The organism is Chryseobacterium sp. Leaf394, assembly GCF_001424105.1.
Taxonomy (GTDB): Bacteria; Bacteroidota; Bacteroidia; order Flavobacteriales; family Weeksellaceae; genus Chryseobacterium.
This window is the reverse complement of sequence record NZ_LMQH01000012.1, coordinates 88447-141275: the sequence shown is the minus strand read 5'-3', so window position 1 is coordinate 141275 and position 52829 is coordinate 88447. Positions and strand designations below refer to the sequence as shown.

50 protein-coding genes are annotated in these 52829 nt (G+C 36.0%); 41 read left to right on the top strand and 9 right to left on the bottom strand.

Annotated elements, in window-relative coordinates:
* Positions 1 to 192 precede the first annotated feature (192 nt).
* Positions 193 to 945, top strand: a complete 753-nt coding sequence (locus ASG21_RS16065) for a nitrilase-related carbon-nitrogen hydrolase (RefSeq protein ID WP_056082817.1) — start codon at positions 193 to 195, stop codon at positions 943 to 945.
* A gap of 129 nt (positions 946 to 1074) precedes the next feature.
* Here ASG21_RS16065 and ASG21_RS16060 read toward each other — a convergent pair whose 3' ends face one another.
* The 3 genes from ASG21_RS16060 to ASG21_RS16050 are packed head-to-tail and all read right to left on the bottom strand — an operon-like array spanning position 1075 to position 3169.
* Positions 1075 to 1374, bottom strand: coding sequence for a thioredoxin family protein (locus tag ASG21_RS16060; protein ID WP_056027470.1), 300 nt, complete (start codon positions 1372 to 1374; stop codon positions 1075 to 1077).
* 19 nt (positions 1375 to 1393) lie between these two features.
* On the bottom strand, positions 1394 to 1759 hold the full coding sequence (locus tag ASG21_RS16055; RefSeq protein WP_056082814.1) for a rhodanese-like domain-containing protein: 366 nt from the start codon (positions 1757 to 1759) through the stop codon (positions 1394 to 1396).
* Positions 1760 to 3169, bottom strand: a complete 1410-nt coding sequence (locus ASG21_RS16050; RefSeq protein WP_056082811.1) for an MBL fold metallo-hydrolase — start codon at positions 3167 to 3169, stop codon at positions 1760 to 1762.
* 288 nt (positions 3170 to 3457) lie between these two features.
* Between ASG21_RS16050 and ASG21_RS16045 the strand changes: the two genes are divergently transcribed.
* From ASG21_RS16045 to ASG21_RS15975, 15 genes are all read left to right on the top strand, one after another.
* A complete protein-coding gene (locus tag ASG21_RS16045) occupies positions 3458 to 4984 on the top strand; it encodes a helicase HerA-like domain-containing protein (RefSeq protein ID WP_056082809.1) in 1527 nt (508 codons plus the stop codon).
* 127 nt (positions 4985 to 5111) lie between these two features.
* On the top strand, positions 5112 to 6335 hold the full coding sequence (locus tag ASG21_RS16040; RefSeq protein ID WP_056082807.1) for a 3'-5' exonuclease: 1224 nt from the start codon (positions 5112 to 5114) through the stop codon (positions 6333 to 6335).
* Between the two features lie 254 nt (positions 6336 to 6589).
* Entirely contained in the window at positions 6590 to 7789 is a 1200-nt protein-coding gene (lysA, locus tag ASG21_RS16035) for a diaminopimelate decarboxylase (protein ID WP_056082803.1), read from the top strand.
* 65 nt (positions 7790 to 7854) lie between these two features.
* On the top strand, positions 7855 to 8565 hold the full coding sequence (locus tag ASG21_RS16030; RefSeq protein WP_056082800.1) for a TonB C-terminal domain-containing protein: 711 nt from the start codon (positions 7855 to 7857) through the stop codon (positions 8563 to 8565).
* A gap of 294 nt (positions 8566 to 8859) precedes the next feature.
* On the top strand, positions 8860 to 10593 hold the full coding sequence (locus ASG21_RS16025) for a thiamine pyrophosphate-dependent enzyme (RefSeq protein ID WP_056083763.1): 1734 nt from the start codon (positions 8860 to 8862) through the stop codon (positions 10591 to 10593).
* Complete coding sequence (locus tag ASG21_RS16020; RefSeq protein ID WP_056082797.1) at positions 10593 to 11822, top strand: MFS transporter; 1230 nt, start codon at positions 10593 to 10595, stop codon at positions 11820 to 11822. Before ASG21_RS16025 ends, ASG21_RS16020 begins: the two co-directional genes overlap by 1 nt.
* Before the next feature lie 65 nt (positions 11823 to 11887).
* Complete coding sequence (locus ASG21_RS16015; protein ID WP_056082794.1) at positions 11888 to 12376, top strand: hypothetical protein; 489 nt, start codon at positions 11888 to 11890, stop codon at positions 12374 to 12376.
* 114 nt (positions 12377 to 12490) lie between these two features.
* A complete protein-coding gene (locus ASG21_RS16010) occupies positions 12491 to 13219 on the top strand; it encodes a hypothetical protein (RefSeq protein WP_128414341.1) in 729 nt (242 codons plus the stop codon).
* Between the two features lie 159 nt (positions 13220 to 13378).
* On the top strand, positions 13379 to 14812 hold the full coding sequence (gene miaB, locus ASG21_RS16005) for a tRNA (N6-isopentenyl adenosine(37)-C2)-methylthiotransferase MiaB (protein WP_056082788.1): 1434 nt from the start codon (positions 13379 to 13381) through the stop codon (positions 14810 to 14812).
* Between the two features lie 22 nt (positions 14813 to 14834).
* Positions 14835 to 15929: a PDDEXK nuclease domain-containing protein gene (locus tag ASG21_RS16000; RefSeq protein WP_056082785.1), complete on the top strand. Its 1095-nt coding sequence runs from the start codon at positions 14835 to 14837 to the stop codon at positions 15927 to 15929.
* An 8-nt stretch (positions 15930 to 15937) separates the two neighbouring features.
* Positions 15938 to 16360, top strand: coding sequence for a hypothetical protein (locus ASG21_RS15995; RefSeq protein WP_056082784.1), 423 nt, complete (start codon positions 15938 to 15940; stop codon positions 16358 to 16360).
* 79 nt (positions 16361 to 16439) lie between these two features.
* The gene (locus ASG21_RS15990) at positions 16440 to 17735 is read left to right on the top strand and encodes a sigma-54 dependent transcriptional regulator (protein WP_056082780.1); all 1296 of its coding nucleotides are present in this window, start codon (positions 16440 to 16442) and stop codon (positions 17733 to 17735) included.
* Positions 17736 to 17746: 11 nt separating this feature from the next.
* Positions 17747 to 18448, top strand: coding sequence for a hypothetical protein (locus ASG21_RS15985; RefSeq protein ID WP_056082777.1), 702 nt, complete (start codon positions 17747 to 17749; stop codon positions 18446 to 18448).
* 11 nt (positions 18449 to 18459) lie between these two features.
* Positions 18460 to 18981, top strand: coding sequence for an LPS assembly lipoprotein LptE (lptE, locus tag ASG21_RS15980; protein ID WP_056082774.1), 522 nt, complete (start codon positions 18460 to 18462; stop codon positions 18979 to 18981).
* Position 18982: 1 nt separating this feature from the next.
* Complete coding sequence (locus tag ASG21_RS15975; protein ID WP_056082771.1) at positions 18983 to 21454, top strand: hypothetical protein; 2472 nt, start codon at positions 18983 to 18985, stop codon at positions 21452 to 21454.
* Positions 21455 to 21787: 333 nt separating this feature from the next.
* Here the strand turns inward: ASG21_RS15975 and ASG21_RS15970 are convergent, their stop codons facing one another.
* The 4 genes from ASG21_RS15970 to ASG21_RS15955 form a co-directional block, all read right to left on the bottom strand.
* On the bottom strand, positions 21788 to 22393 hold the full coding sequence (locus ASG21_RS15970) for a DUF4126 domain-containing protein (protein ID WP_056082767.1): 606 nt from the start codon (positions 22391 to 22393) through the stop codon (positions 21788 to 21790).
* A gap of 74 nt (positions 22394 to 22467) precedes the next feature.
* On the bottom strand, positions 22468 to 22842 hold the full coding sequence (gene rnpA, locus ASG21_RS15965) for a ribonuclease P protein component (RefSeq protein WP_056082764.1): 375 nt from the start codon (positions 22840 to 22842) through the stop codon (positions 22468 to 22470).
* Positions 22835 to 23575, bottom strand: a complete 741-nt coding sequence (locus ASG21_RS15960) for a tRNA threonylcarbamoyladenosine dehydratase (protein WP_056082761.1) — start codon at positions 23573 to 23575, stop codon at positions 22835 to 22837. Before ASG21_RS15960 ends, rnpA begins: the two co-directional genes overlap by 8 nt.
* Entirely contained in the window at positions 23568 to 24194 is a 627-nt protein-coding gene (locus tag ASG21_RS15955) for a TatD family hydrolase (RefSeq protein ID WP_056082758.1), read from the bottom strand. The genes ASG21_RS15960 and ASG21_RS15955 overlap by 8 nt, the downstream gene beginning before the upstream one ends.
* A gap of 94 nt (positions 24195 to 24288) precedes the next feature.
* Between ASG21_RS15955 and ASG21_RS15950 the strand changes: the two genes are divergently transcribed.
* The 13 genes from ASG21_RS15950 to ASG21_RS15895 all read left to right on the top strand — a co-directional run bounded on the left by ASG21_RS15950 (position 24289) and on the right by ASG21_RS15895 (position 36235).
* Entirely contained in the window at positions 24289 to 24918 is a 630-nt protein-coding gene (locus tag ASG21_RS15950) for a TetR family transcriptional regulator (protein WP_056082756.1), read from the top strand.
* Between the two features lie 98 nt (positions 24919 to 25016).
* Positions 25017 to 26012, top strand: coding sequence for an outer membrane protein assembly factor BamD (bamD, locus tag ASG21_RS15945; protein WP_056083760.1), 996 nt, complete (start codon positions 25017 to 25019; stop codon positions 26010 to 26012).
* Between the two features lie 42 nt (positions 26013 to 26054).
* Positions 26055 to 26378 (top strand): DNA-directed RNA polymerase subunit omega, encoded by a 324-nt coding sequence (locus ASG21_RS15940; protein ID WP_056082753.1) that lies wholly within the window; start codon positions 26055 to 26057, stop codon positions 26376 to 26378.
* 117 nt (positions 26379 to 26495) lie between these two features.
* Positions 26496 to 27698, top strand: a complete 1203-nt coding sequence (coaBC, locus tag ASG21_RS15935; RefSeq protein ID WP_056082751.1) for a bifunctional phosphopantothenoylcysteine decarboxylase/phosphopantothenate--cysteine ligase CoaBC — start codon at positions 26496 to 26498, stop codon at positions 27696 to 27698.
* Positions 27699 to 27735: 37 nt separating this feature from the next.
* A complete protein-coding gene (locus tag ASG21_RS20725) occupies positions 27736 to 28206 on the top strand; it encodes a DUF4835 family protein (RefSeq protein WP_347230690.1) in 471 nt (156 codons plus the stop codon).
* Positions 28181 to 28639, top strand: coding sequence for a DUF4835 family protein (locus tag ASG21_RS20720; protein ID WP_347230689.1), 459 nt, complete (start codon positions 28181 to 28183; stop codon positions 28637 to 28639). Before ASG21_RS20725 ends, ASG21_RS20720 begins: the two co-directional genes overlap by 26 nt.
* A gap of 224 nt (positions 28640 to 28863) precedes the next feature.
* Positions 28864 to 30513: a DNA repair protein RecN gene (locus ASG21_RS15925; RefSeq protein ID WP_056082748.1), complete on the top strand. Its 1650-nt coding sequence runs from the start codon at positions 28864 to 28866 to the stop codon at positions 30511 to 30513.
* Positions 30514 to 30579: 66 nt separating this feature from the next.
* A complete protein-coding gene (locus tag ASG21_RS15920) occupies positions 30580 to 31149 on the top strand; it encodes a hypothetical protein (protein ID WP_056082746.1) in 570 nt (189 codons plus the stop codon).
* 114 nt (positions 31150 to 31263) lie between these two features.
* Positions 31264 to 32727, top strand: coding sequence for a DUF5687 family protein (locus tag ASG21_RS15915; protein ID WP_056082743.1), 1464 nt, complete (start codon positions 31264 to 31266; stop codon positions 32725 to 32727).
* A gap of 197 nt (positions 32728 to 32924) precedes the next feature.
* The gene (locus tag ASG21_RS15910; RefSeq protein ID WP_082482461.1) at positions 32925 to 33707 is read left to right on the top strand and encodes an ABC transporter ATP-binding protein; all 783 of its coding nucleotides are present in this window, start codon (positions 32925 to 32927) and stop codon (positions 33705 to 33707) included.
* 304 nt (positions 33708 to 34011) lie between these two features.
* Entirely contained in the window at positions 34012 to 34572 is a 561-nt protein-coding gene (locus ASG21_RS15905) for an RNA polymerase sigma factor (protein WP_056082741.1), read from the top strand.
* Entirely contained in the window at positions 34559 to 35167 is a 609-nt protein-coding gene (locus ASG21_RS15900) for a hypothetical protein (RefSeq protein ID WP_056082738.1), read from the top strand. The genes ASG21_RS15905 and ASG21_RS15900 overlap by 14 nt, the downstream gene beginning before the upstream one ends.
* A 30-nt stretch (positions 35168 to 35197) precedes the next feature.
* On the top strand, positions 35198 to 36235 hold the full coding sequence (locus tag ASG21_RS15895; RefSeq protein ID WP_056082734.1) for an outer membrane beta-barrel protein: 1038 nt from the start codon (positions 35198 to 35200) through the stop codon (positions 36233 to 36235).
* A 212-nt stretch (positions 36236 to 36447) separates the two neighbouring features.
* On the opposite strand, the gene fumC is transcribed toward ASG21_RS15895, so the two are convergent.
* The gene (gene fumC, locus ASG21_RS15890; RefSeq protein WP_056082731.1) at positions 36448 to 37842 is read right to left on the bottom strand and encodes a class II fumarate hydratase; all 1395 of its coding nucleotides are present in this window, start codon (positions 37840 to 37842) and stop codon (positions 36448 to 36450) included.
* Positions 37843 to 38039: 197 nt separating this feature from the next.
* Between fumC and ASG21_RS15885 the strand changes: the two genes are divergently transcribed.
* On the top strand, positions 38040 to 39647 hold the full coding sequence (locus ASG21_RS15885; protein WP_056082729.1) for a fumarate hydratase: 1608 nt from the start codon (positions 38040 to 38042) through the stop codon (positions 39645 to 39647).
* A 98-nt stretch (positions 39648 to 39745) separates the two neighbouring features.
* Positions 39746 to 40033 (top strand): hypothetical protein, encoded by a 288-nt coding sequence (locus ASG21_RS15880; RefSeq protein ID WP_056082726.1) that lies wholly within the window; start codon positions 39746 to 39748, stop codon positions 40031 to 40033.
* A gap of 104 nt (positions 40034 to 40137) precedes the next feature.
* On the opposite strand, the gene ASG21_RS15875 is transcribed toward ASG21_RS15880, so the two are convergent.
* Entirely contained in the window at positions 40138 to 41010 is an 873-nt protein-coding gene (locus tag ASG21_RS15875) for an AraC family transcriptional regulator (RefSeq protein ID WP_128414340.1), read from the bottom strand.
* A 389-nt stretch (positions 41011 to 41399) separates the two neighbouring features.
* Here ASG21_RS15875 and ASG21_RS15870 point away from each other — a divergent pair, with 389 nt between their 5' ends.
* From ASG21_RS15870 to ASG21_RS20360, 10 genes are all read left to right on the top strand, one after another.
* Complete coding sequence (locus tag ASG21_RS15870; RefSeq protein WP_056082721.1) at positions 41400 to 43325, top strand: phage baseplate assembly protein V; 1926 nt, start codon at positions 41400 to 41402, stop codon at positions 43323 to 43325.
* 11 nt (positions 43326 to 43336) lie between these two features.
* Positions 43337 to 44323 carry a hypothetical protein gene (locus tag ASG21_RS15865; RefSeq protein ID WP_056082720.1) on the top strand — a complete coding sequence of 329 codons (987 nt, stop codon included), beginning with the start codon at positions 43337 to 43339 and terminating at the stop codon, positions 44321 to 44323.
* Positions 44320 to 44970 carry a hypothetical protein gene (locus ASG21_RS15860; protein WP_157844534.1) on the top strand — a complete coding sequence of 217 codons (651 nt, stop codon included), beginning with the start codon at positions 44320 to 44322 and terminating at the stop codon, positions 44968 to 44970. The genes ASG21_RS15865 and ASG21_RS15860 overlap by 4 nt, the downstream gene beginning before the upstream one ends.
* 26 nt (positions 44971 to 44996) lie before the next feature.
* Positions 44997 to 45722 carry a hypothetical protein gene (locus ASG21_RS15855; protein WP_056082716.1) on the top strand — a complete coding sequence of 242 codons (726 nt, stop codon included), beginning with the start codon at positions 44997 to 44999 and terminating at the stop codon, positions 45720 to 45722.
* The gene (locus ASG21_RS15850; RefSeq protein WP_056082711.1) at positions 45686 to 46174 is read left to right on the top strand and encodes a hypothetical protein; all 489 of its coding nucleotides are present in this window, start codon (positions 45686 to 45688) and stop codon (positions 46172 to 46174) included. Before ASG21_RS15855 ends, ASG21_RS15850 begins: the two co-directional genes overlap by 37 nt.
* A complete protein-coding gene (locus ASG21_RS15845) occupies positions 46128 to 46619 on the top strand; it encodes a hypothetical protein (protein WP_128414339.1) in 492 nt (163 codons plus the stop codon). The genes ASG21_RS15850 and ASG21_RS15845 overlap by 47 nt, the downstream gene beginning before the upstream one ends.
* An 823-nt stretch (positions 46620 to 47442) precedes the next feature.
* Entirely contained in the window at positions 47443 to 48246 is an 804-nt protein-coding gene (locus ASG21_RS15840) for a hypothetical protein (RefSeq protein ID WP_128414338.1), read from the top strand.
* 2 nt (positions 48247 to 48248) lie between these two features.
* Complete coding sequence (locus ASG21_RS15835) at positions 48249 to 49064, top strand: PAAR-like protein (RefSeq protein ID WP_056082699.1); 816 nt, start codon at positions 48249 to 48251, stop codon at positions 49062 to 49064.
* A gap of 12 nt (positions 49065 to 49076) precedes the next feature.
* Positions 49077 to 52508, top strand: a complete 3432-nt coding sequence (locus ASG21_RS15830) for a hypothetical protein (protein ID WP_056082696.1) — start codon at positions 49077 to 49079, stop codon at positions 52506 to 52508.
* A gap of 11 nt (positions 52509 to 52519) precedes the next feature.
* The coding region (locus ASG21_RS20360; RefSeq protein WP_185113741.1) for a hypothetical protein at positions 52520 to 52829 on the top strand (310 nt) is incomplete at its 3' end.

Genomic DNA, 52829 nt, shown 5'->3' with positions numbered 1-52829 from the left:
AAAAAAAAACTTTTGAAAGGTGATAAAAGTCTTCATTATCTAGATTTATATAAGCTTGGACTGCTTTTTAAATTAATGAAGTAATTTTCAGATTCAGCAGCAGACATTCTGATATCTACCTCAGCATTTTTCATTAAAGTTAGGCCTGTTTAAAATTGAAAGCCGTAATTTTAAGAACTTTATTGAAAGCTTATGAAAATTAAAGGTTTAAATCTCAACATCGTCTGGAAGAATAAAAATGAAAATTTTGAATTGATCGAAAGTCAGCTTCAAAATCAGGAAGCAGATTTATTTCTTCTTCCTGAAATGTTCTCCACGGGTTTTTGTATGGATGCTGCTGAAGTTTCAGATAAAAATGAAGAATCTCTGGAGTTTTTAAAGAAAATTTCAAAAGAGAAAAATGCTGCTTTCTTAGGAAGTGCTTCTGTAGAAGTTGATGGAAGTTTTTTTAACAGAATGTATTTTGTGAAACCAGAAGGTGAAGTTACTTTTTACGATAAAAGACATTTGTTTTCGTTCTCGGGAGAAGATAAAATTTATAAACCGGGAAAAGAAAGAGTAATTGTAGAATATCTTGGAATTCGTTTTCTGCTGCAGGTTTGCTATGATTTGCGATTTCCTGTATTTGCAAGAAATAATGATGATTATGATGCTATTTTATATGTTGCCAACTGGCCTGAAAAAAGAGTGGAAGCGTGGGAGCATCTTCTAAAAGCGAGAGCAATTGAAAATTTATCTTATGTTTTTGGTTTAAACAGGATCGGAACCGATGGAAATGATCTTTTTTATCAGGAAAGTTCGCACTGTTTTTTTGCAGACGGAAAAGAGATTTCAGAGAAAAATGGAAATCTTGTTTCTGCGGAATTAAGCTTGGAAGAATTAAAAGATTTTAGAAATCACTTTCAGTTCCTGAATGACCGGGACGATTTTGAAATTAAGATTTAGAAGTCAATCCCAAAGATTTCACAGATTTTCACGGATGATTGTAAATAAAAATCCGTGAAAATCTGTGAAAAACCGTGTGATCTGTGGGTAAAAAATATTTTCACGTTTAACCTAAATCTTAGCCTCAACCTAAATATACTGCTCCAAAAGCTGCGTCAAACGGTTTACATCATGCACGCCACTTTCTTTATACAGCAGTTCTCCTTTTTTGAAAACCGCTAAAGTCGGAACGCCACGCACGCCATACTGGGAAGCAATTGCAGGGTATTGGTCAACGTCAATTTTAACAATTCGTGCACCTTCACCTACTTTCTCTTTCACAGTCGTTAAAACTGATGACTGTACTTTACAGGGCTGACACCATGTCGCGAAAAAATCGATCAATACGGGTCTTTCTGATTCTATAAGTTCCTGAAATTTTTGTGACATAATAATTTCATTTAATATTTTACTTTAAATTCTGAATGGCTTTGATGTTGTCTAAAGTCTTGCCATCATACGCTTCAATGCCGTTCTTTCTTAAAATTTCCACAGCGTCATCTGCCTGAATCCCTTTGTTGCAGAAAACGACTGCTTTTTTACCTTTTAAAGATTCTGCTTTGTTCTGGATTTCCGCCAAAGGAATATTTATGGCGTCTTTAGCTGTTCCTTCTGCATACTGCTCCGGAATACGTACGTCAACTAAGATAGTTTCTGGATCTTTTACAAGTTCTTTGATATCTGTTTTGGCAATATTCTGTTGTGCAGACGCAGTTTTACAGGCATTCAGTGAGAAGAATGCCACAAGAATAATTCCAAATAAAAAGGTCTTCATTTAAAGCATTTTAGACTGACAGACAAAATCCGAAACCGGAAGTTTTTCTGTTTTTTTAATACCATTAAATCCACCTTCGATTTCAGTGAAGTTTCTGATTCCGTGTGAGTTGAGAATGCTTGCGGCGATCATGCTTCGGTAACCTCCGGCGCAATGCAAAAAGAAATGCTCAGAATCATCAACTGTTGAAACCCAGTCGCTGATTGTATCTAAAGGTCTGCTGTATGCGTTATCAATATGTTCTGCAGAATATTCTCCGATTTTTCTTACATCGATGATTTTTGAATGTTCATTAAACTGTTCTACAAATTCAGTCGGAGTAATTCTTTTCACTTCATCAATTTCCTTTGTAGAATTTTTCCATGAACTGAAACCTCCTTTTAAATAGCCAACAACATTATCAAAACCAACTCTGCTTAATCTCGTAATCACTTCTTCTTCAGTTCCTTCGTCGGCAACCAAAAGCAGAGGGTGTTTTACATCGACGATTAAACTTCCAACCCATGGTGCAAAATCACCTTTCAGACCGATGTTGATAGAGTTCGGAATAAATCCTTTATGAAATTCTGCAGGACCGCGCGTGTCTAAAATCAAAGCTCCGGTTTCTTCGGCAAAACTTTCAAAATCTTCCACAGAAATTGGGTTTAATCCTTTATCCATCACATCATCAAGGCTTTCGTAGCCATTTTTATTCATCGCCACGTTCATCCCAAAATACTTTGGCGGAGCCGTCAGGCCATCTAAGACTTCCTTAATGAAAGATTCTTTATCCGGTTGATTCAGTGCGTAATTGGTTTTTCTCTGATTGCCCAGAATATCAACCGTTTCCTTCTGCATATTCTTTCCGCAAGCCGAACCTGCGCCATGGGCCGGGTAAACCGTAATGCTGTCATCAAGCGGTAAAATTTTGCTGTGCAGACTTTCATATAAAATTCCGGCAAGATCTTCCTGAGTCATCGTTCCTGCTTTTTGCGCAAGATCGGGACGGCCAACATCTCCCAAAAATAGAGTATCTCCTGTGAAAATGGCTGTTTCAATACCGTTTTCATCGATCAGAAGGTAAGTCGTGCTTTCCATTGTGTGACCGGGAGTATGAAGGGCTTTAATTTTTATATTTCCGATTTCGAAAATCTGATTGTCTTCTGCAATGATAGCCTCAAATTCAGGTTTTGCAGTCGGTCCGTAAACAATGGGCGCGTCTGTTTTTTTGCTTAAATCTAAATGTCCTGAGACAAAATCTGCGTGAAAATGAGTTTCAAATATATATTTTAAAGTCACGTTGTCTTTTTCAAGGCGGTCCAGGTAAGGTTTTACTTCACGAAGCGGGTCTATGATTGCTGCTTCATTTCCTGATACGATGTAATATGCGCCCTGTGCCAAGCAACCTGTATATATTTGTTCAATTTTCATTGAGTTGTATTTAAGATAATTATAAGGTTACAAAGTAATGAATTAATTATAAAGAAATGATAATTCTGATTGATAGTTTCTTTCGATTGTAAAATTTTCATATTTTCAATTTATGTGGAACTCATTAAAATTCAACGACTAAGCGTAAGATAGAAGTTGATAAAAATTGTAGACTGTTTTATATCATATTCAACTATATTCATTTTAAAATTAGATTATTAAGAAATTCACAAAATTGAAATGGCAGTTTTTACAAAAATAATTACCTTTAGATGTTAAAAATATCAAATGGCAGACAAAACAAAATTTATTGACGAACTTTCAAAAAGATACACTCCAAAGGGAGAACATATAATTCTGGGAAAAGGAATGCTGGACGGTGATGTAGTCACAGAAGTCAACGTTACCATTCCTCTTAAAACCATAAACCGTCACGGTCTGATTGCCGGAGCCACGGGAACCGGAAAAACAAAAACACTTCAGGTTTTCGCCGAGCAGCTTTCTCACGCAGGAATTCCTTCTTTGGTTCTGGATATTAAAGGTGATTTTTCAGGAATTGCCGAATCCGGACAAATGAATTCTATCATTGAAGAACGTTATGCAAAAACACAGTTGCCTTATAATCCGCAGGCTTTCCCCGTTGAATTGATGAGTATTTCGGGAGGAAAAGGGGTGAAGTTAAGAGCTACTGTCACAGAATTCGGGCCTGTTTTATTAAGCAAAATTTTAGAACTGAATGATACGCAGCAAAGTATCATGTCAATTGTTTTTAAATATTGTGATGACAAAGGTTTGCCTTTAATTGATTTAAATGACTTAAAGAAAGTTCTCCAATATGTAACTGATAATCCTCAAGGTAAAGCAGAATTGTCCGCAAATTATGGTTCAATTGCTTCGGCTTCTTTGGGCGCAATTTTACGGTCGATTGTTGCACTGGAACAGCAGGGAGCTGCAGATTTCTTCGGAGAACTGAGCTTTGATGTTCATGATTTGCTTGAAACGAGAGATGGAAAAGGGGTTGTTAATATTTTAAGAGTTGCCGATATTCAAAATAAACCACAGCTTTTCTCCACATTTATGCTTTCGCTTTTTGCTGAAATTTACATGACTTTCCCTGAAGAAGGCGACAGCGGAAAACCTAAATTGGTTCTGTTCATAGACGAAGCGCACCTGATTTTTGATGAATCTTCAAAAGCACTGGTTTCACAAATTGAAACGATGGTGAAGCTGATCCGTTCAAAAGGGGTTGGAATTTATTTTATTACTCAGATTCCGGGTGATGTTCCTGAAAATGTGCTTTCACAGTTAGGTTTAAAAATCCAGCATGCGCTGAGAGGTTTTACCGCAAAAGATAAAAAAGAAATTTCAAAAGCCGTAGAAAATTATCCAACCACAGAATTTTACAATGCCTCAGAATTAATTCAAAACCTAGGAATTGGTGAGGCTTTTGTCACCGCTTTGGATGAAAAAGGAATTCCAACGCCATTGGTTCATACATATCTGATTTCTCCTGAATCCAGAATGGATGTTCTGAATGATGCTGAAGTTTCAGAACTGACCTCAAGATCAGCACTTGTTTCAAAATATGAAAAACCAATCGACAGCGAGTCTGCGTATGAAATTTTAGTAAAAAGAATGGAGCAGGCAGTTGAAAATTCAAGTCCAACACAAAAAACAAAACCTGTAAAAGAAGAACCGGGAATGTTTGAGCAGGTGTTAAAAAGCCGAGCAGGAAGAACATTTGCCAACACTTTGATGCGTGAAGGTGCGAAAGCGATTTTGGGAATGTTGGGCTTAGGAAAACGGAGAAGATAATGGTACGGTTTTCAGGCTTTATGATTAATTTTATTATTTTAGCAGATTGGTCAAACCACTGAAGCAGAGTTATCGTTGATTGTTGTAAAGGTTTGGCAATTAAGAAAAGAAGATTTATTTAGATATAATGTATTCAATTATAGACATAGAGAGTAATGGTGCGGGATTCAGGAAAGAAAGCATTATTGATATTGCCATCTACAAATATGACGGTCATAAAATTGTGGATCAGTTTATTTCGCTGGTCAATCCCGAAAGTGATATCACTCCTTTTGTACAGAAACTGACCAATATCAGCCCGAAAATGGTGAAAACCGCTCCGAAATTTCATGAACTGGCAAAAAGAGTGGTTGAAATTACAAAAGGTACAACCCTGGTAGGGCACAACATTGATTTTGATTACAGAATGCTTCGTCAGTCGTTTCAGCGGCTTGGTTATGATTTCAAAATCAATACTTTAGATACAATTCCTTTAGCCAAAAAACTGATTCCAGATGAGGTAAGCTATTCGCTTCAAAAACTGGTGAAATCCTTAGGAATTCCGTTGACAAATGCACACAGAGCAGACGGTGATGCCAGAGCAACCCTGGAACTTTTCAAACTTTTGGTTTCAAAGGATACTGAAAATGAGATTATTCAGAAACAGCATGATGAGACCAATGCAAAGACTTATATTAACAAAATAAAGCTGTTAACTCAGGATTTGCCTAACGAAAAGGGTTTTGTTTACTTTCAGGACGGGAACGGGAAAATTATTTTTTCGGAGCACGCTCAGGACATCAACAAATTTTCGAAGAAGATTTTTAATTCCAAATCTAAAAAGTGGGAGCCAATTCAGAAAGCTGTTGAGCAGATTAATTTTGAACTTACCGGGACGGAAATTATCGCAAAACTGATTCTGAACTCCAAAAATATCAGAAAAAGAGATATTTTTCCTTACGGACTCTATTTCAGAAACAGTCAGTATGTAGTTGAGAAAACAAAACTGAATAAGACCGAAAAGCCTATCATTAAATTTAAATCTTACACTCAGGGAGCCAAAGCGATTCAGTTTTTAGCCACAAAACCTGAATTTGAATTCGCTGAAGTCCTTCAGAATACCATTGAATTTAAGAAAAGAAACGAACTTTGGCTTGGCGCAGGCAGAAAATTAGGTGAAAAACTGTTCATCATTATCGAACAGGGAAAGGTGAAATCTTATGGTTTCTACGAACTTTTCACACAGATTCAGACTTTAAGTAAAATATCAAAACTAAAAATTGACACCTGTTTTCAGTCTTCGGATTTGGTTAATGATCTTCAGATAGCACTGCTCCGCGGTGATTTCGAAACCTTACCATTGCCGAAATAGAAGAATATTTTTGTGTTCATGCACAATTTTGTCAGCAGGAATGAAGTTTCAGATTCAATTTCTCAAAATAAATAGTATTTTTGCAAAAGAATTAAAAGTAGCAATGCAGAATTTTAAACAAAAACAAACCGGTAAGAAGGGAGCTGTAAAGTTTTCAAAGGTTTGGAATACCTAAGAGTTGCGTTGCATGAAAAAATAATGTTATGGCAGACTCTTTCCGAAGAATCTGCCTTTTTTTATGTAAAATTTAAAATATGACCTCAAAAGAATTATTGAAGATCGCCAATGAATTTGGCACACCGGTGTATGTTTACGATGCAGAATCCATCAAAATACAATACGAAAAACTTACATCTTCGTTTCTGAAACACACTAAGTTTTTCTACGCTGCAAAGGCACTGACCAACATCAATATTCTGAAATACGTCAAGAACCTCGGTGCTTCTCTGGATTGTGTTTCCATTAATGAGGTTAAATTGGGTTTAAAAGCAGGTTTCCCAAAAGAAAAAATCCTGTTCACGCCAAACTGTGTCGACCTGGCTGAGATCGAGGAGGCGATGACCTTCGGGGTTCATATCAACATCGATAACATCTCTATTCTTGAGCAGTTCGGAAACAAATACGGAAACACGTATCCGATTTTGGTAAGAATCAATCCGCATATTTTTGCAGGCGGAAACTATAAAATCTCAACAGGACACATCGATTCTAAATTCGGTATTTCCATTCATCAGGTTCGTCATATCGAAAGGGTGATGAAATCTACAAATCTCAATGTAGAAGGGCTTCACATGCACACGGGAAGCGAAATTAAAGATCCGGATGTTTTCCTTCAGGCTCTTGAAATTATGCTTGAACTTTCTGAACATTTCCCGAATCTGAAATATCTGGATATGGGAAGTGGTTTCAAAATTCCTTATCAGGACAGCGAAGAGGAAACGGATGTGAAAACCTTAGGTAAAAAAGTAGAAAAAGTAATCGCAGAATTTTCAAAAAATACAGGTAAGAAATTCGAACTTTGGTTTGAGCCGGGCAAGTTTTTGGTTGGAAAAAGCGGTCATTTACTGGTAAAAGCCAATGTGATTAAACAGACAACAGCAACAGTTTTTGTCGGAGTAAATTCCGGATTTAATCATTTGATCCGTCCGATGTTCTACGATTCTTATCATCAGATTGAAAATTTATCCAATCCAAAAGGTGCCGAAAGAATATATACTGTAGTCGGAAATATCTGTGAAACCGATACTTTCGCGTGGGACAGAAAATTAAATGAAGTGAGGGAAGGCGATGTGTTGGCTTTCCACAACGCTGGTGCTTACGGTTTTGAGATGAGTTCCAATTTTAATTCAAGATTAAAACCTGCTGAGGTTCTGTTTTTAGACGGAAAGGCTCATCTGATCAGAAAAAGAGATGAGTTTGAAGATTTGTTGAGAAACCAGATTGAAATATTATAATTCTGTTAAATCTTAAAACACCAAAATTAAAATTTGAATTTTTTTTAAATTTGAAAAAAATACAGATGAAAAAAATAGTGTTGTTTTTTATTTTGACCAGTAGCTTTTCCATTGCGCAGATTTTAGACCGGTACCCAAAAGATCAGGATGATTATCATGGTGGAAACATACAGTTCTATAAAGATTATCATAAAGTTTTGAAGGAAAAGAATCTTAAACCTTGTGAGGATAAAAATGAAATGTATTCATTTAAATTGGTTGTCTATCCTGATAGTACAGTAAAATATGTAAAGGAAGAAAATGAGGAGGCTCTGAACAGAAACAAATGTACTCACGATCTTTCGAGAGAGGTTGCAAAATATTTAAAAGGCTGGAAACCTGCTGAAGTTGATGGTCAAAAGGTGGCGGCACAGACCAGTTTTTGGATTATTCCTGACGAGCTGTTTGGCGAGTTGCCGGAAGGTTACGATCCTGCAAAGGATTATAAAATGCCGGAATATGATGGAGGGATTAATAATTTCAGGAAGAAAGTGGCGAAAAGCGTTGACCTGTCGCGTTTTAAATTTAAAAGTACAGTCAGACTTCAGGTCAGATTCATCATTGATATGGCCGGAGAAATGAGTGATATTCAACTTGAACAGTCATCCGGACTTAAAGAATTTGATGATATGATCGTGAAAAGTGTAGCTCAGGTTAAAAATAAATGGACACCTGGTAACATCCACGGAAGACCTGTCAAAAGCCATTTCAGGTTGCCGCTGACGATCAGTCTTTAATGTTTTTAGAAATAAATCTTTTGATTTAATCTGTAACAAATTGAATTAGAATTATAAAATCCTGACTAAGTTCCTGAGCAGAAAAAGCATTTTAAATAAACTAAAACGACTCCGCAAGTGTTTGCGGAGTTTTTTTTGCTATGATGTAAGCAGAATAAAAAGTATTCTTATTGCTTCTTTAAGAAACTTTAATTGACTAAATTTGATTTTTATTTTTTTTCTGATTTTTCAGCAGAAAAAAAATTGATTTCAAATTCTATTTTCAAAGTAGAAATTAATCTAAACAGTGTAATTATGGCTAAAAATATTGCAGAGCAGATTGTTGAAATGCTCGAAAACGCCAATGTTAAAAGAATATACGCCGTTACAGGCGACAGTTTAAATCATTTAAATATTGCTGTAAAGAAAAGCAGTATCGAGTGGATTCATGTAAGGCATGAAGAAGTTGGTGCTTACGCAGCAGCGGCTGAAGCAGAATTGGATGGGTTTGCCGTCTGCGCCGGAAGTTGCGGCCCGGGTCACGTTCACCTGATCAATGGAGTTTACGAAGCCCACAGATCTCACGTCCCAATGCTTGTGATTGCATCTACCATTCCAAGCAATGAAATGGGTATGGATTATTTTCAGGAAACCAATACGATCAAATTATTTGACGACTGCAGTTACTACAATCAGATGATTACAAGACCTGAACAGGTTCAGAGAATTTTGCAAACGGCAATTCAACATGCGATTTCAAAAAAAGGGGTTGCGGTAATCGGACTTCCCGGTGATGTTTCTGAACTGGATGCTGAAGAAGCGACGACTTCCAGTCAGATTTTTAAAACCAATCCTGTGATCCGTCCTTCAGATGTAGAATTAAATCAGCTGGCAGATTTGATCAATGACAGTAAAAAAGTCACCATTTACTGTGGAATCGGAGCTCAAAAATCCAATGTTGAAGTCGTGGAATTGGCTAAATATTTAAAAGCTCCTGTTGGATATTCTTTCAGAGGAAAAATGTCCATCCAGCCAAACAATCCAAATGAGGTCGGGTTGACCGGACTTTTAGGTTTGCCCTCGGCGTATCATGCAATGCACGAAGCGGATCTTGTTTTATTGCTTGGAACAGATTTCCCTTACGAGAAATTTATGCCCGTAAAAAATAAAATCGTTCAGATCGACGAAAGCCCGGAAAGATTGGGTCGTAGAGCAAAACTTGAATTGGGTCTTACAGGTGATGTGAAAGAGACCATCAAAGCTTTACTTCCTTTATTAAAGGAAAAAACGGATATCAATTTCCTTAATCAGCAACTGGAATTTTATGAAAAAGTAAAAGAACATCAGTTGACTTATGTAAAAGAATTTGGTACAGAAGATAATATTCAGCCTGAATATGTTGCTCACACTTTAGATCAGCTGGCAAAAAATGATGCGATTTTTACGGTTGATACAGGAATGTGCTGTGTCTGGGGAGCAAGATTCATTACAGGAACCGGTGAGCGAAAAATGTTGGGTTCTTTCAATCACGGATCTATGGCCAATGCAATGCCGATGGCAATCGGTGCATCACTGGCTTATCCGGGAAGACAGGTGATCGCGATGTGTGGTGACGGTGGTTTGTCGATGCTTTTGGGCGATATGGCAACCATTTTCCAGTATAAACTTCCGGTAAAACTGATCGTTTTCAACAATAGAAGTTTGGGAATGGTAAAACTCGAGATGGAAGTGGGCGGCATGCCGGATAACGAAACCGATATGATCAATCCTGATTTTGCGATGATAGCTCAGGCGATGGGCTATCCCGGAAAAAATGTTCACAAACCGGAAGAAGTTGTTGGAGCAATTACCGAATGTTTAAATCATGACGGTCCCTATCTCTTAAACATTTTCACAAATCCGAATGCTTTGGCTTTACCTCCAAAAATTGAATTCGAACAGGTGATCGGCATGACTAAATCTATGGCGCAACTCATGTTGGGCGGAAAAATGGAAGAAGCTTTAGACACTGTAAAAAGTAATTATAAACACATCAGAGAATTGTTGTAATGAGTAGTTCTTTGAAGAAATTTTATGTCATCGCCTGGGTTTTCGGGCTCGTTTTTTATTTTTTAGACTACGTCATCAGATCTGCGCCTGCAGTGATGTTGCCACTGCTAGCCAGTCAATTTAAAACCAATAATCTGGATTTGGTCTGGATGATTGGAACTTATTATTATACGTATTCCACCTGCAGTTTGTTGGCAGGAATCGCTTTAGATAAATTCGGAGGTAAGAAATCCCTTTTTGCAGGAACTTTGATTTTAGGAATTGGTGCATTATTATTTTTAATTTCAAGCCAGTTTGCCGGAATTTCCGGAAGACTTTTGCAGGGGGCTGGTTGTGCATTTGCATTTCCGGGCTGTGTTTATCTGGCAAGTAAAGGTTTTTCATCTAAATCTTTAGCAACCGCAATCGGTTTTACGCAATGTCTCGGGATGTTGGGCGGTGCATCAGGACAGTTTTTGGTTGGCCCGTGGGTAGAATCCGGAATGGATATCAATACGTTCTGGTTATGGTCTGGAATATTTACAATCATTACAGCCTTCGCACTTTATTTTGTAATACCTAAAGAAGATTCTGAACCGGAGGAAGAAACTCATTCTAAAAAATTAGGGTATTTTGAGACCTATAAAATTGTTTTTAAAAATCCTCAGTCGTGGCTCTGTGGATTGATTTCAGGATTGCTGTTTGCTCCTACAACTATTTTTGCAATGACCTGGGCAGTTGCTTTTTTTGAAACAGACAAACAGTTTGCATTTCACGATGCTGCAGTAACCAGCGGAATGGTTGCTTTCGGATGGGTTTTCGGCTGTCCGTTATTAGGGTTTATCACCGATAAAATTGGCAGAAGAAAACCAGTTTTGGTTGGTGGAGCAATACTCATGATTTTAAGTCTTCTGCAGCTCGCATTTTTACCAGAATTATTTTCCGCTAAACTCACCATGTTCATCTTGGGAGTAGGCTCGGGAGCAGCAATGATTCCGTATTCTGTAATCAAAGAAGCGAATCCTGATTTTGTAAAAGGCAGTGCTACCGGCGCAATTAATTTTATCACTTTCGGAGTCACTACATTGGTCAGCCCGGTTTTCAGTCATTATTTCGGGAAAAGTTTAGGTCTGTCAGATGCTGATATTCATTTTCAGAACTCTGTAATTTTTTGGATTGCAGGAATTATTTTGGCAATATCAGTTTCATTTTTACTGAAAGAAACAGGCAGAAAAGCAGTGGAAATTTAGAAGGAAGAGAATAATTTAAATATATTTGGTGGGAAATTTGTACGGTTTAGCACAAATCAATCCTTATGAAATCAACATTTTTTATAGTAGCTTTCGCCTTTTCAAACTTGTTATTTGCCCAGCAATATGATCTGGAAGATCAGGAAAGCAACGTCATCATTTCAGAAACCAATAAAAATATTCTGAAAATCGCGATCAATGATCCGCTTCAGGTTGCAGTAAAAGACTGTAAAGATTTTAAAGCAGCCAATGTTAGTGGTGGTGTCACAGCCTACACAGAGACTTTAAGAAGATACATGTTCAATTATCTCAATTCAGAATTTTATGTTTTGAACGGTGATTTCACATTTACGCTTACAGTAAACGAAAAGGGTAAAATCACAAAAATTGAGGGAAGCCCGAAGGTAGACAACAGCGAAGTTTTCTTTGATGATATGAAATACATTATGAGAAGAATAAAAAATACATGGACGCCGGCAACCTGCAACGGAAAGCCTGTCTCCAGTGAAATTAAAATTAAAATGAACTTCAATTCTGTAGCCACAGATTTATAATTTACATGTAAATTGTCAAAAATTCACATTCATCATCGCAAGATACATTAGATTTTGATTAATTTATTTTATTTTCGCAAAAGCTCTTACAGAAGTTAGAGCTTTAATTATTTGATGATGAAAGTTAAATTTTTTTCTACTGTTTTAGTATTATTTTCAGCCATAGTGAATGCACAGATTTTGTATGATTACCCAGCTGGCCAGGATTTTTATGAAGGCGGAAAAATAGGTTTTCTTAGAGAGATGATTGACGTTATACATAAAAATAAGTCGAAACCCTGTGATAAGACTGAAGCTCTTCTTATGAGATTTGTAGTTTACCCTGATAAATCGGTAAGGTATGTAACAGATGAAGATAAAAACGCAGTAGAAAATAATAAGTGTTTGAAGGATAAAGTTTTAGAAAATTTAAAGACGCTTAAAAAATTTAAACCAGCGGAAGTTAACAAAGTAAAAGTCGCCGCTATGTTTTTTGCAACTTTTACAGACGATATGTTTACTAATAGTTTCTCCTCTAAAGAAGACTTTACAATGCCTGTCTACATGCATAAAGGGAAAGAAGAAGGTATTGAAAAGTTCAGAGAGAATTTTGCCAACTGTTTTGATACCAGGGGATTTCGAACTGTTGGGAATGACTATTCTTTCAAACTTAATTTTGATGTAAGTACTGATGGTGAAGTAGGCTTTTTTTATATTGATAACATGTCGAATTTAGCTGATTTTAATACAATGGTAGTAAAATGTGCTTCAAATACTAAAAAATCATATTGGAAGGCGGGAACTTATAAAGGTGTTCCTGTAAAACAAATCTTTAAAATACCGATTAAGTTCCTTGCAAATTAAAATTTTAAGAATGATCGAATTCTTAACGAATTTCACTCCTGCCATTCTGTCACAATATTTTGTATCTTTGCAAATTCAATAAGTTTAAATTTTAAGTCTGGGTTTAAAGTAAACGCAATAAACCTTGAATTTTAAATTTTAAACCTTAAATCTATTACCGTGCAGGAAAAATATATAGACGAAACAAAACAGGGCGAAGCCTTTGCCATCGCAGAAAAAGACGGAAACTCCAAAAAACTGTTTTTGGAAAGTTACGGCTGTCAGATGAATTTCTCTGATTCTGAAATCGTTGCGTCAATACTTAACGAACAGGGCTACAACACAACTTTAAAAGTAGAAGAGGCAGATTTAATTTTATTAAATACCTGTTCTATCCGTGAAAAAGCTGAGCAGACTGTAAGAATGCGCCTTTCCCAATTCAAAAATCTTAAAAAAGAACGTCCGAATATGACCGTTGGTGTTCTCGGTTGCATGGCGGAAAGGCTTAAAACTAAATTTTTAGAGGAAGAACAGCTCGTGGATTTGGTAGTTGGTCCAGATGCATACAGAGATCTTCCTAATCTTCTGAAAGAAACTGAAGACGGCAGAGATGCCATCAATGTAATTCTTTCAAAAGAAGAGACGTATGCCGACATCAACCCTGTCCGTTTGGGCGGAAACGGCGTTACCGCTTACGTTACCATCACAAGAGGCTGCGACAACATGTGTACATTCTGCGTGGTGCCTTTTACAAGAGGCCGTGAAAGAAGCCGCGATCCGCATTCTATTCTTGAGGAGTGTAAAGGTCTTTGGGAGAATGGATATAAAGAAATTACTCTTTTGGGGCAAAACGTTGATTCTTACCTTTGGTACGGTGGCGGCCCGAAAAAAGACTTTGCCAAAGCATCTGAAATGCAGAAATTAACCGCTGTGAATTTTGCGCAGCTCCTTGATTTGGTGGCTAAAGCTGTTCCTGAAATGCGAATCAGATTCTCAACATCAAATCCTCAGGATATGAGTCTTGATGTGTTCAGAATGATGGCGAAGCACGATAATATCTGCAAATATGTTCATTTACCGGTTCAGAGCGGAAGCAACAGAATGCTAGAAGCCATGAACAGACAGCATACCCGCGAAGAATATTTAGATTTAATAAAAAAAGCAAAAGAAATCGTACCCGATATTTCGTTTTCACAGGATATGATCATCGGTTTCTGTGACGAAACTGAAGAAGATCACCAGGATACTTTAAGCTTGATGAAAGAGGTGGAATACGACTACGGATATATGTTTGCATATTCAGAAAGACCCGGAACGCCAGCTCACAAAAAAATGGAAGATAATATTCCGGCAGATGTGAAACAGCGTCGTTTGGCAGAAGTGATTGCTTTGCAGGGCGAGCTTTCAAGAAAAAGAATGCAGGGCTACGTGGGCAGAGCTCATGAAGTTCTGATTGAAGGTATTTCAAAAAAGAACAAAAACCAATGGAAAGGAAGAAATTCCCAGAATGCCGTTTGCGTTTTTGATATGCTCGAAGGCCAGAAAATTGGTGACATTGTGAATGTTTTTGTGTTTGATAATACGCAGGGCACGCTTTTAGGGGAAACGGTTTAGGAATTCGATATTTAAAATTTTAGTGGATAATCTTCAGTCTCAAAAATTATTTCAAAATATTTCTGCATTGTTAGAAAATGCCAGAAAGAGAGTCGCTATTGCTGTAGATCAGGCAATGGTTCTCACCTATTTTGAAATAGGAAGAATGATTGTGGAAGATGAGCAGAATGGCGAAAATCGTGCTGAGTATGGTAAAGCTTTGCTCAAAGGTTTGTCTCTTAAGCTAACGGAAAAGTTTGGTAAAGGTTTTTCTGAAACAAATCTAAAACAGATGAGACATTTTTATATGTCTTATTCAATTGGTCAGACAGTATCTGACGAATTCAAAAAAATAAGTCAGACAGTGTCTGCCGAATTTGAAACTCCTCACAATCAGCAATTTGAAATTTCCGAAACAGATTCCCGGAAATTATTTCCAAAGCTAAATCTCCCTTGGTCTCATTATCTCAAATTAATGAGAATCAAAGATTTAAATGAAAGGAGATTTTATGAAATTGAATCATTTAAAAATAATTGGAGCTTGCGGGAATTGCAGCGTCAATATGATTCTGCATTATACACAAGATTATCTTTAAGTAAAAATAAAGATGAAATTCAGAAGCTTTCTGAAAAAGCGCAAATTATAGAAAAACCGAAAGATCTCATCAAAGATCCTTATGTTTTGGAATTTCTGGGCTTGTCTGAAAAACCAAATTATTCCGAGAGCGATTTGGAGTCGGAATTAATAGATAAATTAGAGCATTTCCTTTTAGAATTAGGAACAGGATTTACATTTGTTGCAAGACAAAACAGAATAACTTTTGATGACAGACATTTTAAAATAGATTTGGTTTTTTACAACCGGATTTTAAAATGTTTTGTTTTAATTGATCTGAAAATCGGAGAATTAAAACATCAGGATATCGGGCAAATGCAGATGTACGTGAATTATTTCGACAGAGAAAAACGCATAGACGGAGAAAATAAAACCATCGGAATTATTCTCTGTCAGGATAAAAGTGAAGCTTTGGTTGAATATACTTTGCCGGAAAATAATGATCAGATTTTTGCAAGTAAATATCTCACTGTTTTGCCGAGCAAGGAAGATTTTATTAAAATTTTAGAAGAAAATCAATAACATACACAGTGGAGAAATTTCAAAAATATTGCCTCAGTGTTTTATTGGTGATCATCAGTACCAATATTTCTGCGCAGATCAGCAACGGCACTGTAAAAAGTGAAGACTGTAAAGTGCTGTATGAAATTTACAATCAGTTTTTAAGCTCAGGACAATGTGAAGCATTAGAAAAAACCGTTTTAAATGGAAATTCAAAACGCAGGTTTTCAATTGGCGAAAAGCAGAATGCAGCCGATCTTTTTGGTTCATTCAATACACAGAATAAAAACAACCTTCATAAACCAGAAATCCGTTTTTCGGAAGAAAAGCATAATCAGCTTTTGACTGTCTTTTTAAAAGAAAATAAAAAGAACTTTATTGCTGATATTTTATATTTAAAAAGTAAGGTTTCAAAGATTAGAAACAAGGATTATTTGAATACAGTTAGCTGAAAATCAAGTCAAATTATTTATCTAACTGATTTATCTACAGCAAAGTAGATGAAAATTTAATCAAAAAAATCTAAATTTTATGAGTATCGAACTTCAAAATATAAAAAACCGTTTCGGCATCATCGGAAATTTTCCCGCTTTAAACCGGGCACTCGAAAAATCAATTCAGGTGGCACCTACCGACATTTCCGTTTTGGTGGTTGGGGAAAGTGGTGTTGGAAAAGAATTTATCCCGAAAATTATTCACTCAGAATCCAAAAGAAAACATCAACCATACATCGTCGTCAACTGTGGGGCAATACCTGAAGGAACCATCGATTCCGAACTTTTCGGTCACGAAAAAGGAGCGTTTACAGGAGCTACGGCTACAAGAAAAGGATATTTCGAAGTGGCAGATGGTGGAACAATCTTTCTTGATGAGGTGGGCGAGTTGCCTTTGCAGACGCAGGTCCGTCTGTTAAGAGTTTTGGAAAGTGGTGAATTTATGAAAGTAGGTTCTTCACAGATTCAGAAAACCAATGTGAGAATTGTTGCAGCAACGAATGTAAACATGATGAAAGCCATTCAGGACGGGCGTTTCCGTGAGGATTTGTTTTACCGTCTGAATACCGTTCAGATTGATATGCCTGCTTTGAGAGAAAGAAAAGGCGACATTCATTTGTTATTCAGAAAATTCGCCATTGATTTTGCCGAAAAATACAGAATGCCGGAACTTGAACTTGAGCCGGGCGCCGTTCATTACATCGAAAATTATACTTTCCCCGGAAATGTACGTCAGCTGAGAAATCTGGTGGAACAAATGACGGTTGTGGAGCGGGAGCGAAAAGTTTCTGTGACAAAACTTACAGAGTATATTCCGATGGATGCCCATTTGCCGATGGTGGTGAATCAGCCGGGCGGTCAAAAACAAACTGATTTCGGAAATGAAAGGGAAATCATGTACAAAATTCTCTTCGATATGCGGAGCGATATAAATGATTTAAAATCCTTAACTTCGGAACTCATAAAGAATCGCGGAACGGGAGATCTGAGCAATCAGGAGAAAAATCTGATCAACAGAATTTACACTCCCGAATCCACGCCACAAACGGCAAGTCCGAATTCTTTGCTGTATTTTGAAAATAACAGCAACAACGGTCAGAATGTTCAGAATCCTACGATCATTTCTAATGCGGATGATACTTACGAAGATTTTGAAGACATTGAAATTGAAGAAAACAAACCAGAATCTCTTTCATTACAGAACAATGAGAAAGATTTAATTGTAAAAGCTCTGGAAAAGCACAACGGCAGAAGAAACCGTGCAGCAGACGAACTCGGGATTTCTCAGAGAACTTTGTACAGAAAAATAAAACAATATAACTTAGAAGAATAAACTACGCAATTATGACTGTAAATTTAACACCAAAACCTATCAATTTCAAACTGGGAGATTATCTGAATAAAGGTTTCGAACTTTTGAAGAACAATTTCGGAAACATTTTCACAGCATTTTTATGCTGCTTTGTAATGGCTATTATTCCGTTTTGTGGGATGCTTGGCGCCGGAAATTTTTATCTCTACCTCAGAAAAATTAATAAAGGACAGCAGGCAAGTGCGGGAGAAATTTTCAATTTCGACAGATTTATGCCCTATTTTATGCTTCAGCTCATCATTATAGGTGGTATAATTGCAATGTACGTTCCTGTGTTTCTTTTAGGTCTTCTCGCCGGTGTAATGAATGGTGGAGAGCCTTCAGCTTGGTTTTCGATAGTGATGATTCCCTACATGATCGCAATATATGTTGCCATATTTTATTTTGTGCTGAAAGGATTTTACATTCCTGCACTTATTGCTTTTAAAAATATTACAGAAATTAAAACTGCCTGGAATATTTCTAAAGTAATGACGAAAAACAATCTTCTAAATATATTCCTGTTTTCAATCGTGGTAAGCCTTTTGGCTCAGGTTGGAATTATTGCATGTGTAATAGGCGTTTTTGTTACGGCACCATTTGCATACACAGCAAATTATTTTGCTTACGAAGATGCTATCCAGCAAATTGAAGTTGATGAAATTTCAGAAATTGGCATCCAGGAAAAATTTTAAATTTAAATTGAATGAATTCTCTTAAAAATCTATTTTTACTATTCATATCTGTGAGCTTGCTGAATTCCTGCTACAGCTTCACAGGTTCATCCCTGAAAGACGAAAAAACGGTGCAGATCAACGAGTTTCCAAACAATGCTCCGTTGGTAAATCCTACACTTTCGCAACAGTTTTCCACAGATATTCAAAACAGATTTTTACAGAGAACTACTTTGAAAGGAACAAAATCAAACCCCGATATTTTAATTGAAGGTGAGATTACAGATTATTCGATCATGCCTACCAACATCAGCTCAACTACGCAGCAGACGTCGGCCGGTACCATTCAGCAGTCACAAAATAAACTTACGATTACAATCAAGGTGCATTACGAAAACAAACTGCACCCAGACTTAAGTTTCGACAGAACGTACATGGATGAGGCAGCCTTCAACAGCGATCTTTCGCAGGCAGATATCGAAGCGTCGCAGGTGAGATTGGTAACTGAGAGAATTATCAACAAGATTTTTAATGATATTGTAGCAAACTGGTAAGATGAAAACTAGAGTTTTAGAGCTTTTAATTGAGCCAAAAAATATTCAGAATGATGATCTTCAGATTCTGAGAGATCAGATACAGGAATTTCCGTATCTTCAAAATGTACGTGCTCTACATCTGTATGGCGTGCACCTTTACGAACCGGAAAATTATCAGAAAGAACTGTCTAAAACTGCTGCCTACACTACAGATAAGAAAAATCTGTACCATCTCATCAACGGTAATCTGGAAACAAAAAAGGCAGATATCCCTTTGTCAAAAGTGTCTCAGATCACTGAAAATAAAAAAGCCTATCCTGCTTACGCTCCAAAAAACGGAGGCTTTCCGCTGAAACGCCCCGAAGAAAAGCAAGAGGTAAATACTGAAGAATCACCATACACCGCTGTACAGCCACAGCCGGAAGTTTCAAACCAGCCGGTAGAAGTGGAAGGCCAGAGAAACAGAATTCTTTTCGAAGGTGAAGAAAACTTCCTCAACGAAGAAAATACGGTGAAAATTGATCTCGAATCCAGCAGGGAATCAGGAAATTTGGTAACAGAAAAACTCGATGCTTCTCAGGCTTCATATCAGCCTGGTGAAGTGATATTCGAAGAAAAGCCAAATACTGAAGCAGTAGCTAAAACTGATGATCATCTTAGTTCTGAGATTAAAGAAAACGAATCAGGTTCAGGATCAAAAGAAAATGTAGCTGATGTGGATGAATCTGAAATTGAAAAGCTTGAAATTCCTAATGCAGAATCAGTAAAAGGTGAGGCTGAGGAAACGAAAATCAATTTTAATCAGTCTGAAATAAAAGTTTCACCTGAAGATAATTTTGAAAAAGCAGGTGAAATTATTACGGAAGAAAAAGCGGTTAGTTTTCAGGAAATTACACCTTTAGAAACTGAAAATAAGGACGAGAAAACTGTTTCTCAGGATCAGCTTAATACCAAAACAGAATTTAGTTCTGAAACCAGTGTTTCTGATGATAAAATTGAAATTGATACCAATAAATCAGAAGTAGAAAATCATGAAATGGGTGATGTGGAAGAAAAAGCGGATGAGGTTGAAGAAACAGAAATTAATTTTAATCAGTCTGAAATCAGAGTTTCACCTGACAATAATTTAGAGGAAGCTGTGGAAGTTATCGCGGAAGATAAAGCGATAAGTTTTCAGGAAATAGCACCTTTAGAAACTGAAATTAAACAAGACGTTAAAGAAGAAGAAAAGGTTTCTCAGGATGAGGTTCAGAATCAGACAGATTTTAGTTCTGAAACGATTATTTCTGAAGATAAAATTGAATCTGATGATGAAAAACAAAAGGTCGAAGATGATTCTCAGTTGAGTTTTCATGGAACCGAATCTTTCTTTCCTGAAGTTAAAATGGAAGCAAAAACTCCCGTACAGCAGGAAATCCCGGCACAGAATACACCTTCAAAAAATAAATATGAAGAGGAAATGCGCCGCCTGATTGAGCAGGTGGAGCTGAAAATGAAGGAAGCTAAAAAAGATGTACCGAAGGACGAAAAAGCGACTGAAAAAGAACAGGAAACTGTAAATTCTGAAATCAGCTTTGCCGAAACACAGTCTTTTGATGTTGAAACTCAGTCACCTGAAGTCGTTGAAAATGAGGAAGAAAGGAAACTGAATGAAGATGAAATTTCGATGGATGATGAAGAAATATCTGCTCAGACAGAAACGGATTCTAAGTCATCTGAAACAGAAACTGAGTCCGAAACTGTACCTTCAACTTCCTGGAAACCAATGTCCTTCGAGGTAAATACTCTGGATTACTCTATCGGCAGAAAGACTGAAAATGTTGAACAAAAACCGGCTGAAAAGCCAGAGCCTTCCGTAGAAGAAAGGGCACCTGAAGCTGTTCTTGCCGAAGAAGAACAGGAAGTTATTACCGAAAATACAGAGCAAGCGGAAACCGAAGAAGTTTCAGAAAATGATGAGGAAAATGTAGAAGAAGATGAAAAAAGTGCTCCGGCTTTTAACGTTTCATTTTTTGGGAGTGATATCTCATCATTCATCAAATCAAATCAAAAAAGCGAAGAGGAAGCCCAGCCGGAAATTACGCCTGAACCTTCTCCTCAGCCAAAAGCCAAACCGGATCAACGCGAGATTCCTTCTATTTTAGACAGCAACGTTCCTGGTTTTATCAATACGTGGCAAAGCTGGCTGAAAATTGACAGGACAGCAGAAGTAGAAAAGGAAAAAATTGAAATCAAGGAAAAAGCAATCGAAGCTTTCATTGAAAATAATCCTAAAATCAGTCAGCTGAAAGACGAAAGCAGTTTTGTGATAAAAGAACGCAACGACGACATTTCACACCTGATGACAGAGACGCTGGCAAAGCTTTATACTGAGCAGAAACTCTACTCAAAGGCGATTCAGGCATACCAGATTTTAATTGGAAAACATCCCGATAAACAGTCTTACTTTGAAGAAAAAATTCAGGAGGTAAAAGACACCAGAGGTAGATAGTAAAAGCAAAAACAGATCATTTCCGATCTGTTTTTTTTATATTGTAGCGGATTGATTTTAGCCAGGGTTTCCCAAGTCTTGTACCGAAGAATCGGGATTGGCTATGTGACTGACTACATAGAATCTTCGATTGCAGGACAAACGCACAAATAATTAGAACAAATTAAGAGCCGGTTTAAATTTCATCAAAATTAATTTCCCCCGACCCTAAAGGGAGTTAATTTTAATGAAATTTTCAAGGCATTTTTCCACCCTTTAGGGTTGCGGAAAAGAAAAATGACTTGAAAATTTGTTTTTTAATCATTTTTAAACAGACTCTAAAATATTAGAAATTTAACTTTTTAATTTTTGGCGACGGGCCAAAAACTTTTTTACCAGTTTTTTTCCTCCAATTACAATCAGTACAATAAAAATAATACTTAAAATAAAAGCGATAACAGGTGCAAGCATAGAAACAACCGTCATAAATCCTGCACCTGCAGTTTCGGTACTTCCTACAATAAAATTTCCGGTTCCGCCTGTCGTGGCTGTGGAAGCCGCACGTAATCCTGCAAAGCCTGAACTGATTGTTGCTGCCGTTCCTCCACCTGCAATAATAGCCAGTGCCCACTGCGGAAAAGTCCCAAGATCTGCAAACTGACTCGCAAACAAAACCGAGCCTGCCACGGTAGAAAGCGGTATGGCCACAGAATCCAGCAAGTGATCTACGAAAGGAATGTAGTAGGCAAGAATTTCTGCAACAGTGGCAATTCCGGTCATAATTAATGTGGGAAGACCTGCGAGCCATTCAAAGTTTTCGCTCATCGGGATCCAGCCGAGATAGGAAGAAAGGTTTACGGCAAACAACGGCAGAAAAACCCTGAAACCGGTTGCAGCAGCGAGACCAATGCCAAAAAAGGCACTCACGATATATGGAAAGTAGGGAATATTGTCAAGCATTTTATTTTCAGATTTGTGAAGTTTAAATTTAATGAAATTTTAGATGCTTTCTCTGAAAATCTTTTGCTGAAGATTTATTTCTTACGCTGAGCCTGACACAGTTTTATAAACTGTTCTTCAACTTCTCTGTATCCTACAGCTTTTTCTGAAGATGCCCAAAAAAGCATAGCGTGGGATAAATCTCCAAAAGCTTCTTTATACAAATCTTTGTTTAAACGGAAACACTCCCGCAAAAGTCTTTTTAAACGGTTCCTGTCAACGGCTTTTTTAAAGTATCGCTTTGAAACAGAAACTCCGAATTTCAGTTCAGAGATTGGTTGGGTCTCTTTGTTTTTCAGAATAATGATTCTTAAATTTCCATAAGTCCGCCATTTTCCCTTTTCAAAAAGTAAACTGATGTCGTTTTTCCCTTTCAGCTTCTCAGAGGTCGGATATTTAAAGTTATTCATCACCGGAATCTGTCTTTTTAACCAAATGATTAATTACTTCTGAAGCGGCGTAAAGCCCAAAAATGGCAGGCATAAAACTGATGGTTCCGTAGAATGATCTTTTATAGTTGCTGCCGTCAGTCATTTTTAAGCTGTCTTCATCCTGTATGTCGTCAGCAAAAACACAGCGTACACCTTTGTCAATTTTTACTTTTTTCAGTCTCTTTCTGATCTGTCTCGCGAGGTGACAGTGCTGGGTTTTGCTGATGTCACGCACCATAACTTTGGAAGGATCAGATTTTCCTCCCGCTCCCATACAGCTCACTACTTTTATTTTTCTGCGTTTCGCGGCAATAATTAAAGCGAGTTTTGGTGTGATGCTGTCGATGCAGTCTAAAACGTAGTCGAAATTTTTTCCGTCAAAAACTTCGTCCATACGGTCAGGATTCAGGAATTCGTTTATCCGGCTAAGATTAAGTTTGGGATTGATGTCTAAAAGTCTGTCGCCTACAATTTTTACTTTATGTTTTCCGATGGTAGAATGCAGCGCAGGTAACTGTCTGTTGATATTGGTAATATCTACGGTGTCGCCGTCTACGATTGTCATATTTCCCACACCAGCTCTGGCCAGAAATTCTGCTGCAAAAGATCCTACACCGCCAAGTCCTATAACCAAAACGTTGGAATTATGAAGATTTTCCAAACCTGTTTCTTTGATGAGAAGTTCTGTTCTTTCAAGCCAGTTTTTATCCATTTTTTATCGTTTCTAAATTAACAAAGATTTGATCCTGAAGATTTTCTGTCGTTATGTTTTTTATTTCCGAAACTTTGTAATACAGTTCTTCAATACTGAAATCTGCATCATCAGTTTCTAAAAACAGTCTATCTAAAGGAGCGTTTTTTAAAGTATTTTGCAAAGATAGATTATACAAAACCGCTTTTCCAAAACTCAGGTAAAAATTATTCGACAGAAGGCTGTCTGCAACGGACTGTTTCTTATTAAAACCATGCAGAATCATCGGAAATTCAGATTTTTTTCTGAAAGGAATCAGTTCAGAGAATCTTTTGACGCAGTGAATGATTAAAGGTTTTTTTAATTCATTGGCGATGTTAATCTGTTCCAGAAAAACTTTATTCTGAACTTCAGCAGTCGCCGAAACCATCGAGTCTAAACCGCATTCACCTATGGCAAAGCAGTTTTCATTTATACTTTCTTTCAGCCATTCAATTTGCAGGCTTAAATTATTTTCGTCAATATCCTTCGGATGAATTCCGGCAGAGAAAGGCATTTCCGGAACTGTCTGAAACAGCTCAAGATTATAAATTCCGTTGGCAAAATTTTGTTTATGATGATGAAAATCGAAGTAAGACATATTCAAAAATAATCAAATTTATGTTTTAAATTATCAAACGGCTGTTTATGGATTTTGTTAAAAATTTCATAACTTTAAGGCAAAGTCAGTTTCTATGAAGAAAAAGTTTACGGAAAAACAGATCCATATTTTAGATATTGCCGAAGAACTTATTGCTAAAAAAGGGTATGATGGTACTTCTGTAAGGGATATCAGCTCAAAAGCGAACATTAATGTCGCCATGATTTCTTATTACTTTGGCTCAAAAGAAAAAATGATGTCTTATCTGTATCAGTACCGTGTGTTGAGAACCAGAGAGAATTTTTCTGAGTTTGCAGACACCATCAAAGACGGTAAGCCGGAGATGCAGATGAAGGAAATGGTGAAGTTTATCATTTCCCAGCTTTTTAAATACAATTATTTCCATGGCTTTGTTACTCAGGAACTCAGGCATTCTGATCAGGTGAAAAATGAACTGTTAGATTGCTATCAATTGTTTGTAAGAAAAATTGATGAAGTAACTAAAAAAGGGGTAGCATCAGGTGTTTTTACTTTTGCCCCCAAACCGGAAGATCTTCTCACCGTGATTATCGGAGCGACACTTTTTGTAATCAGAAATAAAAACTTTTTTGAACTTTACGTTCCTTACAAAGATTCTGATGCATACGACAAAGAAGCTGAAAAAAAGGTCAGAGTGAATACTTTAATGTCTGTTTTCGCTATTTTGGGATACGCTACAGACTAATTTTACGTTAAATAATCATAAAAAAAAGTCTATTGCAAAAAAAGTTTTATTTTTGCAAATTAAAAGTTCGGAAAAATACCGAATCTGTTGAATTCCTTATGAAAAAGTATATTTTAGGTATTTTCGCTGTAGCGGTACTTGCTGCCTGCAAAAGCACTCAGCAAAAAGCATTGACAAGTGCGGATAAAACTTTTATTCTGAAAACTGCCAACGAAAATTTTGCTAAAAAGAAGTGGAAAAATGCATTGGCGCTGTATGACAGGCTTCCAAACCTTGTTGCCGGGACAGATGATGCTCCTAACGTTGTTTTTAACTCTGCATATGCCAATTATTATGATAAAAATTATAAGCTGGCAGGGCATCAGTTTAAAAACTTCTCCGTAAGTTTTCCTATGGATCCAAGAAGAGAAGAAGCTGCTTACATGTCTGCACTGTGCTACTATAACGGTTCTATGGATTACAACCTCGATCAGAGCAGTACAGAACTGGCAATCAATGAGCTTCAGGATTTCTTAACCAACTACCCGGATTCTGAAAGAGGAAAAAACATCAATACCATGATTGATGAGCTTTCTTATAAACTGGAATTCAAAGCATATGAAAATGCAAAGCACTACTACAAAATGGGAGATTACAAATCTACCGGTGTAGCATTTGAAAATGTATTGGAGGATTTCCCAAGTACAAAACTCCGTCCGAAAATCTACGATTATATGCTTAACGCACGTTATCTTTTAGCAATGGGATCAACTTATGAGTTGAAAGATGAGCGTATAGAAAGTGCTTTGGCCTTCACAAGACAGGTTGAAAAAGAACTTCCAAATACAGAATACTCTAAAACAGCTGTAGATTTAAGAGAAAAACTTGAAAGAGAGAAGAAAGATTTTGTCGTTGTAAAGAAGCAGAATGACGAAAGAATCGCTTTGCTGAACGAAAGACAGAAAAAAATTGCTGATCAGGAAGCGAAAAAGGTAAAAACCGAAGAGCAGATGAAGGATCAGATGGAAAACGAAAAGCAGGCAAACCAAATGAGAAGAGACAGCGCTGTGCTGCAGACACCTCCTCCGGCAGCTACTTTCAAAATCCAAAGATAAATCGTACATTTGCCATCTTAAAAATAAATTAATTTTCTCAAAATGAGCGTAAAAGATACAAAAGCAGAAGTAAATACCATTACTTACAACAAAGACAAGATTGAAGAAAATGTAGGATCAATCTACGAGGCGATTGTTATCATGGGCAAAAGAGCAGAGCAGATCAATGCAGAAATCCGTACAGAACTTCACAATAAGCTGGACGAATTTGCTGTGCACAATTCTACTCTGGAAGAAGTTTTCGAAAACAGAGAGCAGATCGAAATCTCTAAACATTACGAAAAACTTCCAAAACCAACTTCTATTGCAATTGAAGAATGGTTAAACGGAGACGTTTACTTCAGAAAAACTGAAGAAAGAAAGTAATCATATGTGTTTTTTATAAACAAAGGTCATAGAAGAATTTTTCTTTTATGACCTTTGCTGTTTATCCCAATGGCGTTCGCCAAAAAATAAGTATTTTAGTGCTTTAAAATTTTCTTGATGAGTATTGCCGGAAAAAAAATCCTTATCGCCGTCTCTGGCGGAATTGCTGCCTACAAAATACATTTCCTTATTCGGGATCTTGTGAAAAAAGGTGCAGATATTCAGGTGATCATGACTGCGGATACAGAAATGTTTGTGACGAAACTCAGCCTGTCCACATTATCTAAAAAGCCTGTCTACAGCGATTTTTATGGTGAAAACGGATCATGGAACAGTCATGTTGACCTTGCACTTTGGGCAGATGTAATGATTGTAGCGCCCTGTACAGCAAATACTTTAGCCAAAATGGTCAACGGCATCTGTGATAATCTGTTAATTGCAACTTATATGTCTGCAAAATGTCCTGTTATCGTTGCTCCGGCGATGGACTTAGACATGTACAGGCATCCATCCACTCAAAACAATCTCGATCTTGCAGAAGATTTCGGACACATCATTATTCCGGCAGAAAGTGGTGAATTGGCCAGCGGATTGGTCGGACAGGGAAGAATGGCCGAACCTGAAACAATTGTAAGAACAGTGGAAGAATTTTTTAGTTTAAACCAAAACAAAACTTTAGAAGGAAAAACCGTTTTAATTACAGCGGGGCCAACTTATGAAGCCATCGATCCTGTAAGGTTTATAGGAAATCATTCCTCTGGGAAAATGGGTTATTCTCTGGCTGATGAAGCAGCAAAGCGTGGCGCAAAAGTAATTCTGGTTTCCGGACCGAGTTCTGAAAAGGTTTCAAGTGAAAATATTGAAATCCACAAGGTGACTTCGGCAAAAGAAATGTTCAATAAGGTTTTTGAGTTTTATGACAGAGTTGATATCGGCATCGCAAGTGCTGCCGTGGCTGACTATACTCCAAAAGTGGTGGCTTCCGAAAAAATCAAAAAAAACGACGAAAGTTTTACGATCGAATTAATCAAAAATCCTGATATTCTGAAAACCATGGGTGAGCAGAAAACACATCAGTTTTTAGTAGGTTTTGCTTTGGAAACTCAGAACGAGGAGGAAAATGCCATGGGGAAACTTCACAAGAAAAATCTTGACATGATCGTTCTAAATTCGTTGCGGGACGCCGGTGCAGGATTTAAAAATGACACCAATAAAATTAAAATTTTCACGCAAACGGAGAAGAGAGAATTTGATTTAAAATCTAAATATTCTGTAGCCAAAGATATTCTCGATTTCGTTGAAAATCAATATTTAAAATAAATTTAATAAATTTCCGTTCTCAATCTTACTATTCGAAATGAAAAAATATATCATCATACTGTTTCTGCTTCTGATTTCTCACTTGTCCTTTGCGCAGGAAATCCTTGCAACGGTGACAGTCAATACACAACAGATTCAGGGGAGTAATCAGCAGGCGTTTAAAGCTTTGGAGAAAAGTTTAAGGGATTTCATCAACAATACAAGCTGGACTGGTAAAAAGCTTCAGAATTACGAAAAAATAAAATCAAACTTCTCGCTCGTTCTGAACGAAAGAGACGGCAACAGGTATCGTGGCAGCATCGTGGTGCAGGCGGTTCGGCCGGTTTACAATTCCACCTACGAATCTCCGCTGATCAACGTTCAAGATACAAAATTCGGTTTTGAATATGTTGAAAATGAAAACCTTATCTTCAATGAGAGACAGTTTTCAGGTAAAAACCTTATTGATGTCATCAGTTTTTATGTTTACGTGATTTTAGGTTATGATGCAGACAAGTTTTCAGTCTAACGGTGGAACACAATATTTTTCAAAGGCTCAGCAGATTGCACAAAATTCGCAAAACAGAGGCTATGAGGGCTGGAACCAGATTAACGAGCCGAGAAGCCGTACGATTCTGATTGGCGAAATTTTAAATCCCAACATGAATCAGCTTCGTGCGACGATGTACACTTATCACAGAGCGGGCTTAGACAATCTTTTTAATCAGGATCAGAGTCAGGGTAAGAAAATTCTTTTTGATGCGCTGATGCAGCTGAAAATGTATGAGAATAATTTCCAGCAGAATTATTTCTTCAATCTTTTTATGGATAACAAAAGCGATGAGATCTACAATATTTTCAATTCCAGCAACAACGGAGGTGTAAATGTAGCAGATCTGAAACAGCTGATGACCATATTCGCACCCAAGTTCGCCGAAACGAAATGGAATAAGTGGAAATAGATGTTTGTTATCAGATTATTGACGCATTAGCTAACGTATTTTGCATCATAAATCTTAACAATTCTAAAATGCTTCTTTCCTTAATCACTTAACTGTCTTAATGGTAAAATTTCTGTAATGATTTAAAAAAAATTATTTGAAACTGAAATTTTCGCCACTCGCATAATTGTTGAGTTGTCATTACTAAAATTTATATTTGCAGTATTAATGCAGACTTCAGAAATATGCTTTCCAGAATCTATATCAAAAACTTTGCACTCATCGATGTGCTCGAAGTTAATCTAAATAAAGGTTTACAGGTCATTACCGGAGAAACCGGCGCCGGAAAATCAATTATCCTCGGTGCACTGCGCCTGATTTTGGGTGAAAGAGCCGATCTGAAATCTATTTCTAAAGCGGAAGAAAAGAGCGTTGTAGAAACTGAATTTTCATTAAACAATCAGTTCAAAAAATTTTTCATTGAGAACGATCTTGATTACGAGCATCAGACGATTATCAGACGGGAAATTCTGCCTTCAGGAAAATCAAGGGCTTTTATCAATGACGTTCCTGTAACTCTGGATATCCTTAAAGAACTGACTTCGCAGTTGGTAGACATTCATTCTCAGTTTGAAACTTCCAATCTGTTTACTTCAGAATATCAGTTTAAAATCATCGATGGTATTTCCGGGAATAAAAGTATTCTGGAAGAATATCAGAAAGAATTTTCAGATTTTCAGAGTCTTCAGCTTCAGCTTAAAAAATATAAAACACAGCTTTCAGAAAACAATAAAGAAAGCGATTATAAAACCTTTCTTTTAAATGAACTGGAAGAAATTGATCTCGATCATGTAGATTTTGAAGAGCTACAGAATCAGCTTTCGGTGCAGGAAAATGCGGAGATGATTTCAGAAAATCTCGCTCAAATTCTTTCAAGATTTCATCAGGAAGAATTGGGCATTTTTTCATTTTTTAATGAAGCTAAAAATAAACTTTCCAAAATTGCCGAAGTTTCACAAAGTTTTGCAGAACTCGACGGAAGGCTCGAAACTTCTTTTGTGGAAGTGAAAGATATTATTTCCGAACTGGAAAATGAAGCTGAAAAAATTGAAATTAATCCTGAAAATTTAGCTCTTTTAGGTCTTCTTAATAATAAACTCAACACACTTTTCATCAAGCACAACGTTTCTGATGTGGAAGGTTTGAAGGAAATCAGAGATCAGCTGGCAGGCGAACAAAAAGGTGCTTCCGAACTTGAAGAACTGATTGATCAGATTGAGAAAAATATTATTTTAAAAGAAAAAACACTTGCAGATCTTTCAAAAAAACTTTCGGATAAAAGAAAGAAAAGCACGCCGTCATTTATTTCTAAAGCTGAAGGTTTGCTTAAAAAATTAGGTCTTGAAAAAGCCAAAGTGGAAATTGATCTTCAGGCTTCAACCGATTTTAATTCTTTTGGAAAAGAAAATATTCAGCTGCTGTTTCAGGCGAATTCAGGATTTCCGCTGAGACCGATTCAAACGGCAGTTTCAGGCGGGGAAAGGTCGAGAGTGATGCTCGCTGTAAAGAAAATTATTGCCGAAAGCGACGAACTTCCCACTTTAATTTTAGACGAAATCGACACAGGAGTTTCAGGAAAAGTAGCCGAAGAAATCGGAAATCTGATGCGTGAAATGTCTGAAGATATGCAGCTGATCGTCATTTCTCACCTGGCACAGGTTGCCGCAAAAGGAAATGACAATTATAAAGTGGTTAAGCAGGATGTCAACGGCAAAACCCAATCAAACATCGTTGCTCTTTCTGAAGAAGATAAGCTGAATGAAATTGCGCAGTTGCTTTCGGGTAGTAAAATTACGGAGGCGGCGATGGCGCAGGCGAAGGAGTTGATAGGTTAGAAAAAACTATTTAAGTTCATGATTAAAGGTATTGATTTAATTGAGAAAATCATTGAATTCATTTAAATGATACCTGATAAGGAATTGTGGAATTACAAATCTTTAGAGAATAATGTGTCAGCTTTATTAAGACTTAAGCAAATAGATATTTTAATTGGAGCTTTTGGCTTAAGAAAACAGAATGCGGTAATTTCTTTGCGAGACGAAATCGCTCAAGTCCTGAATGGGAATTTTTATGAAAACTTGGATTGGGAAATCTCAAATCAGACAACAGAATTTGTACATCAATTCTTACTAGACAAAATGTTGGATAAAGAATATATCGAACCGCTACGGCGACATGAAATTTTGTTTATTTTTCCTAAAATGTTAAATTATAAAATCCAGATTACCAAGCTCTTAAAATTCAATTCCGGATGGCTGGAATGTAGCCCAAGATTCAACTTAGCATATTTTCATATCAATATGGTAGATGAAATCAACGCAAAATTTGCCAATAAATACCAAATTTTAGATGATATTATTGAATTAATTGTCAATCCAAAGAATCAAACCTTTATCGAAGCTGACTTGGTTGAGCAATTTAATTATGTATCGGATGACGAAATCCAAAAATCTGATTTTGAAAATTGGTAAAGCTACATTAAGATTCCACAATACATTCCTCATTAAAATCCAATTAAAATCCCTGTTTCAGGACAAATTTGTAACAAATTCTGCCTTATATTTACTAATGTAAAAAAGTAAACTATGTTTAAAAGGTTTCTGAAGCTGGAGTGGAAGAGTTTTTTCAGAGGTTCTTCTGTCGGGATTAATCTGGCTATGAAGATTCTGAGAATCGTCGGGATTTGTTTCTTTGTTTTGTGGCTTGCAATGATGTCTTTCATTGCCTATTTCTATGCGCAGGAAGAAATGAATGAGGATCCGTTGAAAATAATTTCACGTTTTCTGATTATTGGCTGGCTTATAGATTTGGTTTTCAAATACATGATTCAGCAGATTCCTACCCAGAATATCAAGCCTTTTCTTACCCAGAATATTCCTAAAAAAGTTGTTGTCAATTATACTTTAATTAAAACTTTTCTTACACCGCTGAGTTGGTTTAATTCTATATTTCTGGTTACATTCTGTGGAATTTTAGCTTTCAACGGTTATGGTTTTCTTGGGATTTTCACTTGGTTTATAGGAGTTTCTTCTCTGTTTTATCTGAATAATTTTATCAATCTTTTATTTAATGATAAAGAAAATGTGGCGATCGGAGCAGGAATTTTTATTGCAGTTTTTGCTGCTTTAAATTATTACGAAATTGTCCCTATTTTATCTTATTCAGAAAAGCTTTTCTATAATTTGTACGAACGACCTTATTTTGCGGTAGTTCCTGTTACGCTTTTCCTTGGTCTCTGGAAAATTACCTTCAATTACATCCGAAAAGGTTTCTATCTTGATGAAGGTCTTGAAGCCAAAAAAGAAATCGGAAAAACCGAAAACATCGCTTTCTTAAACAAATACGGAGCAATCGGAACATTTATCAACAATGACATCAAAATGCTGAAACGAAACAAGGTGACCAAAGGTGTTGTAATAGGCAGTTTCCTTTTTGTGTTTTACGGCTTGCTGATGTTTTCAAATAAATACTACCAGACACCTGCAGCATTAATGTTTATGGGGCTTTTTGTAACCGGAGGTTTTCAGTTTACTTTCGGAGGGAGAGTTCCTGCTTTCGACAGTGCCTATTATCCTCTGATGATGACGCTCAACGTGCCATATAAAGAATACATCAAAGCCAAATGGTGGCTTATGAATATTGTAACGGTCTTTTCTATCGTCTTGGCCTTATTCTACGTATACTTCGGATGGAATGTCTACCTCGCATTTTTTGCGGCGGGAATTTACAATATCGGTGTCAACTCACAGTTTACCCTTTTGTCGGGCGCTTACAATAAAAACCTCATCGATTTAAATTCAAAAGAAAAGAGAGTTGGGCAAAAAAATACATTCACTTTTAAAACGATTATTCTGATGGTACCAAAAATGCTTTTGCCAATGGCTGTTTACGGGATTTTCTTCTACTTCTTCGGAATTACTGCAGCGGTAACAAGCATCGCAGTTTTGGGTCTTTTAGGATTTATTTTCCGCGAAAAAATCTTCGATATCATTATTAAAGTTTATAAAACCGAGAAATACAGTACGATTGAGGCTTTTAAGAAAGATTAAGTTGAAAGAACCAAGTAAAAAAGGAAAAGAGCCAAGTTTGTTAAAGAAAACTTACGTGACCAGAAAGGGTCAAACAAAAGTAACCGTGGGTGAAATCGATTAAAGAGATTCGGCGAAGCCAAACCCATGGGAATTAAAATGTAAAATTTATTATTTAACATCCTTTATTAAACATCAAACACCCAACATTGAACAACATGATTACAATACAGAATTTAAAGAAAACATACGGAACAGCAACTGTTCTCAACATAGAAAATTTAGAAATTACAAAAGGCGAAACTTTCGGCTTGGTTGGAAACAACGGTGCGGGAAAAACAACGCTTTTCAGTTTAATGCTTGATTTGATTCAGCCTACAGCAGGTTTTGTAAGCGTTGATGACATTAAAGTCAACGAATCTGAAGCATGGAAAAATAAAGTTTCAGCATTCATCGACGAAACTTTCTTAATTGGATATCTGACTCCAGAAGAATATTTCTATTTTATCGGCGAGCTGAGAGGGCAGAATAAAGCTTCTGTAGATGAATTTTTAAAGCAGTTCCATGATTTATTTAATGGCGAAATTGTCAATGCAGGGAAATACGTCCGTGATCTTTCAAAAGGAAATCAGAAAAAAGTAGGAATTGTTGGAGCCTTAATTGGTAAACCGGAAATCATTATTCTGGATGAGCCTTTTGCCAATCTTGATCCCTCCACGCAGATCAAACTCAAAAATATGATCCGTGATTTTGCAAGAGAAAATGGGGTGACATTTTTAATCTCAAGCCACGATCTTGCTCATACAACAGAAGTCTGCAACAGAATTGTGGTTGTGAATAAAGGCGAAGTCGTCCGTGATATCCAAACCACTCCCGAAACCTTACGTGATCTTGAAAAGTATTTTGAAGATCAGGTCAACTCAGCAAAACAGGAAGTTGTTGTTGAGGCGCCTGTAGTTACTGAGGATTTACCCAAAGAAAATACGGGCGGAACGTTCTGATTAAATCTAAAAGATTTCAACGGTAAAATTAAAAGCCCTGAAAGGGCGACAACATCTGCATCGGGAGCAGCCCGATGTTCTGTTTAATGTGATTAAAAAGCCCTGAAAGGGCGATATCAACGTAATCGGTGCATCATTGTGCATCATATCAGAAATATTTAAAATAATTTCAAAAAATACAACATTCATTTTCAGCGGGTTACGAAAATTTTAAAAAAAATTAAAAAAAGTATGTAACCATTTTGAACTTTTGCTGTCTTTAGTATAGAAATCGAAGATTCGACGAAGTCAAATAGAATAAACCATGAAGCTTTTGTTTGGAAATAAAAAAGATGATTTGCTGAGCCGCCTCAAAAGGCAGGATCCGGCTGCGCAGAAAATCTTTTATGATCAGAGTGTAAAGAAATTCCTGAGTGTGGCTAAAAGCTATGTCAGCGATATTTATCAGGCTGAAGACTGCGTGATTAAAGCATTCTGCAAGATTTTTAAACATATCGAAAGCTTTCGTGGCGAAGGAAACTTCGAAGGTTGGGCGAGAAAAATTGTAGTCAACGAATGTCTCAATTTTATTAAAAGCCGCAAAACGGTTTTTTATCTCGACGATGTTCACGCTTCTGTTTTGGAAGATTTGCAGGAAGAGATATTTGAGTTTGATTTTAGTGCTCAGGAACTTTTAGATCAGCTTCCGGATGCGTACAGAATGGTTTTCAACCTTTATGTGATTGAAGAATATTCGCATCAGGAAATTGCAGATACGCTGAACATTTCCTTGGCAGTAAGCAAAACCCAACTCTTCAGAGCAAAAGAAAAATTAAGAAAGATTTACTTTCAACAACAAAAACAACTGAAAAATGAACTCGTTTAATAATAGTTTTGAAAAAAACATCAAAAAACAAATCGATGAAAGAGAGCTTACTCCTTCAAGAGATTTGTGGGCAGAAATTCAGGCTCAGACTGACAATTCCGGTTCTAAAAAATCTAAATTTAACTGGGTTTATCTGGCTGCGTGCTTTGTTGTAATCTTCGGTTTGGGAGCAGCACTTTTTTTGAATAATGATGATGATCCAAAAATACAGATGGCTGAAACGGTAAAAACACCTTCTTTAGAATCTGAAACTGTTGCTCAACCTGAAATCATCAATTCTCAGAAAATTATAAAAGATAAAGATCAGGAAAAACTGACTCAGGTAAAGAACCAGCCGTTGCAGGAAAATGCTGCACAGGAAATTCAGACTCAAAGCAATCTGCCTCTCATCAAAGAAAATCCTTCTGAGGTCGCTTCTCAGATCATTCAGAATTCACCTGCTAAAATCATCGCAAAATCTGATTCTGTACAGGTGAAAAAGAAAAAAAGATATGTTGATCCATCAACGCTGCTTTTCTCAATCGAACATAAGGAAGTCATCGAAAAATCTAAAGACGGAAGCAACGTTGCAACCATCGATCTGAACAACAAATAATTCAATTTTAAACTAAAAAATAATAATACTATGATTAAGAAATTTATCATCACAGGAATGTTGTGCCTTGTTGCCAACTCAGTTTATGCACAGAAAAAAACATTGGGAATCAATCTTCAGTCTAAAGAAGATACCACGGTAAGCCCGATTGTTAAAGAGAAAGTTGAAGAATACGCTGCGAAGATCAACGGAATTATTCAGGAAGAAAAAAAGTTAATGGAAAGCGAATTGGCTACTCTTCAGGCAAAAAATTTAGAGAAAGCTGAATTCGACAGACAGAAAGCACAAATTGCAGACAGCTATTCGGATAAAATAGATACAAAAATTGAAGCCCTGGGTTTTGATTTGGATCAGGTCATTCAAAAACAGGTAAGATATTCTCTTCTGAATTCTGATGTAACTTCAAACGAGGAGTTGAAGGCACAATTGCTTAAGAAATACCGTCCCACAAAAAGCCTTGAAGGATATTTCGCTTACGGAATTATGACTTTGACGAATGACAAGCCGGATAATGATTTGGATAAAAACTTAGGTTACGCAAACAATCTGGAGTTTGGACTAAAATTCAATTATCAGTTCAGCAGAACGAGCCCTTGGGGATTGATTTCTGGATTAGGTTTCTCATGGAGAACGGTTCGTCCGGACAACAATATGATTTTCGCTAAACAGAACAGCGATGTGATGTTGGCAAAATATGAAGGGAGTTTAGATAAAAGCAAATTGAGGACTGGTTATCTAATGGTTCCTTTTGGTTTTCAGTATAATTTTTCTAAAATTAAAAATGCCGGAATGGACGTACAGTACAGACCTTATTCAGACGGTTTGAGAATGACCGCAAATGTGTATGGCGGCGTAAAAATGTCAACGAATAATATCGTTAAAGGAGACAGCCAGAGTTTCAGAGACCGTTCAAATTATCAGGTGAATCCTTTTGTTTATGGGGCTCAGTTCACAGTTTCCTATGACAATCTGAGTGTTTTCGTTAAAAGAGATTTTAGCAATTTCTTCAAAGATTCTTATTTTGAAAACGAAAAAGCTTTGGTTTTCGGAATTGCTTTAGGCTGGTAAGATTTTTCACATTTATATTTAACAGAAAACTCCGTAGAAATTTATTTCCACGGAGTTTTTATCAAATTATTTGTTTTAAATCTCTCACAGATCTCACGGATTTGCACAGAGGTGAAGGTAGAAAAATCTGTTGAATATTATAATGCTTTCATCTCAAGCAGATTACGCAGATCTAAAATCTGTGAAAATCTGTGCAATCTGTGAGCAATATATTATTTCAAACTTCCCACCATATCCTCAGGCTTCACCCATTCGTCAAACTGTTCAGAAGTTACAAAACCAAGATTAATCGCTTCCTCTTTTAAAGTCGTTCCGTTTTTGTGAGCAGTTTTTGCAATTTTTGCCGCGTTCTCATAACCGATATGCGTGTTCAAGGCTGTAACCAGCATTAAAGATTTGTCAACTAACTCTTTAATTCTCTCATGATTCGGTTCAATTCCAATGGCACAGTGATCATTAAATGAAACACACGCATCAGCAATCAACTGAGCTGACTGTAAGAAATTATAAGCCATGACCGGTTTGAAAACATTCAGTTCGTAGTTCCCCTGAGTTCCCGCAAAAGAAATCGTGGTGTCGTTTCCTAAAACTTGTGCACAAACCATTGTCAACGCTTCATTTTGCGTAGGATTTACTTTTCCCGGCATAATTGAAGATCCCGGCTCATTTTCTGGGATATGAATTTCTCCAATTCCTGAACGTGGTCCCGAAGCCAATAATCTTACATCCTGAGCAATTTTATATAAAGAAACAGCCAATTGTTTTAAAGCTCCGTGAGATTCTACGATCGCATCATGAGCAGCTAGAGCTTCAAACTTATTTTCCGCCGTTACAAAAGGAAGATTTGTAAATTTTGCAATGTATTCCGCAACTTTTACATCATAACCCTGAGGCGTATTCAAACCGGTTCCTACTGCTGTTCCTCCCAAAGCCAGTTCAGAAAGGTGTGGCAATGTATTTTTTAAAGCTTTAATTCCGTAATTTAATTGAGCGACATATCCTGAAAATTCCTGACCTAAAGTTAATGGGGTAGCATCCATCAAATGCGTTCTCCCAATTTTTACAATGTCTTTAAATTGAACTGCTTTTTCGCTCAACGTATTTTTTAGTTTCTCAACCGCAGGAATGGTAACTTCAACCACTTTTTTATAGGCAGCAATGTGCATCGCCGTTGGATAGGTATCGTTGGAAGACTGAGATTTATTGACATCGTCATTCGGGTGAACTTCAGTTTTGTGACCTAAATTTCCGCCTGCATTAAAATGAGATCGGTTGGCAATTACTTCATTCACATTCATATTCGATTGTGTTCCGGAGCCGGTTTGCCAGATCACCAAAGGAAACTGATCGTTGAGTTTTCCTTCCAGAATTTCGTCGCAAACTTTTCCAATCATGTCTCTTTTCCTTGCATCTAAAACTCCTAAGTCAGTGTTCGTGTAGGCTGCAGCTTTCTTTAAATAAGCAAATGCTTCGATAATTTCTTGAGGCATAGAGCCTTCCGGACCGATTTTGAAATTGTTTCTTGAACGCTCTGTCTGTGCGCCCCAAAATTTGTCTGCAGGAACCTGCACTTCACCCATGGTGTCTTTTTCTATTCTGTAATTCATTGTGAAATTGTTTGAAAAGGTTTAGGCTAAGGTTAAGGTTAAATCAGGCTTAACCTTGACCTTAGCCTCAATTGATAAAGTTAAACAATGTAGAATAATCTCACAATTTATAATCATTATAAATACGCACCTAAATCGCTGATTTTGCTCATGCTTTTTTCACGATGTTTTATTTTTGCACCGAAAATAGAAAGTAAATGGATTTTAAATATCAGGATCCGTATCCAATTTTGAAAGATGATACGGTTTATAAAAAATTGACTTCAGATTATGTGAAAGTGGAGCAGCATGGGGAAAGAGAAGTCTTAACCATCGACCCAAAAGGTTTGGAACTGTTGGCTGAAGAAGCTATGGCAGACGTTTCTTTCATGCTTCGTTCTTCACATTTGGAAAGTTTAAGAAGAATTATTGATGATCCTGAAGCAACCGATAACGACAGATTTGTTGCTTACAACTTACTTCAAAATGCAGCAGTTGCTGTGGAAGGTGCTTTACCTTCTTGCCAGGATACCGGAACGGCAATCGTGATGGGGAAAAAGGGAGAAAATGTTTACACTGGAGTAGAAGACGGTGAATATTTAAGCAAAGGAATTTACAATACTTACCAAAAAAGAAACTTAAGATATTCTCAGGTCGTGCCGTTAACGATGTTTGATGAGAAAAATTCCGGTTCCAATCTTCCGGCGCAGATTGACATCTATGCTAAAAAAGGAAATTACTACGAATTTTTATTCTTAACAAAAGGTGGAGGTTCTGCTAACAAAACCTTCCTTTACCAAAAAACGAAATCTTTACTGAACGAAAAATCTCTGGAAGCTTTCGTGAAAGAGAGAATTTCAGACTTGGGAACAGCGGCTTGTCCTCCTTACCACTTAGCTTTGGTTATTGGTGGAACTTCAGCTGAAGCGAATTTGGCTGCGGTAAAAAAAGCTTCTGCAAAATATTACGACAATCTTCCGACTGAAGGAAATGAGGCCGGACAGGCGTTCAGAGATTTGGAATGGGAAGCAAAAGTTCAGAAAATCTGTCAGGAAAGTGCTATTGGTGCTCAGTTTGGTGGGAAATATTTAACGCACGATGTGAGAGTAATCAGATTGCCCCGTCACGCAGCGTCTTGCCCGGTTGGAATGGGAGTTTCATGTTCAGCTGACAGAAATATCAAAGGAAAAATCACCAAAGAAGGTATTTTCCTGGAGCAGTTGGAGCAGGATCCAAAAAGATTTTTACCTGCAACGCCGCCACATTTGGAGGAAGCCGTAGAAATTGATTTAAACAAGCCAATGCCTGAAATTTTGGCCGAACTTTCAAAATATCCAATTAAAACAAGGTTAAAATTAAACGGAACTTTAATTGTTGCGAGAGATATTGCTCACGCAAAGATCAAAGAATTATTGGATGCAGGACAGCCAATGCCTGAGTATTTCAAAAATCACCCGATTTATTACGCTGGACCTGCAAAAACACCGGAAGGAATGGCCTCAGGAAGTTTCGGACCGACAACGGCTGGAAGGATGGATGTTTATGTTGACGAATTCCAAAGTCACGGCGGAAGTATGGTGATGTTGGCAAAAGGAAACAGAACTGCTGATGTCACGAACGCATGTAACAAATACGGCGGTTTCTACATCGGTTCAATCGGCGGACCGGCGGCGATTTTGGCAAAAGACAATATTCTGTCTGTGGAAGTGGTTGATTTCCCTGAATTAGGGATGGAAGCAGTAAGAAAGATTGAGGTGAAAGATTTCCCTGCATTTATCATAACTGACGATAAAGGAAATGACTTCTTCGCAAATTTGGCACATTAATTAGTTTAAATTTAAAATAAATAGCAAAAATCAGCTTTCATCTTTTGCCTAAGAGGTAAAAATGTTCTATTTTTGCGTAAATCTTTAAGAAAAGAATCATGATGTTATCAGCATTTTGGCCGTTTTACCAATTCATCTGGACAGTTTACTTCGTTTGCATGTTGCTTGTCGGGTTTTGGTGTATTATAATGTTTTTCGGTTTTATCATTCCACTTTGGTTAACCGAAGGTTTGAAAGAATATTTCGGAAAAGTAAAGCCTTTCGACCCTGAGAAAATCAGAAGCAAAATGCTTTATGAGCAGGAAGGAGTAGAAGTTGTTTACAACTCACCTAAAGGTCACGGTCCTTTTGTTCACGATAGCCACGGAAGTCACGGACATCATTAATTGATTGTCAGTTCTTTTTCCCCTGAATTCGGAAAAAGGACTATCAAAGCAAAACAACATATATTTTAAACCACTGTTTTTTTTACGGTGGTTTTTCTTTTTATTTAAATATTCCTCAGTTTATCAGGTGAAATTCCATATTTCTTTTTAAATGCACGGCTGAAATTAGGTACGTACTCATAACCGCATTCCGATGCTATTTCTTTGATGAGAAACTCTCTGTCAATAATCATTTTTCTGGCTTTCAACATTCTGAGTTCATTGATGTATTCTGAAATTGTAATTTTATATTCAGATTTAAATTCAGATCTTATTTTAGTTTCATTTAAACCAAATTGCAGTGCAATATCATGCGTGCTGATCTGCTGTGTGTAATATTTATCAATGAAACTTTTTGTTATCTGAGCAGTATTTTCAGTAGTAGGAATGTTTTTAGATTTGCTGAATTGCTCAAAAATAAGCATGAGAAGTTTTATAATTTTGGCTTCAATCAAGAGTTTCTGTAAAACCCCTTTTTTAGAACTTTCTGTTATTTCCTTAATAATCATGTGCATTTCAACAGTGATTTTTGGAGGTTCTGAATGATTTAATAATATAAACTGATTTTTAATCATCCTGTCCAAAATACTTTTGTTTTCGTTACTTTCCTGGGGATCCAAGAGATTTGAAATATAGGAATATTCAAACTGAATATGTAGAAACTGCATTGCAGAACTGCTTGTTGAAATCAGTTTCGCGATTTTTTTAGAGAAACTGTAATGAAGAATGTAAGAATTTTTTTGAATCGAAATTTCGGAATGAATATCATCTGCTTCAAGACTTATATTGGAGCTCAGGAAAAACACAAGATTGAAGCAGTTTTCAGTTTCGATTTGGTATTCATGATCTAATCCACCAATGTTTACGGAGATGTTTTCGTTTTTGAAAAAAGGTAGATTATTTTCTGATGGCATTTTCTTTTCTGTGAAATCTACCACAAATTTAATTAGAATAATTAAAAATAATTAAAATTAAAATATGAGTTTTGTTATGAAATTCACCTCACTTACAAATCCTGATTTTTCATTTATTATCCGGTCTGGATCAGAAAAATGTGAAGGCATTTCAGTACCTCTGCATTTCTGAAGATTAGATCAAATTGATTTACAATCGAAAGAAATGGCTAAGCCAATTTAATATTATTGGTGTATAAATGTTTCGCTCTGACATTAATCAGTGTAATAATTGTATCGATCAAGTTTTTGTTGTTAAAATTCTACAAAAATCGTAGTTCTACTACAATTTTTCATATTTTTTAGAATTATTTTTTAAATCTCGGAAAAGTTATTTAATTTTAAATAAGATTTCAACCCAAGCACAAATCGAGATGAAAAATAATACTACAAATGCAGATAAAATTGCTGAAAATCATATAGCAGGTATACAGCGCGTGGTGAAACTGGATATAATTATTGAAGGCAAAATCATAAAGCACTTTAAGCATTTTAAACTCAAACAAAGCGTCAGAACCCATCACGGTTTCGAACTTACTTTAGCCCACGATTCCTTAGGCGAAATACAGAATCATGACCTTCAAAAGGCTCAGGATTTTCTTGGGAAACGGCTCACGGTTGTATTTAAATATAAAGATGCTGAAAATGAAAGCCCTGAAAGAACTTTTGTGGGTGTCATTACAAAAGTGGCATACAGTCAGGAGAAAATGAGTCTGGGAAATGTAATTTTGAGGGGGTTCAGTCCAACTATTTTAATGGATTCGGCGCTTCATACCCAAAGTTTTGGTGGAGATCAAGCAGTTAATACTGCAATTATTGCTGAGAGAATCATCAAAGAAACAATCAGTTCAGGTAAATTTGACTACACAATTAATACGCAGAATAAAGCTTACATTAATTACAGTGCTCAATATAAAGAAACTCACTATAATTATCTAGCAAGAATGGCAGAAGCTTATGGCGAACAATTTTATTACGACGGTGAGGTGTTACATTTTGGAAAATTACCTTCAAGTGAGAAAGCTATCCGGTTGACATACGGAAGCAATGTTAATGACATTTGTGTAGAACTCAAAGCTGTTCATACCAAACCTGAGTTCTTTGGTTACAATAGCAGTAATCATTCTAAGCTGCAGAGTTCTGCTGCAGAAATCAAACATTTAGGACAACTGGCGGACAAAGCTTATCAGTCTAATCAGAATATTTTTAAAACATCCTCACTAATTCCTTCTCCTGTTAATGCCAATCTTCCTATAGATTTAGACGATTCTCAAAAAAGTGCGGCAGGAAGCGTAGCGGTTGAAGTATTTACTGTTTCAGGAACGACGACGGTTCCTTTTCTCCATCCAGGTTGTGTGGCAGATATTGAAATGAGAAAACCGGACAGCAATCAGACTTCTTATTTCACGAAACTGATGATTACAGAAGTTTCTCATGAAGTCAACACACGTGGCTTTTATACAGGATCATTTGAAGCTATCGCAGAAGGAACAGGATTTTTACCAAAACCTGAATTTACCATTCCTTCTGCCGAACCACAAATTGCTAGTGTCGTATCAAACACAGATCCTTTGAACCAAGGACGGGTACAGGTGAAATTCGACTGGCAACTCAACGATTCTACTCATTTCATAAGGATGATGAGTCCTGATGCCGGAGGAACTGAAGCGATTACTCAGAACCGGGGTTTTGTAGCAATCCCTGAAGTAGGAGATCAGGTAATGGTTGGCTTTGAATATCATCATCCGGATTTTCCTTTTGCTATGGGTGGAATGTTTCACGGTCAGGTTGGGCTGGGGGGTGGTTTGAATAATCATATCAAATCTATCCAAACCCGAAGTGGAAATAAAGTGATTTTTAATGATGAAGAAGGCAGTATATTTATTGAGGATCCAAGTGGGAATACCTATTTTATGGATGGGAAAGGCAATATTGCAGTGAATGCTCCGAATGATATAACCTTTACAGCTGGTAAAAACATTAAAATGTCGGCGGGAAATGACATTTCATCTCTCGCAGGAAGCAATATTCTTTCGACCGCTAATGTAAATATTGTCTCTAATGCCGGTGTTAATATGATTGATACAGCAGGAAAAGATTTAATGCAGACTGCAATAGGCAATATTCATGAATCATCAGATATGAGATCTGAAATTTCTGAGAATGAAAGAAATATTCAATCAAGAAAAAGCGATTCGTATGCTGAGAAAGTTACTGTAGTAAGTACAAAAGAAAACATGATTTTACAAAGCGAAAAAACAGTAAAATCACAAAGTGGAGAACAGGGGAATTCACATTAAAATTTTGTATCATGGCTATTTTCAAGAAAGCGAGCAATATAAATATTCAGGTGAGTAATCATTATACTTCATTGTGTAAATTTTCATCTGAAGAATCGGAATCTGTGATTATTGAAGCTACCAAAGAAAATCTGGAACTTTCAAGTCAAAAAAGAGCTGTTTTGCAGGGATTTGGAAAAGGTGGAAAGGAAGATGTTGCTGATAAACGGGTGCTCATCGACCGGGGTGTTGTAAATAAAGGCTATTGGATTAATGAAGGCGGAAAAAAAATAATTGTTAACAGCAAAGGAGATCGCGGTTATGATTGGATTTTTGGAGACGCACCCTCTGAAGCAGTAATGAAAGCCAATGGTATGAGTAAATATGATATATTTAATATTAATCTTACCAAATCATACACTGAAGCTTATCTCAAAACAGAAATGAAAAGTACTTTGGTAGGATTCTCAGATATAGAAGATGGTTTTGGAAAAAATGGGAGGGCACTTGCCAATCATTTTTTTACAGGACAAGGGCAGCCTTTCACTTTTGCAGCAGGCTCTAACCCTTCAAATGAAGTAAAAGATTCTGCACGTTTTAAATCAACTTTTATTTTAGGTTTAAAGACTGAACTGGAAAGACGATATAACGAGAAAAAATATATTAACGAGAGTCCCGCAAAAATCTATCAGTTCACCACAAAATTACCTTACTATTCTGCAGAAGAAGGATTAAATCCATGGGTGAACGAAATTGCTGCTTTTGTAGGCGGTATTCAGGGATGTATTGCAAGTTATAAACTGTATCAGTATGAAATAAGTAAAAAAGGAGAAGTAGAAATAGACAGAATTTCTTTTTTGGATACTTTTGGTGCAGGCTGGGAAGATGGTGGTGCAGGAGGAATGGTAAAACAGTGGATTCCCGGTTTAGTAGCAATGTTTTGTCTTCAGCATTTCAAAAACACCACAGACAAAGCTAAATATCAACCTTTCACCGTAATAATTGATATTGAATTATGAAAATATTTATTTTAGGAATATTACTTTTCACCCTTAGTTCATGTATGAAAAATACAGCAAGAAACATGGAAATCCGATACACTTCGATCAATGATGTATACGGAAATTATGTCTTCAATTTTAATGACAGCACGGCAGGATTAAAAATGATTAATGATTTTGCAGAGAAAGATATTGAGGATTCAAAAAAAGTTACTGATTCGCTTAATAATAGAATTGCAAAACTCGATAAGGATGGAGCATCTCAGATGATGAGTGGGCAAAGTCTTCCTACATCCGCCAGCGATATTACTTTTTACAGTATTCCCGGTGATTTCAGCGGCGAACCAAAAAATGATGATATCTTGATTGAATATGAATTGGATGAAAATAATTTTAAAATACAAAAATTAAATATTCCCAAAGCCAAAAAGAAGACCCAAATTCCACTAACTGTAGAAAATCACGCTTTAAATAAAGGAATTGTAAAGGTTTCAGCAAAAAGTATAGATCTTAATACACTTTATAATATTATCGATGAAATTAATAAAGCAGAATTTCATCATAATTCTGAACAGTATGTGTATTTAATACAGGGAGAAGGAGAAAAGCTATTGATGTCTATCCATTACGAACAAAGTGGGAAGTATTTAAAATTCAGTTTTTAATTGTAAGAACTATAAAATTTAAAAATATGCCCGGAGTAGAATTTGACAGTAAGACTTCCATTTTCAGAAAAGGAATTGAACCAACGCAGGTGAAGAGTATTAAACTTTTGACTGATTTGGACGATGGCTCTGCCAACAATAAGAGTACGACAATCGTGGAAAAATCAGGAATTGTATTTGGTAATACACACAAATTCGCGATTGAATCGTATACTAATCAAGATCCTAAAGATGAAAGTGTCATCAAATGGGCAGTAAGTTACACTGATTCTGAAACTGGTCAATATTACCAAAATACTTTGGAAGATATTGTCACCGGAGATACGGTTAGTATTACTTTCTCAAATAAAAATATGTGTGGAAATAATCTTAAAGTAAAAGCTTATATTAATGATATTGACAATGAAGGTGGATTAGCTCTCTTTAAACATAACAGATTTAGATTTTTTGACAGGCAAATCTTAATTGATGATGTAAATAAACGAAAAAATGATGCATGGCTTATTAATCAGGACGATACAAATACCTGCGGCCCGAGTGCAATAATGTATGCTTTTGCTAAAAAAGATAAAGAAGCCTATTCAAAATTTATACTTGATTTGCATCGCAAAGGATATGCAAAACATAATAATTATATTATAGACATCAGTAGTGATGGAGATTTGCACGATATTGCAGATACAATCCTGCAATTAAAAATAACTTTCCTAAAAGTATGGCTTCTTGTGATTGGATTCCTAATATCTGTATAACAGATCAGGAAAATTCAATCTATGATTACGAGGGTGATACAAAAGAAGATTTTTCTGCAATCACGTTGCCGTCGCGTCTGGAGAAACTTGCGAAATCGCTTTTAGGCTACACTGATGTTAGTGATACCACAAATTTGTATTTCAGAAAATCAGGGTGGTTATGGGGATCAACTTTAGAAAACATCGCAGAGTTAATGAATTTAAAAGAAACTGGTTATGAAGTTTTTTTACTTGTCAACATGGGACTTTTTAATGATACAATGTCAGGAGATTTTGCTTTTCCTCAGCATTGGATTGTATTAGAAAGTATTTCTCACTCTCAAACTGATTCAGGATATGTCGACATTTCAATTTACACATGGGGAAGAAATCCAAAAACAAAATATAATTACAACAAAATAAGACATGAAGTATTCAGAACTAATTATTTCGGGTATGTTAAGGCAAAATAAATTTTTACTTATTATCTTATTCTCATTTACAATTTTTATTAGATGTAGTGAGAAAAAAAGTATAGAATGTACAGATGATAAACCCTTGTCATTTATTAATATACATTCCGATAAATCAATAAAAAAGATTAAAGTGTATCAATACAAAAATGATGTTTTGAAGGATAGCATGGTTTTTTTTGAAAATAAGACGGCTAGTGAAGATTACATATTCTCTAAAGACGGCTCGAACTATTCGATAGAATTAAAAAATAACTATATTTTTAAAGACAGATTTAAAATCATGACTGATAACAAAACATTTGTCTTAAAAGATTTTAAAATGAAGACATCAAAAAAAGCAACAAATTATCAACATGAAAATTTGTGTGAATTAAATGAATATACCTTAAACAATCAATTAAAATCAAATAGCGCTATAATTATTGATGCAGATATTGACTAATCAATGAAATTAAAAACGAAGCGTTTTGCTATGGGTATATCGAAATGTATTCAATCTAAAATCTTTCTAATAATTTTCTTATTGTTTATAGTTACGTCATGCTCACAAAAAATAAAGCTTAAAAATGTAATTTATTTTTATAAGTTATATGGTCAAGTATACATCTTCAAAATAATTTGGACATTTTAGAACAAATTATTATGGATATATAAAAGCAAAATAATATGAAAGTAAACTTAATTTCTTTATTAATAAGCATTGTTTCAATGATACAGCTTGTTTTCATAATATATCAGATTGTTAATTATATTACACCTCCTGTAACTATTAATGGTCATAGATATATGCTAACAAGTAATATTCTGAAATCCATTTCTTATAGTTTTTCATTATCTGTAATGATCTTTTTTATAACGAGAAAAGTTATAAAAAGAAGGAGGTCGAGATAAAAGTAAGTTTGTTAATGAAGAAATGATTTATTATAAATGTAGAATTCTATTATCGGTTTAAAGATATTTCGATTTGATATGACACAATTAAAAAACCAAATATCATAGAAAACTATTTTTTTTGAGCATCTCTAAAAATCAACAAAACAGTTGTCGTAAAGATTTTAAAATGAAGACATCAAAAAAGCAACACATTACCAACATGAAAATTTAATGCATTAAAAGAATATACTTTAAACAATCTTAGGGTCAAATAGCGCTATAAAATTGATGCAAATAGTGATAAACTACGAAAATAAAAAACGCTATTTTAATCGAAGAAAAAAAATTCCAGTGAAGAAAAATTACCAAAAAAACACTCCCAAATATAACAGATGTTACACCATTGCTCACATATCTTCCCAACGTCAACATTTTTCGTCATCGATCAATGCCGTTTGAAAATTGGCGAAATAGAGTATGAAACACAACTTTCTTACACAATTTACATAGAAACCGTGGAGAATGAAGAATATAGTGTCCTGATCAACCGCAGCAATCTTAAAGTGGGTGAGCAGAAAATTGACACCAAATTCCTGGAAATTGCCAACCAATATATGGAAGCAATATTTCCTTTGAAATGTGCTGTAGAAAATCATCGGCTGCGGGTTATTAATTTAGATGAAATCAGATTGAAAATCAAACAGAAGGATCAAAAATTAAATGAAATTTACAGTGGTGAAGGTCTAGATCACATCCGTTCTCAATTTTTCAGTGCAACAGAAACTGATAAAAGACTTTCAGAATTTATTAAGCAACTCTATTTCATGAAAGCCTTAAACCTTGGAATGCAGAAATTTGAAAAAAAACAGGATTACTTTCTGCAATGGAATATTCTTCCTATCGGAATGTCAAACTGGAAAGGTAATGTGAAGTATTCTGACGTTGAAAATAAATTGATGTATGAGCCAAAAATTGATAATGCACAGGAGCTGATGAACGAAATGATCCGATATGTGTATCGCCATGAATACAGTCTCGATTTCGATGAAGAAAATATTCCCCTGTATTCTGATTTTATTCATACTGTGAACTACTCAGGAAAAACGGGTAGAATTAAAGATTCAGCAACATCAGTATTTATAGATATTGCAGATAAATTTCACTACAAACAACACCTAACCTTTCAAATAAAATAGATATGGCAAATCCCATCCCATACAAAGTTCAGAGTGGAGAAACACTTCAGGATATTGCCAAAAAACTGGGAATCAAAGACTGGACAAAACTGAAAGAATACCACAACCTGAATGCAGAATCGGGTCAGCAAACTCCGGATATTCCCTATTTGGGATTTTCACTCTTAACTCCTCCTCTTGAAGAGATTTATGAATTGAATGGTGAAGTTCCTCAACCTGATCCTGCAGAAGAACAAATATCAGCAGAACAAAATCAAAAAAAAGAAAAGGAGAAGGAAGAAGAAGAAAGGGAGCAGGAAAATGCCGCAAAGAGCGAACATGACGGAAAATATTTCGTTGTGCACAATGCGAAATGTGTTTGTGACAAAGCAGTAAATCCTAAACAGACAGCCAATTTACAAGTTACTTCACATCAAGCAATAGTTTTTAATGATCAGACAGGAAAATGGCTGGCTACAGAAGATGATAGAACCTTCATTCCGCCAGTTGCAACATTTGGGCAATGCAAACTGAAACCTTCATCTGGTGGTTATCTGCCCTGTCAACTTGCCGCTGCTCCGAAATGGACAAAAACCTATGAGAGTACACAAGTAAAGGGAAAAAATACACTCACGGAAATTTCAGAATTAATGTGCATGGTGGGTGGTAAAATAACCATCAACAAACATGGCCAAATCGATTCTGTCAGCAATGCACATGCAGATAATACAAATCCTTTAGAATTGGCTTCGGTAAATCCTGCGATTGAGCAGCCTCCTAAAACAGACCGTATACCCATTATAGACAGCGTAGAAATTATTATTAAACATACCTCTTAAATAATTTTGTAAATGGTAACAGTAATAAGACCAAATCAGGAATTTACCGTTAAGGCAAACGTGAGTAGAGGAGATACTCGGTTAGTTTCCTGGATTATTTTTCAGGGCCACACCTCGAATGAAGCCAATATTCTAAGTATCTATCCAAAACAAGGATTAGAATTGAATCACTCATTTCCTAATGAAGGAAAATTTCGTTTGGCAGCTTATAATAAAGAAATTCAAACAAAATCAGACTTTCAAAATTCGGCTGAACTCAAGCATGTTGATATTGAAGTAAAATTAAATCAATTAGACGGAACAAAACTGATCCCGAAAAATTCTGATGATTTTTTAGCAGGAGATGTTTTCCGTAAAGATTTTCCTGCAGTTTTTGAGGCAAAATTTCTCATTACGCCAATCACGCAAGCAGAAGTAAGCCGTTTACAATTTGAACTTGAGGATAATGCTGGAAATACACTCAATAAAGGAGTAAAGACTTCAAATACATTTACCTTCACTCCCCGGAATTCTAATGCAAAATATACCGTAAAAGCCAAATATACCAGTGAAACCGGAGCGGTGTATGTTCAGTCTTTTTCAGGAACATCAAAATCGGTTTCCGTAAGAGATATAACCCATACAGCAGAGCTGATAAGACCGGGAACACTCATGAATTTCAGTGTTACAAAAACACAGTTCGGTACGGTAGACGGAGATTCTGATCTTCCAGAACAGGAAAGTATCAAGTGGAATTTGGATAAGATATTTATAGGAACAGGCAGAACAATTACTATCTCGGGAAGCCAGCTGATGCGGAAGAAAAAATATCATATCGAAGCTTATGCAACATCCGCAATTGGCAAAACATCAGGAAGCAATACCGACAGTACAAAAAATGACTGGCATTTTGAGGTAAAAGATAATATTGTAGAAAAGATCAAGGTTATAAAAAAACCAAAATATGGGATTGAAGGAGAATTTGAAATTGAGAAAATGACATTCCCTAGTCATGATCCTGCAAAAGACGGTGCTATAACATGGATTGTTACTGGACCTGAGAGTGCACGCAGTTCTGAGATTCGGTTCAAAAAAATATTTTCTATACCGGGAACATACACAATCAGCTGTAAAATAGGAGGAAGAGAATGTAGAGAACCACTGACATTAGAAATTTTGCAACCTGAAGTAATTGTTGATCGGTGCAAATGGATTGATGAAGATCATAAAAGCGGAAATATTATTACAGAAGCAGGTATCAAGCAGAAGGTCTGTGCATTTGTACATGGAAACGGACTGGATAACGAAAATCTTACTGTAACCGTTTACGACGATGACTCAGCAGGCAGAACAGATGTTTACTCCTGTACTTTTACAACTGACGAGAGCCACAAGACTGGATTTTATATGCCACTTACTATTACGCAGGATGTTATCGATAAAATTAAAAAAGCAGGATTTTCTGATTATGGTGACTTATATTTCAATATTATTAGAAACGGCTCAGATCTACCGGTAAAAAACGGAGATAAAAAATTAGGTGAATATCTCAAAGTTACTTTAGAACCAAAGATTGTAGATGCTTATTTTTGTGATGCAAATGATACACAGAAGCTTTTTAGCAGCTCTTTGGATGGCGCTTTATATTTTAAAATCTACGCAATCAATTTGGTTGGTAGAAAAATAGAAATTACGTTTATTACAGAATCTGATGCATATTGGACATGGGATGATGAAATGAAAATAAAAGATTGGAAAGGCATTAAGAACAAATTTGAAGACGAGAAAATCAGAGACACCAAAACCGGAACTTTTAATGAGAAAGGAGAAGTACTTGTTCCCGTAGATTTATCTAAAATGGGTAAGCCAAAGAATTTCATTCGTTTAAATGCAATGGTGAAAATATTTCAGGATGAAAATGCTGAAGAAAAGCAGGAGGAAAAAGGCTTTTATATGCAGCATAATAATCTTGCCGTTCTTTATCCGGGAGCGACACTTCCTACAATGGCAGAAAACAAAGGTGCTGTGAAAGTGGGGAGGGAAAAGATTCAGGGCGGTGGTAATAATAATTGTGATTGTAAAGAGAACTATAAAGACCTAGTTTGGGGTGAAAAGGTTAGTTGTGATTTTAGAAAAAAGGTTGTGCAAATTTGTGGTGAATTGTGGGGCGAAAGTAGAAAGATGGAAATGGCGAGTGGATTAATGGCTGTTATGAAAGTTGAAACTAACGGTTCATTTAAAGCTCATCAAATTATGGGTAAACCTCTAAAAAATATGAATACAATTACTAAAGATGATTTCTGGTTAGTAACTAAGGATAAAAAAACAGGTAAAGAGAAAAAAACTTCTCGAGCAGTAGGATTAATCCAATTTACACAAGCTGCATTGGAGACTATTGGAGAGTTCAAAGGTGGTAGTGGTTTTGATAAACTGCATGAAGTAAAACTTAATCTTGCTAAAATGGGAGAAATTAAACAATTAGATTACGTAAAAAAATACTTTGAAGGTTCAAAAGAAAAAATAAAAACACCTGAAGATATTTATCTGCATGTTTTCGCACCAGCAGGCGTAGGCAAAGATGATGATTATCAACTATATAAAAAAGGGACACTTGAATATACTCAAAATAAAAGTGTGGACATTGAAAATAAAGGAAAAAAATATGGTGATGATGGAGTAATTCAGAGAGTAGAAATTTTGGAAAGGTATAAAGGCAGTATCTCTGAGGGTTCAGTCCACAAAGTTAAAACATTTACTTGTGGAAATTTTGGATCGCAAGATAACACGGGTAAATCTGGATTCTATATCTATAAAGATGGCACAATAAAATATATTAAGGCTGAAGATTCTATTGCCTACTACGTTCAAATTAAAGAAGGATCAAATGATTTTGTAAAAGTTAATGCTCTTTCAAAAAACTCTTTTGGTTTAGTTAAATTCCCTGACTCTGGAAGTGGATTCAATAGGTATGGTACAGTGGATAGTGGAGGTAAATCTACTATAGAAGATGTTGGTTCAGGTGATCATTATCTTTTACCTGAAACCGCAGCTGCATTATTTGGTATTGTTTCAGAAGTAAAAGATAAAAATTGGGAAATCCACTTTGGAGATATGTCTTCTGAAAATGGAAGTGACCCTACAAGTAGTCCTTCAAAGACAAGTTCACATCACGCAGGTCATGGTCATAAAGGAAAACAGTCAGGATTAAATATTGACTTCAGATATCTTAACAAAAATGGTACAAGTTTTCAAGGCGTAAGCAGTTCAACATTATTTGATGATTCAAAAAATAAAGAGTTTTTCAAAATTGCCTTTAAATACGGTTTTAATAAGAATTATGCGACGGGTAAAAGCTATTCGGGTGTCAACTCAAAAGTTGGAGGTCATTATGACCACGGACATATTGGAGCTCTCTCCATAGCTTTTGAGACGGTTGAAAGTGTAGATACAAATATTACTCAATAAAATTAAAATTTATGTTTATAAAAATATTTTTACTATTAACTGTTCTATCTTGTAGTAGAGAAAAATCAAATGATCACTTAATAAGTGATAAGAAGTTTGACCAAACTATGATTACCAAAGAACAGAAAAGTGAAACACCAACAACTGGTTTTATTGTTTTAAAGAATACATACAAACAGGAAAAACTGCTAACAATTTATAATGTAGATAAATCAAAATGGAAATCATTTTATTTCGATGATAAATTTATCCCTGAGGATATTGATCCTTCTGCTATTAAGCCTGAAAATACTTTGTTAATTTTCAAATGTATTGGTCAAG

Excerpts from the sequence above, each read along its gene's own strand:
- ASG21_RS16065 (WP_056082817.1), top strand. The coding sequence starts at position 193 with ATGAAAATTAAAGGTTTAAATCTCAACATCGTCTGGAAGAATAAAAAT.
- ASG21_RS16060 (WP_056027470.1), bottom strand. The coding sequence starts at position 1,374 with ATGTCACAAAAATTTCAGGAACTTATAGAATCAGAAAGACCCGTATTG.
- ASG21_RS16055 (WP_056082814.1), bottom strand. The coding sequence starts at position 1,759 with ATGAAGACCTTTTTATTTGGAATTATTCTTGTGGCATTCTTCTCACTG.
- ASG21_RS16050 (WP_056082811.1), bottom strand. The coding sequence starts at position 3,169 with ATGAAAATTGAACAAATATATACAGGTTGCTTGGCACAGGGCGCATAT.
- ASG21_RS16045 (WP_056082809.1), top strand. The coding sequence starts at position 3,458 with ATGGCAGACAAAACAAAATTTATTGACGAACTTTCAAAAAGATACACT.
- ASG21_RS16040 (WP_056082807.1), top strand. The coding sequence starts at position 5,112 with ATGTATTCAATTATAGACATAGAGAGTAATGGTGCGGGATTCAGGAAA.
- lysA (WP_056082803.1), top strand. The coding sequence starts at position 6,590 with ATGACCTCAAAAGAATTATTGAAGATCGCCAATGAATTTGGCACACCG.
- ASG21_RS16030 (WP_056082800.1), top strand. The coding sequence starts at position 7,855 with ATGAAAAAAATAGTGTTGTTTTTTATTTTGACCAGTAGCTTTTCCATT.
- ASG21_RS16025 (WP_056083763.1), top strand. The coding sequence starts at position 8,860 with ATGGCTAAAAATATTGCAGAGCAGATTGTTGAAATGCTCGAAAACGCC.
- ASG21_RS16020 (WP_056082797.1), top strand. The coding sequence starts at position 10,593 with ATGAGTAGTTCTTTGAAGAAATTTTATGTCATCGCCTGGGTTTTCGGG.
- ASG21_RS16015 (WP_056082794.1), top strand. The coding sequence starts at position 11,888 with ATGAAATCAACATTTTTTATAGTAGCTTTCGCCTTTTCAAACTTGTTA.
- ASG21_RS16010 (WP_128414341.1), top strand. The coding sequence starts at position 12,491 with ATGATGAAAGTTAAATTTTTTTCTACTGTTTTAGTATTATTTTCAGCC.
- ASG21_RS15990 (WP_056082780.1), top strand. The coding sequence starts at position 16,440 with ATGAGTATCGAACTTCAAAATATAAAAAACCGTTTCGGCATCATCGGA.
- ASG21_RS15985 (WP_056082777.1), top strand. The coding sequence starts at position 17,747 with ATGACTGTAAATTTAACACCAAAACCTATCAATTTCAAACTGGGAGAT.
- lptE (WP_056082774.1), top strand. The coding sequence starts at position 18,460 with ATGAATTCTCTTAAAAATCTATTTTTACTATTCATATCTGTGAGCTTG.
- ASG21_RS15975 (WP_056082771.1), top strand. The coding sequence starts at position 18,983 with ATGAAAACTAGAGTTTTAGAGCTTTTAATTGAGCCAAAAAATATTCAG.
- ASG21_RS15970 (WP_056082767.1), bottom strand. The coding sequence starts at position 22,393 with ATGCTTGACAATATTCCCTACTTTCCATATATCGTGAGTGCCTTTTTT.
- rnpA (WP_056082764.1), bottom strand. The coding sequence starts at position 22,842 with ATGAATAACTTTAAATATCCGACCTCTGAGAAGCTGAAAGGGAAAAAC.
- ASG21_RS15960 (WP_056082761.1), bottom strand. The coding sequence starts at position 23,575 with ATGGATAAAAACTGGCTTGAAAGAACAGAACTTCTCATCAAAGAAACA.
- ASG21_RS15955 (WP_056082758.1), bottom strand. The coding sequence starts at position 24,194 with ATGTCTTACTTCGATTTTCATCATCATAAACAAAATTTTGCCAACGGA.
- ASG21_RS15950 (WP_056082756.1), top strand. The coding sequence starts at position 24,289 with ATGAAGAAAAAGTTTACGGAAAAACAGATCCATATTTTAGATATTGCC.
- bamD (WP_056083760.1), top strand. The coding sequence starts at position 25,017 with ATGAAAAAGTATATTTTAGGTATTTTCGCTGTAGCGGTACTTGCTGCC.
- ASG21_RS15940 (WP_056082753.1), top strand. The coding sequence starts at position 26,055 with ATGAGCGTAAAAGATACAAAAGCAGAAGTAAATACCATTACTTACAAC.
- coaBC (WP_056082751.1), top strand. The coding sequence starts at position 26,496 with ATGAGTATTGCCGGAAAAAAAATCCTTATCGCCGTCTCTGGCGGAATT.
- ASG21_RS20725 (WP_347230690.1), top strand. The coding sequence starts at position 27,736 with ATGAAAAAATATATCATCATACTGTTTCTGCTTCTGATTTCTCACTTG.
- ASG21_RS20720 (WP_347230689.1), top strand. The coding sequence starts at position 28,181 with ATGATGCAGACAAGTTTTCAGTCTAACGGTGGAACACAATATTTTTCA.
- ASG21_RS15925 (WP_056082748.1), top strand. The coding sequence starts at position 28,864 with ATGCTTTCCAGAATCTATATCAAAAACTTTGCACTCATCGATGTGCTC.
- ASG21_RS15920 (WP_056082746.1), top strand. The coding sequence starts at position 30,580 with ATGATACCTGATAAGGAATTGTGGAATTACAAATCTTTAGAGAATAAT.
- ASG21_RS15915 (WP_056082743.1), top strand. The coding sequence starts at position 31,264 with ATGTTTAAAAGGTTTCTGAAGCTGGAGTGGAAGAGTTTTTTCAGAGGT.
- ASG21_RS15910 (WP_082482461.1), top strand. The coding sequence starts at position 32,925 with ATGATTACAATACAGAATTTAAAGAAAACATACGGAACAGCAACTGTT.
- ASG21_RS15905 (WP_056082741.1), top strand. The coding sequence starts at position 34,012 with ATGAAGCTTTTGTTTGGAAATAAAAAAGATGATTTGCTGAGCCGCCTC.
- ASG21_RS15900 (WP_056082738.1), top strand. The coding sequence starts at position 34,559 with ATGAACTCGTTTAATAATAGTTTTGAAAAAAACATCAAAAAACAAATC.
- ASG21_RS15895 (WP_056082734.1), top strand. The coding sequence starts at position 35,198 with ATGATTAAGAAATTTATCATCACAGGAATGTTGTGCCTTGTTGCCAAC.
- fumC (WP_056082731.1), bottom strand. The coding sequence starts at position 37,842 with ATGAATTACAGAATAGAAAAAGACACCATGGGTGAAGTGCAGGTTCCT.
- ASG21_RS15885 (WP_056082729.1), top strand. The coding sequence starts at position 38,040 with ATGGATTTTAAATATCAGGATCCGTATCCAATTTTGAAAGATGATACG.
- ASG21_RS15880 (WP_056082726.1), top strand. The coding sequence starts at position 39,746 with ATGATGTTATCAGCATTTTGGCCGTTTTACCAATTCATCTGGACAGTT.
- ASG21_RS15870 (WP_056082721.1), top strand. The coding sequence starts at position 41,400 with ATGAAAAATAATACTACAAATGCAGATAAAATTGCTGAAAATCATATA.
- ASG21_RS15865 (WP_056082720.1), top strand. The coding sequence starts at position 43,337 with ATGGCTATTTTCAAGAAAGCGAGCAATATAAATATTCAGGTGAGTAAT.
- ASG21_RS15860 (WP_157844534.1), top strand. The coding sequence starts at position 44,320 with ATGAAAATATTTATTTTAGGAATATTACTTTTCACCCTTAGTTCATGT.
- ASG21_RS15855 (WP_056082716.1), top strand. The coding sequence starts at position 44,997 with ATGCCCGGAGTAGAATTTGACAGTAAGACTTCCATTTTCAGAAAAGGA.
- ASG21_RS15850 (WP_056082711.1), top strand. The coding sequence starts at position 45,686 with ATGGCTTCTTGTGATTGGATTCCTAATATCTGTATAACAGATCAGGAA.
- ASG21_RS15845 (WP_128414339.1), top strand. The coding sequence starts at position 46,128 with ATGAAGTATTCAGAACTAATTATTTCGGGTATGTTAAGGCAAAATAAA.
- ASG21_RS15840 (WP_128414338.1), top strand. The coding sequence starts at position 47,443 with ATGTTACACCATTGCTCACATATCTTCCCAACGTCAACATTTTTCGTC.
- ASG21_RS15835 (WP_056082699.1), top strand. The coding sequence starts at position 48,249 with ATGGCAAATCCCATCCCATACAAAGTTCAGAGTGGAGAAACACTTCAG.
- ASG21_RS15830 (WP_056082696.1), top strand. The coding sequence starts at position 49,077 with ATGGTAACAGTAATAAGACCAAATCAGGAATTTACCGTTAAGGCAAAC.